Origin of the sequence: Paenibacillus sp. RUD330 (assembly GCF_002243345.2) — a bacterium.
GTDB lineage: Bacteria > Bacillota > Bacilli > Paenibacillales > Paenibacillaceae > Paenibacillus_O.
In genome coordinates this window covers 4,232,671-4,287,716 of the sequence record NZ_CP022655.2, presented here as the reverse complement: position 1 = coordinate 4,287,716, position 55,046 = coordinate 4,232,671, and the positions used below count along the sequence as shown (strand labels likewise).

The following is a 55,046-nucleotide window of genomic DNA, read 5'->3' as shown; positions in this document are numbered from 1 at the left end:
ATGGGGGCTTGCGTTCAAGCCTGAAACCGATGACGTGAGGGAAGCTCCTGCCCAGGAAATCATCGGGGAGCTGCTGGATCGGGGAGTCCAGGTCCGGGCCTACGATCCCATCGCGATGGACAACTTCCGCAGCCACTTCGGCGGCGGAGCGGGAAGGGTGGAGTGGTGCTCCGGCGCGCTGGAAGCCGCCGCTGGAGCCGATGCGGTCTGCCTGCTCACGGAATGGGAGGAGTTCGTCTCCATCGACCTTGCCGAGCTTCGCGCGATGCTCCGCCAGCCGGTGCTGATCGACGGCCGCAATGCTTTCCGCGAGCAGGATCTCGCAGGCACGGACTTCGTGTACTACTCGGTCGGACGCCCCGGCATGACCCGCGGCGTGAAGGACCCGGTTCCCGAGCTGAGCTACTGATCTCTTCAAGCCCGCCCAGGCAAGCCCGGGCGGGCGAAGCTGCGGGACGGACCGGTAGGCGGCATAGCCATCCTTTCCGGGCGCTCTCCGCTGCCACCCGTACGTATCGTCCAACGGAGAACAAGCGATGGAGAAAACTATTCCAAGAGGTGAAGATGCAATGACATGGAAAAGAAAAATGACGTTGTCCACACTGGCCGCCGTCCTGGCGTCAGGCGCTGCTGCGGCTGTTCCCCCACGTCCGGCAACCCATGCCGGGCTGATCGGCCATGCCTATGCGGCCGGCAGCCTGCCGCAGCCCGGCACGATCGACCAGGCGCTGGCCCAGTTGTATGCGCTTCACGCCGCTCTTCTGGCCGGAGATCCGGCCGATTACCGGGATGTGCTGAATTTCCGCGAGGAGCTTCGCTCCCTCGATCCTGCGGCGGAGTTCGCCATTGCGGCTCCGGTATGGGACAAGATCCAGCCGAAGCTGGCGGCGACCGAGGATCTGGAATTCATCAAGAGCAATCTGTTCCTGCTCATGCGGGATACGATAGCGCTGCTGTACGCGCCGCAGGCATCCGATCTTCAGGCGATCCGCTCCAATGCGGATTACCGCCGTGCGCTCGCGCCCATCGTCCGCGCAGGCGGAGTCGACGACCTCACGATGGACGAGGTGGTCGAATTCATGTATGGGAACGGCGCGGACAAGCGCGGCGTCGAGGGCACGATCCGGGAGTTCGTGTCCCGCCTGAGCCAGCCTGAGCTGATGCAGCTGCTGTTCATGCCGGAGAAGCGCAACGAGCTCATGCTCCGGGTGCTGACGGACATGCTCGGCCGTACGGGCGACTATGCGTTCAGCCGCATGCTGCAGGCCTACGGCATTACGGGCGCGGATCTGGTGAAGGTGCTGGGCAATGCCCAGGAGCGGCTGCAGCTGGAAAAGCCTGCGGGAACGGCGCTGCTCGTCGCGCTCATGAGGATGACGAGCTCTGAGCTCGTCAAGGTCGGCAATGGCGGGCGCATGCATCAGTATTCGCTGCTGCTGAACGGCATCGCCGCTCCGGAGGGAGCGATCCGCTGGTATAAAATCGAAGGCGATGCCGATGTGCGGGTTTTCGTGAACGGGCTGGTCACCATTCCGGACGACTCGGCTGCGGGAAGCGCGCTTCTTCAGGCGAAGCTGATCAATCCTTACGGCGGACCGGAGAAGGTCGTGTTCGAGAAAAGAATTACGCTGACGGGGGAATCGGGGGCGACGCCGAGTCCGAGTCCGGATCCTGGAGCTAGTCCGACGCCGGGAACGAGCCCGGATCCAGGGGCAAGCCCGACGCCGGGCCCGGGAACGAGCCCAAGCCCGGATCCTGGAGCAAGCCCGACGCCGGGCCCGGGAACGAGCCCAAGCCCAAGCCCGGATCCTGGAGCCAGTCCGACACCGGTTCCGACGCCGACGCCGGATCCTGGAACCGGCGGAGGCTTCCCTGGATTCCCGGGCTTTCCGGGAGGAGGCTTCCCGGGCGGAGGAACGCCGGGCAGCGGCAGCGGATCCGGCTCCGAATCGGGTAACGCCGGTCCGGGAAGCATCGCCGAGCGGATCCGCTCGATCGTCGAGCACTATATCGCCCGGATCGAGGCGATCCGCAGGGAGCTGGCCGCTTCTCCGACGCCGGCGCAGCGGATCGCGCTCATCCGCGAGGCGTTCAAGGCTGCCCAGGAAGCGCTGGATGCGATCGCCAAGATCAATCTGACGGCGCAGGAGCCGGACTCGGCCGGCCTATCCGGCATCAAGTGGGATTCCGCCGATGCCCTGTCCAGCCTTGCGGCCGTGTCCGAAGCGGCGGTTTCGGTCAAGAGCGCGCTGGACGGACTGGATGGATCCGGCTCCGGCCTGGCCCAGAAGCTGCGCGTCAGCGTCCAGCTCGATGCCGGATCGGCAGGCAGCAGCTGGTCGCTGGAAGTTCCCCAGGAAGCATTGACCGCTGCGCAGACATCCGGCATCCAGTACATCGGACTGGCCGGCGGAGGCGCGCAAGTGTCCGTTCCCGTAGACGGGCACAGCGGCGACCTCCATATCAGCCTGACCCACGAGGCTGACAGCGAAGTCCGGAAGGCGACCCATCTTCCGCTCGCCTCGGGCGGATATTCGTTCAAGGTCCGCCAGAATGGACAGGCTTCCGCAGCGGCCGCCAAGCCGCTCCGGCTCTCCTTGCCGGTATCGGCGGACAGCGCGGGCAGCGACCTGCTCGGGCTCGTGAGGATCCGTGCGGGACGCGCGGTCGATTTCCAGTCCGGCACGGTATCCTCGGTATACGAGGCGGATGTGCTGGACTCGGCGGCGGTTTATGCCGTCGTGGAGAACAAAGTGGAGTTCTCCGACTTGGCGAAGGTCAAATGGGCGGAAGCGTCCATCCAGGGCATTGCCGCCAAAGGAATCATGACCGGCGTAGCTGCCGGCACGTTCGACCCGTCCCGGTCGATTACGAGGGCGGAGATCGCCAAGATGATCGTCCGAGCCTTCAATCTGGAAGGATCGTCGGCTGATATCGCGTTCAAGGACGTGAAGGCGACCGACTGGTTCGCTCCATACGTGGCTGCTGCCGTCGCAAGCGGCATTACGAACGGACGGAGCAGCGACAGCTTCGCGCCCAACGCCCCGGTCAGCAGGCAGGAGCTGGCTGTGATGGTGACGAGGGCGATGCAGGCGGCAGGCGGCTATCCGGCTCTGACGGACCCGGATGCGGCGCTGGCCGACTTCAGAGACCAGGCAGCGGTAGCGGCTTCCTTGCGGCCGGGCGTCGCTCTCGCCGCACAGCTCGGCATCGTCGGAAGCGGCGGCGTTCTCCAGCCGGCGAAGCCGGCATCAAGAGCCGAGGCCGCCGTCATTCTCTACCGGACGCTGAAGCAGCTTCAATCCTGATTGGCCTCTACGGTTGTTTCGCCGGCAGCTGCCGGCGGACAGCCGTTTTGCGCATCGGCATGGAAATCGCGAACGAGGAGGGCGTGGCATGAGAACCAGACGAATCGCGGCCGGGCTGGCCGCTTGCGGATTGCTCGGAGGAGCTGCCTTCTTCTCGATCGGCTGGGCCGGGGACAAGGCGCTCGGAATGCTGGCTGATCCGCTTGCCGGCATCCAGGAGGGGGCTGGCGCCGTGGCCGCCCCGCCTCACTCCGGAGCCGAGCCTGTCAATGCCGGACATCAAGGCGTCACGACGGACGAATCATCGGCCGGACATTCCGGTCCTCCCGCTGATCCGGAAGCGCAAGCGGATGCGGCTTCAGCGGCCGGAAAGGCTTCATCCGGCGCGCCGGAAGAGCGGGGAGGGGGACTGTCGGTGGAAGAGGCCAGGCAAGCAGGGAAGAAGCTGTCCCTATCGGAGAAGGCGGAAGTGCTCCGTATATTGACGGGAAGCCTGGGAAGCAAGGAAATCACGGTCCTCAAGGAATTGGCCAAGGGAGGACTCAGCAAGGACGAGAAACAGGAAGTGAAGGAGCTTTTGCTGGAGCAGCTGGCGCCGGGCGACTACAACCGGCTCTCGGCGCTCGCCTTCAAGGCTGGAGCGGGCGGCGGAGGCAAGGCGGAGCAGGTCAAGCGCTGAGCAGGCGATCCATATCAAGCAAGGGGGAACGAAGAATGAAACGGACAGGGAGAAAAGCGGCGGCTTATGCCGCGGCAGCGGCTCTGCTGGTCATGGGGACAGGAGCAGGCAGCGCGGCAGCGGCAGCTGCGAAGCCGGCTGCAGCGGCGGCTCAGGCGGCTGCAGCGGCCGCTCAGGCGGTCGTGAAGGCGGAATCCATCGGAGCGAAGCTGGTCGTCGACGGCAAGCTGCAGAAGCTGAAGGAAGGAAATTATATTTTAATGGCAGGAGGCAGGGTCTACGTTCCGCTTCGTGTCGCGGCAGCAGCGCTCGAATGCAGGGTGGAATGGGATTCCAAGTCCCGGAGCGTGTCGCTGTGGACGCCGACCGCGCGCCAGCAGCAAGCTGCGGAGGGAAAGGCCGGGACGGTCTACACGGTCCCCTCGGCTCCAGCCGGCTATAAGCTCAGCCTGACGGATGCGAAGGCATCGTTCTACGCCGACGGCAAGGCGGCTGTATTGCCTAAGGACCAGCGAGCCTATATAGCCGCGGGCACGATCTATGTTCCGCTGCGTTTTCTGGCGGAGCTGTCGGGCGCGGCCGTCCAATGGACCTCCTCGAGCCAGCTGATCGAATTGTCGCTGCCGGCCGCAGGCGGGGCGGGCGGCAGCTCGGAAGGCGGCCTCAGCGGCCCTGGCGAAGGCTCCTCCGGAGCTTCTCCGGACAACCCCGGCTCGGCTGCGGGGAGTCCGGAGTCTCCTCCGGCATCCGGAGGCTCGCCGGGAGGCGTTCCGGCTCCGGCAGTTCCGGGGACTGGAGCTCCGGGAACGCCGTCTGTTCCCGATCCCGGTCCTTCTGTGCCGACACCAACTCCAACGGTACCGCCGGGTACCGGCAATCCGCCGGTGACCGCGCCTCCTGCGCCGACTCCCGCGCCGCAGCCTTCCGTACCGCAGAAGGATATCCAGAATGCGGCGGAGGACAAGCTCAACAGCCTCCTGGTGCAGTGTCAGAACAGGCTGATGGATGCCGCGTTCCGGTACATGCAGTCCGGCAGCGCGGAGGCGAAAAGCAAGATCCGCGCGGAAGGGGAAGCGGCGCTGGCCGATTGCGACCGCAGCTTCGAGACCATTTTGACGGACACGAAAACCAAGCTGGAAGCAGGCGGGTATTCCACAGCGATTCTCGCTACTTACCGGAACATGTACGAGGAGCAGAAGGCGATCGGGGTGAAAATGCTCGACAACATGATGCAGAAGCCTTGATCGCCGCATCTCCGGCATGGAAGGAGTGGAAGGCATGGATATGCAGAGGAAAAGGAAGAAGCGCCGGCGCCGAAGCGGCAAGCCTCGAAGCTGGAGCCTGGGCAAGCTGGCCTTGGCAGCCGTCATGGCTGCGGCGCTGGTGCCGGCCGTAACGGGATACATGCATCATCGAAGCCTGGGTGCCGATGCTGGAGAGACGGCTGTCGCTCCTCGGCTGGAGGCGAGCAAGGACAGCCCGCAGGAAGCGCATCCGATGGACCGGGAACCGGACACCCTCGATCAAGCGGGGACAGGCCTCTCCATCGGGCAGGCTCCTCTCCCTGGGGATAAGAATCCGGCATCCGCAGCAGCCGGCAGCGGCAAGTCCGGAAGCCGCACGGCTTCGCCTGCGCCGGATACGTCTCCCTCTCCGATGGCGGAGCCGCCTCGGCAGGGAGCTTCGGCTGCCGAAGATAAGCAGCCTCTTCCAGCGACATCGCAGCCGACCGGCAAGTGGACCGATGGCGATGGAGAGGCTGCGGCGGCTGCCGATGAGGAAGTCCGCGCCTATGAGAACAAGCTGGCTGCCCTTCAGAAGCAGTGCGTAAGCGAGGCGGGAAGCGTGCTGGAGCTCGCTGGAGCGAAGTCGGACGCGATCCGCAGAGGAGAGCTCGACGAGGAGGGAGCCGCCAGGGCCGCCGGCGAGCTGAACGAAAAGATGAACGAGGCGCAGTCGTCCTGCGGCACGCGCTTCAAAGGGCTGATCCAGGAGGCTGAGCAGGCTTCCGTTCCATCCGGGAAGCGGCGGCAGTGGGAGGAAAGCTATGAAGCCTCCAGCAAGCTTTTGAGAGCCAGCTTGACGGAGCGGCTGAAAGGGATGAAGCAGGCGGGCGGCTGATCGCCGGATGGAGCGCCTGTTCCATACTGGCGGCGCCGATTTTCTTTTGAAGCAAAAAAACCGGCAGGCTGCAATCAGCCATTGCCGGTTTCGTCTTTTCGCAAGCTGCGTTCCCTTACGACTCGTTCAATGAGAAGGCGGATCAGATCGACGTCCTCGGTCTCGAGAGGAATGCCGTCCCAGTGAAGCTGCTGGAGATTGAGCCATTCACGGGCGTTGCTGGTCGGTTCCGCAGGCTCCGAGAAATCGGTCAGTCCAAGCAAGTAGTCGGATGTCGTCTGCAGCCGCCGGGCGATGGTGTGGATGGATTCAAGCGTAGGCTGGCGGTAGCCGGATTCATAACCCGCATAAGTGCTCTTGGCTACGCCGACGTAATCGGCTACTTCCTGCATGGTCAGCTTTCTCTTCTTGCGCAGCTGCTTCAGTCGTTTCGCGAACATTTCTCACCATCCCCCTTAAGGACAATATGACCCTGTCGAGCTGCCGAGGCTGCAAGTAGTCGTAGGCGATTATAAGCGCAGTACAATTCTATGTAATCTACTAACCTCATTATAGCACGGCATGCGGCAACATGCACCTAGAAAAATAGGTCATTGGAATCATGCTAGTAAGACTATAGTCACTGTTCATAAAACGATTATAAGATACGGGATATCGTTATCGGTTCTTTGTTTTTTCAATTTATCCTATACAATAACCGTAATCACGGCCGTATTCGGAATGAATGAGGAGAATTCGGGCTTGGCTTCAAGGGAAAGCGCTTGGAAGGAATGGGAGAGTCAGTAGGTTTAAAGTCCTATTATAGCGGGCAAATGGAGCCGAAGCGCTCCAGAAAATCGAAATTAGCAGCAGGCTTGCTGCCGGCATATTTAACGCAAGTGACCGTTTATGGTATGCTTTGGATAGATAGTTGTACGAACGGAGCGTATTCATTCATGGACACCAAACAATGCGCCGCGTGCGGCCGCGATAAACCCGAGGGGGCCTTTCCCAAACGCACCGGCCGAAACGGCAGAAGGGGCACTTGCCGCGCTTGCCAGCGCCGGCGCAAGCGCGGAGCCGACGAGAGCGGCAGCGCCATGCAGGCGCCTCCCGCTCCGCTCATTCCGCCATCCCGGCCGGCGCCGTCTCCCCCGATCGCGATGGCTCCCTCCGTGGAGGCCTTTGCTCCGTCGGAGGCGTCTTCCGCGGCGGCGGAGCAGGCAGGCGGGCTGGTCAAGCGCAAGCGCAAGCGGCGCCGGCGGCGCAAAACCCGCAAGGCAGCGGTGGCGGCACATTCCCATACGCCCGGAACACGTCTGCCGTTCAAAGCGATCAAGCCGTTCAAAGGCTCGTTCACGTACGATCCTTCCCTGCTGAACGATCGGGGCACCGGAATGATCCAGCTTCGAGGCCGGCGCGAAAGCGGCAAGCGATGGCATACGGAGATCGACCGCGATATCGCCGTGCGCATGGTGCAGGAGGGAGCAGCCGGCATTCTCCATCCGAGGCTGATCCACAAGCTCTATACGAAGAGCGATTTCAGGCTGCTCATCCTCCAGAGGGACAACTATGTCTGCCACTATTGCGGCCGTTTTGGCGATACGATCGACCATGTTTTTCCGAAGTCGAAGGGCGGCCTCAGCACCCCGGCCAACTGCGTGTGCGCCTGCTCCGAATGCAATCTCAAAAAAGCGGACACGCTCCCCGATTATCTCTGAGCATCGTCCATATGCTGCAGCCGCCCGGCGATTCGCCGGACGGCTTTTTTTCATGCTCTCGGCAGCGCGGGCTTCCGTCGGTTAGAAATTTCTCATCCGGCTCTCATCGAGCGATGCCGGAATGGCCGGAAAGCCGCGCGCCGGCTCGATCCGGCTTCATGAGAACGCCTGCCGGGACGGTTGCCCGGAGTGCCGATTCCCAAAATCTTACTAGCCAAACCTGAAGTAGGCCGTGCTAGGATAGGGTTGTCCGGCAAGCTCGGGACGACACCAACTAGAATCTTCGCCGACGCGGAGAAAATCAGGAGGAGAATTTACGTGAACAAACGCACTTTTCTTGCGATAACAGTAGCAGCAGGCGTCGCCTTTTCCGGTACGGCCGGTTATGCAGGCACAGCCCAGGCGGCGGCAGCCAAGCCCGCTTATCAAACCTATACCCTTCAGCAAATGCTCAGCTCGTACGGAGTAGACTTCGAGGATCTTCTGAATAAACTGCAGCAAGGCGGCTTCATCGTGAAGCAGCCGGCGCCTACGGCCACCCCGGCCACCCCGGCGCCTACGGCACCGGTCAAGACTCCAGCGCCTACGGCCACCCCGGCGCCGGTCAAGACTCCAGCGCCTACGGCGCCGGTCAAAACGCCGGCACCGACGGCAACGCCGGCTCCTACCGTGAAGCCGACTCCGACTCCGGCTCCTGAAACGAACCCGGGATCCGGCCAGCAGGGAGCGAGCGATACGTCCACTTATGCGCAGCAGGTCATCACCATCGTGAACCAGGAGCGCGCCAAGCAAGGCCTCGGAGCTCTTGCGAGCGACACGCAGCTGACGAAGGTCGCGCTCGACAAAGCCAAGGACATGTACGTGAACAACTACTTCTCCCACACGTCGCCTACGTACGGCTCCCCGTTCGATATGATGAAGGCTTACGGAGTCACGTACAACTACGCGGGTGAGAACATCGCCAAAGGACAGCGCACGCCTCAAGAGGTCATGACCGCATGGATGAACAGCGAAGGCCATAAGGCGAACATCCTGAAGTCGAACTTCACCAAAATCGGCGTGGCTTATTACAACGGCGTCTGGGTTCAAGAATTCAAAGGCTGATTATCAGCATCCAGCGGGCTCCCCGTCCTGACGGGGAGCCCTTTTTGTGCTGGCGGATGGTTCCCTGAAAAAAACGGGCGACCTTCAGTCGCCCGTTCCCATCCCCCAAGAGGCTCTTGCCGCCCTTCGCAAGCTCCATTAGAATTTTTTCATTCCGCCGGGAGAGGGAGCGGCGCCGATGCGCCGATCCCCTTCTGCCGCATGGGATTCCGCTTCCTCAGGCAAAAATGAGAGCCTTTCATAATTGCTTCCTGTCAGTTTTTGGACGGTCCGCGGCGAGAAAGCCTGTGTTATTCTGAGTCCCAACGAGTTGCCGCGGACTCACATAACGGTTCCAAGCTGGATGGGGACCGCCGAACTGGAGGACATAATGACGATGACGATGAAAAAACGGATGACATCCCTGCTGCGCCCGATCGGAAGGACAGCTGCCGCTTTGGCGGCAGGAGCCGTGATCTGGACCAGCGCCTCGCCTGCATTTGCCGCCACGGATTACATCGCCAAGGACGGCGATACGTTCTGGAACCTGTCGAAGCAATTCGGCGTTTCGCTGGACAAGCTGATGTCGTTCAACCAAGATGTCGAGGCTGCGAACATCTATGCCGGACTTACGCTCTCGATCCCTGCGACCGACGCGGCCAATGCGGCCGCCGGAGCCTCGATGAAGGCCAATGCGGCTGCCGGAGGCATCCAGCTGCTCTCCAAGGAAGACGGAGCCAAGCAAGTGATCGCGCCCAACGGAACCTCCTACCAGGTAGCGAAAACGTTGAACATCAAAGCGACGGCCTATACGTCGGCCGCATCGGAGAACGGCAAGTGGGGAGCAGTCGACTACTTCGGCAACCCGCTCAAGGTCGGAACGGTCGCCGTTGATCCGAAGCAGATTCCGCTCGGAACGAAGCTCTACATTACGGGCTACAATTACGAAGGCCTTCCGGTCGGAGGCATGATTGCGACGGCTTCGGATACCGGCGGCGCCATCAACGGCCAGCGCATCGACATCTTCGTGCCGGGAACGACGGCGCAAGCCCAGAACTTCGGCTTCCAATATGTCAAGGTTCATGTACTGAAATAGCAGCAGGCTCAACCGGCTCCTTTCATGGAGCCGGTTTTTTTATGCCGATGCCCGCAGCTCTCAATCGTACAGCCTGAATTCCTCTACAGCCTCCGATTCGCCGAGCAGCTCGGGCACGGTCACCAATTCGTATCCCTTCTGGCGCAGCATGGCGATGATGCGGGGCAGCGCATCCAGCGTTCCGCTCAAATCCTCTCCGGTTCCGCCTCCGGCATGCTGCAGGATGATGCTTCCGGGCACGAGAGTGCGCTTCACATTGCGGATGATGGCATCGGCGCCCAGCCCCTTCCAGTCCTCGGTGTCCACGTTCCAGTTCACGACGAAGTACCCGTGTCCCTGCGCCCAGCCGAGCTGCTCCGGCTTGATCTCTCCGTAAGGCGGACGCATGAAGCGGGGAGTGAAGCCGAGCTGGGGGAGCAGGATTTTATCCGTGCGTCGGATCTGCGAAATGAACTCCTCCAAGGAGAGGCGGGCATAAGAAGTGTGATTGTAGGAATGGCTTCCGACCGCATGGCCTTCCATCCGGATCCGCTGCACCATATCCGGGTGGGCGGCGGCGCGCTGTCCGACCAGGAAAAAGGTCGCTCTGACATGCTCTCTGGCCAGAATGTCGAGCACGCGAGGCGTATAATAGTTGTCGGGCACGTCGTCGAAAGTAAGCGCGGCACGCTTCGGAGAAGCCGGTCCTCTTGTGGCGAAGGCTCCCGGATAACGGCTGGACAGGGCCGCCCACGATATGGCGGCGCGCCGCTGCTTCGACTTCTTGGACGATGGATCAGGATGGGAGAGGCTGGATCCGGCGCCTGCTGTCCATGCAGCGGCGGCCTTGGTCCCTGCCGAGGAGGACATGCTGCCGTCGGCCGAAGCCGGCGCCTGCATCAGCAGAGCAGCCGCCATGACGAGGCATGCGGCCGCAGGCCGTGCAATCGGCCGCATCTTGCGGAACGCGTCCAAGCGGCTTTTACTGCGCTTCAAGCATCATCTCTCCTTCCGGACCGATTGGGCGGTCAGCCCGCTCAAGCTTTGGGATTCCTGCCGGTACATGATTCCCTGAGGAAGGGTGGATCATTCCTGCGGACAGGGAGGAGGGACAAAAAAAGCCTCCGGATTACCGGAGGCTTGAGGCCGCTATACCTTGAACACTTGAATCGTCCGCTGAAGCTGGGACGCCATCTGCTGCATCCGTCCGGTTTCCTCGACGACGGTCTGAATGGCTTCGATCTGCTCGTTCATCGCGGCGGATACTTGCTCGGTTCCGGCCGCGGATTGCTGCGTGATGGCGGATATGTTCTGGATGGCCGAAGAAATCAGGCGAGCGCTTTCCTGCATGCTCTCGCTTTCTTTGGAGAAGGTATGGATCTGTTCGGATATGAACTGCACGCTGGAGACGATCTGGCTGAAGATCTCTTCCGTTTCCTTGATCATCTCGGATTGAAGCTGGACGGCCTGCTCGTTGATCTTCATGTTCGAGGCCGCTTCCTTTACGCCTTGCTCGATTCCTTTGACGAGGTGGAAGACTTCCTTGGTCGAAGCGGTCGATTCCTCGGCCAGCTTGCGCACTTCCTGGGCGACGACCGCGAAGCCGAGCCCGTGCTCTCCGGCTCGCGCCGCTTCAATAGAAGCATTGAGGGACAGCAGGTTGGTCTGCTCCGCCAGATCCGATATCGTCCTCGTAATGGAGGAGATGCCTACGGCTGCTTCGGAGAGCTTGCTGATGGCCGCCGATACCTGGGTCGCCGCCTCTTCCGTCCGGCGGGTTCCTTCCGCCTGGGTCTCGACGGAGTGACGTCCCTTCTCGACCAGACGCATCGCGGCTTCCAAGCGCTCGTTCATCAGGCGGCTCGATTCCGCATAGGCGGAAACCTTCAATTCGATGTCGCGGATGGAATCCGTCATGTCCCCGACTTCGCCGGAGATTTCGTTGGCTCCGGTCGCAAGCTCGCCTGCCGACGAGGCCACTTGCTCCATGACGTTCTTGACCTGGCGGTTCTTCTCGAAGATGCCGGTGCTCGTCTCCCCGACCGTGCGGCTGATCTTGGAGGTGTCGACAAGAATGTCCCGGAGCTTTTCGATCATGCTGTTGAAGGAGTGGCCGAGCTCGCCGAGAGAGGAGCCGGAGGCGTCGACCTTCTGCGTGAAGTCTCCCTTCGCGATGCGATAGGCGACGGCGGTCATCTCTTCGATGGAGCCCATCAGCGAGCGCTCGATGACCTGGGAGAGCGGAAATGCGGCGGCTGCGCAGACGGCGATCGTGACGAGGACCGGCCACAAGGCCGAACCGGCAACCAGCGCGAATACAAGGCTTACAAGACTGAATGCAACGACCATGCCGTACAGGGCGTACCGGATTCTGCTTTTGACGGAAAGAGAATTGTACCATTCCATGAAAATCGCTCCTTATCGATAGGAAATGAAGGCTGTGTATGTAAGCTTGAAAGGAAAAAACAGGGGAAATTAGGTCTTTTGAATTATCCATATTATAACATTGTCCTGGGGAAGAGGTCTATAATTGTCGTATTTCTATTGAAAAACAGAGAATATAGACCCGGATAACCGTAGAATTTTATCATATTTTGTAAAAATTTAGTTGATGGCTGGAAATGGATGTCCTATAATCGCTACAGGCCTCCTAGAAGCGTTTTGACCAAGAGCCCCGATGACAGGGGAACGGAATTCACAGCAGGGAGGTGACATTAATGAATCCATATGGTTCTGCGCCGCTGGCCAGACAAGTCGATTATGTATTCCGTCAGCTGGAGACGGAGCTTACGCATGCATCCGCAGGCACCGTGCTTATCCATATCCGTAATAATACTGTCGGCAAATACGGCATCAGGCATAACCCCATCGAGCTAAAAAATAATTCGGCCGCGTTCTCGCCGAAAGGGCTGACGGCAGCCCAGGTGCAGGAATTCCGGCATATGGCCGTCGAAGCCCTCAAGCACAAGAAGGAATGGACGCACGGGGAAATTCTGTACGACTTCTCGGTCCGCCAAGGAACGGCAACGGCATCCAGCTGGTCCGCGAGCATGTTATGCGAGTCGAACTACAATCTGGCGAGTTCCCCGTTCCGGTTCGAGCCCAAGCATCCGAAGCTGTACGAGCGCAAGGAGGCGGCCGAAGAGTAGCCGTCCGGACCATCCGCCGCAAGGCAGTGGACGATTCCCTCCAACGATGCCGTGCGGACCATCCGATGGAATCGGATGAATTCTCCATGCAGGAATGAACATGAATGCGGAACGCAGGGATCATCTCGCAAGCGGCCTGAACGCTCCCGTTCATCGCAACGCCCCCAAAAGAACAGCCTTTGTCCGATGAGGACAAAGGCTGTTCTTTTCTGATTGGCGCTCGCGCCGGCATGCGGCGCGCGTTCGATTCCGTACGGGAATCAGCGCATGCGTCCTGCGCTGCCGGAGAGCTGCTGCTCGGCGATTTCAACGAGGCGCTTCGTTATGTAGCCGCCAAGGGAACCGGCATCGCGGGTAGCCATATTGCCGTAGTAGCCGTCTTGCGGGATTTGGATGCCGAGTGCTTGCGCGGCTTCGAATTTCATTTGCTCAAGCGCTGCTTGGCAGCCTGGAACGACGAGGCGGTTGGTGCGGGATCCTGCCATGGAATTCACCTCCTAAGTGGTCTGGAGGTAGTATGCGCACATTGTTTCCAAATATATGCATGGGAAATTTTCACGCGCATTTTATTTCCATAAAGAAGGCGGCTTCCATTTAAGAACGGGAATGCGGCGACGGCTGCAGGTCCGCTTTCTCTTCGGGAACAGGAGCGGATGGGGGAGAAGCGGGCTGGCTGCCGCCGTGATCGTGGATTCCCTTCTCCTGCTGCCAGCCTGCCGGGCTGCCTTGATCGGGCAGCATGCCGAGCAGGAGGGGAAGAAGAAAAAGGGCGTACATCGCCCATTGAAGCGGTCCCGCCTTACCCGGCGAATGGGCGCCGCAATCGCAGTCGGCCTGGATGTCGTCGCCTCGAAGCAAGGAGATCGCGGCGTACAGCTGGCATGCGGCCATGGCATACAGCGCGATTGCCGACAGCTTGATTCCCGCATATGCGCCGGATTCGACGAACTGGCCGAGCGAGTCCGTCTTGGCCAGACCCGTCATATAGAGTGCGAACAAGCCCATGATGAGGGAGCGGGCGAGTTGGTGATAGGCTTTCGTACGGTATTCCGGCTGCATGCGGGACCAGCCTCCTCTCGCAATCGGGTTCCATCAGGACAAGAACAGCGCTTCGGCGATCCAGGAGCCGGCCAAGACCAGCAGCGCTGCGGAGGCTGCCGCCGTAAGGACGAAGCGGGTGCGGAACGAAGCGAGCAGCATCATCAGGCTTTTGATATCGATCATCGGTCCGAAGACGAGGAACGCCAGCAGCGCGCCATGCTCGAAGCTGCCGCCGAAGGAAGCGGCGACGAAGGCGTCGGATGTCGAGCAGAGCGACAGCAGGAAGCCAAGCCCCATCAGGAACAGATGCGAATAGAGCTGGCTGCCCCCGAGCTCTTCGAGCATGGAGCGGCTGACCGCGGTCTGGAACAGGGCGGCAAGCGCGGCGCCGAAGATGAGGTATTTGCCCATATCGAAAAACTCGTCCGAGGCATGGCCCATCATGCTGACGAGCCTGCTGCCCGCTGATGCGGGAAGCTCGTCACGCCGAGCCGGCGCAGCGCCGTACATGGAAGCGAGATCGGCCTTGAGCGGATTGCCGCGCATGGACTTCCAGACGAGGATGCCGGTCAGCACGGCCACGCCGTAAGCGAGCCCGGTCCGGGCGAAGGCCATTGCCGGCGCGCTCCCGAAGGCGCTGTACGTGGAGTAGAATACGATCGGGTTCACGACCGGTCCGGCAAGGATGTACGTGATGCCTGCGCTTGCAGGCATGCCTTTGCGGATGAGGCGGCGGACGACGGGAATCATGCCGCATTCGCACAGCGGAAACAGAATGCCGGCCAGCCCGGCGATCAGAATGGCTGGAAGCGGCCGCGAAGGCATCAGGCGGCGGATCAGCTCGTCCGGCACGAACACCTGCAGGATGGCGGAGAAGAGCACTCCGAGCAGGACGAAGGGAAGAGCCTCGAGGATGATGCCGATAAATACCGTTTTGAACGGCTGGATATCGGCTCCCGATATTCCCGCATCTCTATGGACGACGGCAAAGGCGGCAGCGGCGGCTCCGATGGAGGCGGCTGCGGTCAGGAGCGGAACTAGGCGCTGAGGCGTCATGCAAGGCCTTCTTTCTTCGGTCCGGTAATAGGGCCGATGCGGCCTGTACCAATCTATGCGCGGCGGCCAAGGAGCAGAACGGACGCCCTTGACTTTTGGGGGGAGGAGGCTATAATCGGGGTAAGCAAATGGCTGTGAACAGAAACAAGTAGGCGCTGTAAGCGAAGATTCCCCAAGAGAGCCGGCGGGAGCTGAGAAGCCGGCGGGATCGGAAGGCGCCGAATGGACTCTGGAGCCGGGAGCCAGTCTCCCCGGGTCATCCACGTTATCGGATCCAAGGCCGGATATTATCCGGCGAATTAGGGTGGCACCACGGTCTCTCGTCCCTTGCGGAGGAGAGGCCTTTTTGTCTTTTCCAAAATCTACCGCAGAAAGGCTTGGTTCCAATGAAGAAAGTCCTCTCGGGCATTCAGCCCAGCGGCCAGCTGACGCTGGGCAACTATATCGGCGCTTTGCAGAACTTCGTCAAGCTCCAGGAAACGCATGAATGCTACTTCATGGTCGTGGATCTTCACGCCATCACCGTGCCTCAAGACCCGGAAGCGCTGCGCGAGCAGTCCAAGTCGATCGCCGCGATCTACCTCGCCGCAGGCATCGATCCGGAGCGGGCGTCCATCTACATGCAGTCCCATGTGCGCGCTCACGCCGAGCTGGGCTGGATTCTGACGACGCTGACCTCGATGGGTGAGCTGGAGCGGATGACGCAGTTCAAGGACAAGGCAGCCGGAAAGGATTCCGTGGGCGCAGGCCTGTTCGTCTATCCGTCGCTGATGGCGGCGGACATCCTCGTCTACAACGCCGACCTCGTCCCGGTCGGAGACGACCAGAAGCAGCATCTGGAGCTGACCCGCGATCTGGCGCAGCGCTTCAACAGCCGCTTCGGCGATTTCTTCACCGTGCCCGAGCCCTATATCCCGAAGGTAGGCGCGCGCATCATGTCGCTTGACGACGCCTCCAAAAAAATGAGCAAAAGCAATCCGAATCCGGGCAGCTTCATCGCGCTGCTGGATCCGCCCGACGTCATCCGCAAAAAGATCAGCCGCGCCACGACGGATTCGGGCCGGGAAGTCCTGCACGACCTTTCCTCCAAGCCGGAGGTCAGCAATCTGATGGGCATCTACTCGCAGATGTCGGGCCTGTCTCTGCAAGAAGTAGAAGCGAAGTTCGAAGGACAGGGCTACGGTCCGTTCAAGAAAGACTTGGCCGAGCAGATCATTGCCGTCCTGGAGCCGCTGCAGGAGCGTTACCGCGATATCCGCAGCTCCGGTCAGCTGGAGGATGTGCTGCGCCGCGGCGCCGAGAAAGCTTCGGCCGAAGCCGATGCCATCGTTGCGGGCGTCAAGGAAAGAATGGGCTTCTTGAAGCCGTGAGCTGGAAGTCGGCGAAAATGCCGAAAGGGTGCCTTCCTCGGAGCTTGTCCGGGAGGCACCCTTTTTGTTTGTCTATATCCGGCCGTTCAAGAACGCTTGAGACGCGACTTGAGCATGAAGCCGAGGCCGATGAACACCGTCGTGGCGACGGCCAGCGTAATGGCCAGCCAGGCGCTGAAGCTGATGGAGATTGCGGTCGCTACCATGAGAACGCAGGACAGCAGAGAGTAAATCAAGGCAAGGGGCTTGGACATGGCGGTAGGCCTCCCGATTCAGATTAGGATGAGGAAGAAAATTTGAAGAGCCGTAGAATAGAACTTTCGAAACGGAACATAATAAGCTTGCAAGCTTGCAACACACACATCAAAGTGCGAACTTCGAAAGGAGCAATTACAATGGCAAGCAACAACAGCGGAAGCAACAGACTGGTCGTACCAGGTGCAAAACAAGCCCTTGAGCAAATGAAATTCGAAGCAGCACAAGAACTGGGTGTACAAATTCCAGCAGACGGATACTACGGCAACGTAGCAACCCGCGATGCAGGATCCCTCGGCGGCTACATCACGAAGAAACTCGTGCAAATCGCCGAGCAACAACTGTCGGGCCAACAACACCGCTAAGAGCGGGAAGATAAAAAAGGGGAAGCTCAAGGGAAACCTTGGGCTTCTTTTTTTGCCGCTCTAGCCTGCGGGAACCAATTAAAAAAGCCCCTCTTATTGTGAAGCAAGGGGCTTCTGCGGTCAACCGCTTCGGGATGCTCTTTTAATGGAAGCAAGCTCAATAGGTGTTCATGCGCAGCCTCTTCTGCAGCCTTTCGTCGCTCAGCCATCCGACATAGGAGCCGAGCGTGGCGTAATCCTTGTCCATCAGAACGACCGCTACGAACGGGTATTGCTTGCGGTGGCGATAGCGCACATCGAACCATCGCACCTCGTAGCCGTACGAATGCTCCAGCACCTCGGAGCAGGCGAACGAGGTGAAGTAGAGGAACGCTTTGACGGATGCGTCGAACTTCGACTGGTCGATCGCGGGATGCTCCATGCAGCGCGCGCTGCCGGACCATTTGAGCTCGCCCCTGCGCAAGTCGCCGATCATGAAGCTTCCGTCCTCCAGCCGCTTGACTACATTCCAATTGTTCAGCGTAATCGTCGGGATGAGAATATAGGCGTCTCCTCCGGCATGGGAATCGTCCAGCGCCGGCAGCTTGCTCGCCACGCTTCGATGGACCTGCGTTCTCCAGACGTAATAGGCTACGAGCAGGCCGTACAGCACCGGAAAGATGAGCTGCGGCTGGAATATCCCGAAAGCCCAGAGCAGCAAGGCGATCGCATGGCCGGTAAAAATAGTCGGATCGAAAATGTGGATGATGTTCCACGAAATCCATTTGTCCGTAAAGGGTCTTGCCGCCTGGGTTCCGTAGGTATTGAAGCAATCCGAGAAAACATGGGCCGATACCGCGAGCAGCACCCACCCGGCCAGATGCAGCCAAGGCAGCGTGCCCTGATACGCCCAAGCGATCGCTCCCGTGATCAGCGTAGTCCAGATGAGGACGGCGGGCAGGGAATGAGAGGCGCCGCGGTGGTTGCGGATATAGACGGCATTGCTTTTGAGCCGAAGGAAGCCGTCCAGATCCGGAGCCTGCGATCCGATGATCGTGCCCGCCAGAACGGCCGCGAACAGACTCGGGTTTCCCGCGACGGCCGGATCGACGGTCGAGAGCCCGGCGAGTCCCAGTCCGGCGACCAGATGCGTTCCTGTATCCAGTCCAAGCACCTCCTGAAGAGTTCAAATGGCTGTGGAAGCGGCCTAGACGCCCCCGCTTCCGGTCTTTCCATTATGCCCTCGTCGATGGTTTCTTATGTCGGGCTTGGGCTGAGGGCCCGTGTCATGCTAGGATGGAGAAACTTGATGGTGCAAGGAGAAATCGGAATGAATGCCTATGCTTTGATGGTCGAATACCGCATCGAGGAGGAAGCCCGTGCGGATTACCTGGCCTTGATCGGACGGCTGGCCGAAGGCGGCGTGCCTGTATCTCTGTACGAGGGCGCGGACCAGCCGAATCTGTTCGTCGAAATATGGCCGGCGGCCTCGGAGGAGGAAGCGCGGGCATGCCAAGAAGAACGCCTCTCGGAGCGTTCTCCATGGTCTGGCATTGGCGGGATGGTCGCCGGGGGGCGTTCCCGCATCCATGCGTGGACGTTCAAGCCTTCGCTTGGACGGCTTCCTTTGGCTTAACGCTCCGTCTCGGGCGTCAGATTGGAGATCGTCTGTCCTTGGAACTGGTACTCGTAGGCGATCGGGCCGTCAAAGGTGACATAGTCGAGATTCAGCGTCAGGAGCAGATAGCGCATATTCGTAGCGGGATCGCGGATAATGATATGGTCGCGGCCTGCCGCCTCGATGACGCCGCGGAAAATTTTGGCGTTCCATTCCTTGTTGTTCTCATACGTCATATAGAACGTCGCCATCTTGCTGCGGTTCAAGCGCAGGATGTTCTCGACATACGATTCCTCGCGGGCGGGAACGGTCGTGATCGTTCCGGCATTGGGCGTGATGACGGATCCGCTCGGAACGCCCGGAGGCATCTGCATGAATGCGGCTCCCGGAATCATCATGCCGTCATGGCTGTACATGGCGGCATTGACGCCGCCGACGGATGGCTGGCCGTAGCCCGTGCCGGCGCCGCCGACGGATGGATGGCCGTAGGCGCCATAAGAACGATAGTAATCGAAGTCATAAGTATTCGACATGAAAGGTTTCCCCGCTCTCTCTGGATAGATGTTTGATTTCGGTCAGTACACGTCCGGGCAGTCGCCGCTGGTCGGCGCGAAGAAGCAGTGCGCTTTGTAGCGCCCGGTATTGCCTTGGTTATACCAGGTATCGGGGCAGTCTCCCGACGGCCTGAAAAACCATAGGGCGTTGCTGGCAGGATGCTGGCGCTCCCCGCCGATGACGCGTTTGGCCAGCCGGATTTCCTTGTCCCTGGCCTTTTGATAGAAGTAGCTCTTCTGGACGGCCTCGTATCCTCCGGGACTCTGGTACACCATGTCCGGAATGGACCGAATATTGCGGAAATCGAGGCAGTTGCCGAGTACCCGGTTGACGCCGACGTTGCCCACCATCAGCATGCCGAGCTCGCCCTCCCCTTCCGCTTCCGCCCGCATCAGCCGGGCAAGCAGCTTGGTGTCCGCATCGTTGGTCTTGATGACAGCCATTGTTCCTGTTCACGCTCCTTTTGCGGGAGCCTGCGGCCTGCTGTTGCTGCGGTGCCCTCCCGCCTGGGCTCCTGACCACACCTTACTGTATGCCGGGGACCGCGAGATGTGCCTGTTTTCGACTCGAAAAAGAAAGCTGCGGCCAGCCCGGGGAGGCAAGGTCCGGCAGCATTCGTCAACAAATAGTCTTCATTGGCATGTCGAATTCATGAACTTGCCTTCCCTTACATTGTCACAAGCATTCATTTTCGGTATCATTAGTACCGTTGACTACTGAAGCCCTTAGGCGCAATGCGCTTTTGCGCTCCAAAAACAGGAGGCGCACGACTGTGTGGAAAGACTTGATTGCCCTTACCAAGCCCGGAATCGTACGCATGAACGCTTTCGCGGCTTTTGGCGGATTTTGGGTAGCTTCCCAGTGGAGCATCGACTGGCTGAAGCTGCTATGGATGCTGATCGGAACTTCACTGACGATGGCTTCTGCCTGCGTCATTAACAATTACTGGGACCGCGAGCTCGACCTCAAGATGGAGCGGACCCGCAACCGCGCGCTGCCGACAGGGCGGCTGAAGCCGGGATTCGTCATTACTTACGGCATCATTCTCGGAATTGCCGGCCTTGCCGTGCTGTTTACCCTGGTGAACGTCCTTTCCGGCTGGCTGGGACTGCTGGGCTGGTTCGTCTATATCGTCATCTATACGATCTGGCTCAAGCGGAGCTCGACCTGGAGCACGTCCATCGGGGGCGTATCCGGAGCGATGCCGCCGGTCATCGGCTACTGCGCCGTCACCGGGCAGGTGGATGCCGGAGCGTGGCTGCTCTTCGCCTTCCTATTCCTCTGGCAGCCGGCCCACTTCTGGTCGCTGGCGATTCGCCGCGTAGAGGAATACCGCGCAGCGGGCTATCCGCTGCTGCCGGTCGTCAAAGGCATCAAGCGGACCAAGCTGCAGATGATTCCTTATGTGCTGCTGCTCATTCCTACCGTCATCCTGCTCTACACCTATGGCTACACGGGCCAATGGTTCCTATGGGTTTCCGGGCTGCTTACCGTCATCTGGTTCGCCCACACCTTGACCGGCATGCGCGCGAAAACCGAACAGGAAACCGAGAAATGGGCCAAGGTCAATTTCCTTATTTCCGTCAACTACCTGCTTGTCGTTTTCCTGCTCATGATCGCCAACACGTACAGGGAGCCTGGCGCGGCGTTCATTTCAAGCATCCTGCCTTGATGGTCTTACATGCCTGTCCGCCCGGACAGGCTTTACTTACATAAGAGGAGAGGTAAACGTTGCCATTCATCCGCAAGCATGCCTTCAAAATCGCCTTGTTCGCGCTTTGCGCCGCCATGGGCATCTATCTGCTCGTTTCAAGCCGGGCAGACAGCACGCAAGCCGTCAATTTTCCGCAAAACAGCCCTGCGCCCGAGTTCACGCTTCAGAACGCATTGGAAGACGGGAAGGAAGTCAAGCTTGCCGATTCGGACGGCAAAGTCCGCGTCGCTTATTTCTACTGGTCTCATTGTCCGGACGTCTGCCCCGCTACGACTTTCATCCTGTCCAAGGTTCAGGACAAGCTGAAGGAGGAAGGGCTGTTCGGCGACAAGGCGGAGCTGATGTCCATCACCTTCGATCCGGTGCGCGACACTCCCGAGGCGATCCGGACCTTCGCCTCCAAATTCCATGCCGACCCGGCGGGCTGGCTGTTCCTGCGCAATCCGGACGAAGCCGCTACGGCCAAGCTGGTCAAGGATTACGGCCTGTCCCTGCTTAAGGATGCCGACGGCAATTACAGCCATAACGACGTGTTCACGCTGATCGACAAGAAGGGCAATATCCGCAAATACATAACCGGCGGCATGGATCAATCGATGACGCCGGACCAAAAGGCGGATTCCATCGTGACCGCCGTCAAAAGCCTGCTGAAAAAATAAGCCTCTTCCGAGAGGGCGCTTGGCAGTCCCATTCCTGCAAGAAATTGCAGGAATTTTTTTTGGACCTGAGGGAAGGAGTGGCACGCATGGCATTGCTCGGCTCGATCCTGCTTCACAACATCATTCCGCTATGCGTCATGATCCTGATCGGGGTCGTGCTGCAGCGGATTTTCGTGCTGGACATCCGCACGCTGTCCAAGCTGAACTTTTATCTCTTTTCGCCGGCCGTCATTTTCAAGCTTTTGTACACGACCGATATTCCGTTTTCGCTGATCGGCCAGGTGCTGCTGTTTTTCGGCGTGTTCATGGCGTTCCAGTACGCGCTTGTGGAGATCGTGATCAGGATGAGGGGATTCCAAGGGGGCATGAAGGCGGCGATGCGCAACAGCGTCCTGTTCTACAACAGCGCCAATTACGGCATTCCGCTCAACCAGCTGGCTTTCGCTGCGAATCCGTTCACGCTGTCGATCCAGGTGCTCATCATGATGATGCAGTCGCTGCTGCCGAACACATACGGCATCTACAGCGTCAATGCGCATAAAAGCAGCTTCCGCGACATCCGGCGCACGATTCTGTCGCAGCCGGTCATTTATGTGATTCCGCTCGCGTTTGCACTGCGCGGCTTCGGCGTCGGCATGCCGGTCTATCTCGCGACGCCGCTCGATTATGTGGCGAATGCGTTCATCGGGACGGCTCTGCTGACGCTCGGCGTGCAGCTCGGGAGCATGAAGCGCGGCAGCGGCAAGGGGAAGACGGCCGAACTGGGTCTTTCCCTGGCGCTTCGCCTGGCGGCGGGCCCGGCGCTGGCCGCCTTGACGGTCTGGCTGCTCGGCATCGACGGCCTCGCGGCCAAGGCGCTCATCGTGAGCTCGGCGGTGCCGACTTCGCTCAGCAGCGTGCTGCTGGCGGTCGAGTTCGACAACGAGCCGGAGTTCTCTTCGCAGGCGGTGCTGTTCTCGACGATCTTGAGCATCGGCACGGTGACAGCGGTCATTGCCCTGCTTCAGATTTAGCGGCGGCCAAAGCTTGACTGCTCAAGTCTGCTGCGCTTTAAGTGCCCAGACCGCTCGGCAAGCCGCCGCTCCTCCAATCGCTGTTGAACCCGGGTTCCTCTGAACTTGGCGACAGAGCGGCAGGAACCCGGCTTCAAAGGCGACCGCTGACGCTTTTCCGGATGCGGCGGCCCGCCTTCGCTGGCCATGCAGCGGGGAAGGAGCGAGCCGGCCATGCGCTGGACCGCGCTGGCCGCTGGGAAGGGCAAAGCCGCTCAGCAGGCCCGCTGCGCTAGGCTCGATAACGCTGCGGCAAGCCCGCTGCGCTCAACTGCTCAAGGCCGCTGCAGCAAGCCCGCTGCAGCTAAGACCGCTCGGCAAGCCGCCGCTCCTCCAATCGCTGGAACCTGCGTAGCCGGCCACGATAAAAGCCGCCGGCAAGAGCAAGCCGAAGAGGCAGGGCGCTTTGCGCCAGAGCGAAGCTCCTGCCGATTCCGATGGAAGCTGGCCGAATCGCTAACGAAGGGAGGGGCAGCCGCACCGGAACGGCTCGTGCCCCTAGAGCCCGTCCTCTTTGGACCAGCGAGGCTCCGGTCCCGCATCGGGGAAGATGAGCTCGGACTCGAAGCCCGCCTTGAGAAGCTGCTCCAGCAAATATTCCTCTGGAGTTCCTTCGACGCCGGGATAACCGCGCCGGGTATAGATATGCTCGGCGTCCGGGAATTCGTCGCGCAGGATGCCGCGGATGCGCCGGCCGGATGGATCGTTGTCGGTGAAGATGTAGACCTGGCTGCCGCCGGCCTGCTTGCGCAGCGTCTCCAGCTGCTTCGAGCCCGGAGTGCCGAAGGTGCACAGGATCGGGACTTCTTCCGACAGCACGCGCCGGAGGCGGCTCCGGTCGTTCTTGCCTTCGACGATGATGACGGCTTCTTCCACGGGAATCGCCTCCTTATCCACTAAGATTAACCTTGGACCGCCGGTTATTCAACGCTGTCCGGTTGTCTTTGCCCCAAAAAAAGGAGGCCTGCCGAATTCGGCAGGCCTCAAGTTTTATGAGAGCGGGAAACCAGTTCTCATATCGTCATTAGAAGCAGAAGCTGCTGATGATGATAACGAGCAGAATGAACAGAACGAGGATTGCGCCAGTGGAAGTCCAGACTCCTCCCACTGCTCCGCCTACGGGAGCACAGCCTACACCTGCACCTTCGACATAAGACATTGTATTGGTCACCCCTTTGCTGCTTGGTGGGGTCATCCGGCCGCCGGCCCGCGGGCAACGTGCTGGCGGTCCGTCAGACATGGTTCAGTATATGTACCTGGATGGTACCCGCCCTGTGCATTCACCCAGTCCTCGGCAATTGGGCGGATGGAGCCGCAGGAATCCGGTTCCGGCCGCCCCCTCCGTGGAAGGGAAGGACAGCGACAGCGAGCATGAGGAAAACGAAGGAAATGTAGTAGGGCGAGACGAGATGCCGGACCTGGCCGGCGATCATTGGCCCGAGGAAAGCTCCGATGGAGAAGGCGATCGACAGGATCGAGAACGTGCGGCCGTAGCGCTCGGTTCCGCTGAGCTCGATGAGCAGCGTCGAGAGGGCGGGGAAGATGACGCCTTTGGCCATGCCGACGACGAGAAGCAGCGACACGAGCGGGGCGTTGAATCCGGCTGCGATGCCGAAGTAGGCGATGGCCAGCAGCAGGGCGCCCCAGAGCGTGCGGCGGAAAGCCGGTATTCGGTTCAGGAACAGCATGCTCAAGGTGATGAGGCCGCCCGCGCTTACGACCGAGAACAGCCATCCGGTTCGCATCATGCCCTCGGAAGTGGTGGACATGAGCGGGAGCTCGAAGCTGAGAATGCCTTGCGAGCAGCTGATGGCGACCGGAAGCAGGAAGACGATCCACGGGAAGCCGCCGGAATCGCCGGCGGGAACGGCGGCCGCCGAAGCGAGCGCCGCTTTTGGCGGAGCGTGGCTCAAGGACCGGGGACCCGCCGGGAGCATGGCCGTCTCCTTGCGGTCGCGGATGAACAGAAGCGCGCAGATGCTCGTGCCGATCAAGATCCAGCCCAGCAGGTAGAAGGCGCTGGAGAAGCCGATCCGGGCTACGAGAAAGGCCCCCGCAGCGGGCGAGACGACCGACGCCAGCGTGTGGACGAAGCCGCTGCCGCTCATCAGCCTGCCCTGCTGGAGAGCGTTCGTCGCCATTCTGGCCAGCAAGGCGCTGCAGGCAGGGGACAGGAAGGCCAGGACGAAGCCGCTGATCGAGCGGAGAACGAGCAGCTGCCATGGATTCGTGACCTGAGCCTGCAGCAGGAGGATGACGCCGGCTCCGAGCAGGCTGAAGACGATGAACATGCGGCTGCCGAAGCGGTCGATGCCGAAGCCGGCGATGATGTTGCCCGGCAGATGGGTGAGGGAGTACATGCCCATCATCAGCCCGATGAACGACGGAGCGGCCCCCAGCGAGACGGCGTACGGAGTCAGGATGGGATATTGGGCATGCAGATCGAAAAAGGCGACGAATAAAAACAGGTACAGCCACATGGCGGTTCTCACGTTGTTGCCCTCCTTCAGGCTTGCGGACTCGGCTTGTTCAGGACTTTACTACTTGTACGCCCTTGCGGGACAGGATATGCTTTATGGCCGCCTCTCCGGCCGCGTTTACGCTCCCGGCAGCGTCGGTTATAATGGGACTATTGACCGCGGGGCCGGATGCCGGCCCGGGGAACGCGGATATGCGACAGGGGGCATGGCGCGTCATGGACAGCTTGGGTTACGGTTATGAGACATGGAGCACTTTTTTCAAGGAGAACTGGCTTGTGCTTGCGGTAGGACTCGTCATCCTGCTGCTGGTCATCGGCATCGTGCGGACCGTGGCGAAATGGGCGCTTGCGGCGGTCATCGTCATCGGCCTCGTGCTGTACAGCGGCTACAACCTGCAGGATCTGAAGGGTCTCGGAGGCAAGGTCCGCGATCAGGCGGTGACCGCCATGGCCGGGGAGGCGGGCAGCGCCCAGTACATGGACAACGGAGACGGCACCTACACGGTCAAGACCGACAATCTGGAGCTCAAAGGAAAAATGGGCGAGGATAGGGTGAATGTCTCGTTCAAGGGGGCTCCGCTCGGAACATGGAGCATCGACGGCACGATCAGAGCGCTGATCGAAGGCGCCCGGGGAAAGTAGCCGTCGGGACGGCGAAGGGCGGAGAGGGCGGACGCTCTTGCCGCAGGGAAACATGGGACTTCGCCGTAAAAGGACAATAGGGAAGGGGGCGTGCACATGTCTATGGCCATCATTCAGAACAGTCTCCAGCCGCTCCTGCATCTGGAGCCGGTATCGCTTGCCGTGCTGCTTGTCATCGCCGTTTCCCTGCTTCAAGGCTTCGGACGAGGAGCGCGGAATTCCTCGCAGCGGCTGTTCCATTTCATCTGGGAAGGAGTGCTGCTGGTTGCGGCTCTGGCCGGCGCGGCCAAGCTGGCGCAGCTGCTCTCCTCCCCCGCCAGCCGCTGGCTTCAGGCCCATGTCCACCTCCCTCAGAAAGAGATGGCCGGCCTGGAGCAGGCCTGGTATACGTTCCTTACGAGCGTGCGGGACCTGCCTCTGCTTCGCTTCGGCGTCTTGTTCCTGATCGGCTATGCGCTGCTGCGCCTGCTGCTGTCGACCTTGACTCCTCTTGCGTGGAGAGCGTTCGGAGCCGCGGCTTATCCTGCCCGCGAAGCAGAGGAGGGCGCCGAAGATGCCCGCAGAGCCCGTTCGACCAACCGCGCTGCGGGAGCCGTCATCGGCGGCCTGCACGGGGTCGGCCGCTCGCTCGTGCTGCTCGCTCTCCTGTTTCTCTATGTATCGGTATTTCCAACCGCTCCGCTGGCCGGCAACATCGAGAGCTCTCCGGTCTACCGCCAGGCGGCGGACAAGCTGCTGCAGCCGGTTGCCGGAGGTCTGCTCGCAGGCAGCGGTCCGGTCATTACGGAAGCGGTCGGCAGCGAGTTCCAGCAGGTGCTGCAGCGGAGATACGAGATCATCGACTCCAACATCCCGGCCGATATCGGAGACGCCGCCAGGAAGGTCGCAGCCGGCGCAGGCAGTGACCGGGACAAGGCGGAGCTTCTCTACGAATGGCTCGGCAAGCGGATCGCCTACGATTGGGACAAAGCGGACAATTACACGTCCAAAGGCATATGGAAAGAGCAGACGCCGGAGGAAACGTTCAAGTCCCGCAAGGGCGTATGCATCGATACGGCTCGCCTGTACGCGGTCATGGCGCGCTCGGCCGGACTGGAGGTCCGGGTCGTGACGGGGCTTGGAGCCGACGGCCGCGGAGGGTTCGGCAGCCATGCCTGGAATGAGGTCAAGCTGATGGACGAAGGCGGCAAATGGATTCCGCTTGATGCGACCTGGGCTTCGACCGGCGATTGGTTCGATTCGGCGGATTTTGACAAAACCCATGTCAGAAAGATCTGAATTGGTTTGGAAGTAAACATTTTTGCATTCGGATAATGACTTGATAGATAAGGGTTTTTCGGATCCAAGCACTCCTTAGGAGTGCTTTTTTTTGTTTTTCGGAATATCTGTTGGCAGAATAAAAATATGTTGCACTATGGAAACTTTATTGTATACTATAAAAAATAAGTCTTATGGCCAACTGAAGGGATGTCCACGGAGGCATCATGGCGCGGTCGAGGGGGAGAGGGATTTGAAGGCAGGAAGATGGAGAAGGAGAGTGGAGAGGCTGGCTCTGACAGGCTTGCTTCTGTCCGTGCTCATGGTTGCCCAGGCCTGTTCGGGCGCCGGCGATGCCGGAGCCGGGAAGAGCGGGGGCGAGCTGGCCGTGACGGCGACGACGGGAATGATCGCGGACGCTGCCGAGGCGGTAGGCGGTGACCGGGTGCGCGTGGCGGCGCTGATGGGACCGGGCGTAGACCCCCATCTGTACAAGGCTTCGCATGGGGATATGGTCAAGCTCGACAAGGCGGACATCGTCCTGTACGGAGGTCTGCATCTCGAAGGAAAGATGACCGAGGTGCTGCATAAGCTCGGCCGCTCCCGGACGGTTGTCGCTGTTACGGACGGAATCCCGCAGGGGAAGGTGATGGAGACCCAGCCCGGCAGCCCGGATCCTCATGTCTGGTTCGATGCGGAGCTGTGGATGCATGCGGTGGAGAAGATCCGGGATACGTTTGCGGCGAAGGATCCGGAGCACGCCCAGGCTTATCGGGAGCGGGCCGACGCTTATCTGGCGGAGCTGCGGAGCCTCCATCAGTATGCTTCCGACAAGCTCGCTTCCATTCCGGAGCGGCAGCGGGTGCTCGTGACCGCCCATGACGCCTTCGGCTATTTCGGACGGGCCTACGGGCTGGAGGTGAAGGGGCTGCAGGGAATGAGCACGGCATCGGAGTTTGGCTCGAAGGATGTCGCCGAGCTGCGGGACTATCTGGTGGCCAACGGCATTCCCGCCGTCTTCGTCGAATCGAGCATTCCTCGGAAGTCGATCGAATCGGTCATGGAAGGGGCCGGCCGGATGGGCCATAAGGTCGTCATCGGCGGCGAGCTGTTCTCCGATGCGCTCGGAGAAAAGGGAACTCCGGAAGGAACGTATATCGGCATGTTCCGCCACAATGTCGACACCGTCGCAGAGGCTTTGAAGGGAGAGAGCGGATTATGAACGCATACGAAGAGGCCGCAGCCGATAGGGACATTCAAGACGCGGGAAAGCCGAAGCGCATCGTCCTCGAAGTGGCAGGGCTGAGCACGGCTTACCGGAACCGTTCCGTGCTGCGGGAAGTTACGTTCGCGGTTCCGGAAGGGGAGCTTGTCGCCATCGTCGGACCGAACGGAGCCGGCAAGTCGACGCTGATCAAGAGCATTCTCGGCCTTACGCCGACGCTTGGAGGAGAAGCGAAGGCATTCGGCGAGACCATCGATGCCGCCCGCAAGCGGATCGGATATGTGCCGCAGCGCGAGTCGGTCGATTGGGACTTTCCGACGCATGCGCTCGATGTCGTCATGATGGGACGGTACGGGCGGCTGGGCTGGTTCCGCCGTCCCGGCCGCAAGGAGCGTGCCGTCGCTCTGGAGTGCCTGAGGGGGGTCGGGATGGAGGCATTCGCCGAGCGCCAGATCAGCGAGCTGTCCGGCGGCCAGCAGCAGCGGGTGTTCCTGGCGAGGGCGCTGGCGCAGGATGCGGATCTCTACTTCATGGATGAGCCGTTCGCCGGCGTCGACGCGGCGACGGAGAAAGCGATCGTCGAGCTGCTCCGCAAGCTGCGCGCGGACGGAAAGACGGTCATCGTCGTCCACCATGATCTGGCGACCGTTCCGGAGTATTTCGATTCCGTGCTGCTCCTGAATGTAACGGTCCAGGCTTTCGGCCCTACCGCCAAGGCATTCACGGAGGAGAACCTCCACCGCACGTACGGTGGACGGATCGGATTTGCCGGGGCAGGCGCCGCTGCCGCCGCCAGCGGGAGGCAGGATGATCCGGCTCCCCGGCAGGATGCCGTCCATACGTTCCAGGGAGGCGGGCGGCCATGACCGGGTTATGGGCTTCCATCGAGGCGCTGGCCTCCGACCCCAACCTGCGCTGGATCGCGCTCGGCTGCATGCTGCTCGGCCTGAGCAGCGGCATGATCGGCTGCTTCGCCTACTTGCGCCGGCAGAGCCTGATGGGCGATACGATCGCCCATACGGCGCTTCCCGGCATCTGCGTCGCTTTCCTGCTCACGGGGGTCAAGTCGCTGCCGGTATTCATGCTCGGCGCCGTGGTTGCCGGCATCGCCGGCACGCTGGCGATCCGGCTCATCACCTCGCGCTCGCGCATCAAGGCGGATGCGGCGATGGGCATCGTGCTCTCCTCGTTTTTCGGTATCGGCATCGTGCTGCTGACGATGATCCAGCACAGCGGAGACGGGAGCCAGAGCGGCCTCGACAAGTTCCTGTTCGGCCAGGCGGCTTCCATGGTGGGCAGCGACGTGCGGCTGATGGCCGGAGTCTGCCTGCTGCTGGCTGCCGTATGCACGCTGCTCTTCAAGGAGTTCAAGCTGCTTTCGTTTGATCCCGCCTTCGCCAAGGGAGCGGGATTCCCGACGGGGCTGCTCGATTTTATGATGCAGGCGCTCGTCGTCGTGGCCGTCGTCGCCGGCATCCAGGCCGTCGGCGTCGTGCTCGTCGCCGCCCTGCTCATCACTCCGGCCGTATCGGCCCGCTTTTGGACGGAGCGGCTCGGCAGGATGATCCTCCTGTCAGGGCTGTTCGGGGCTGTCAGCGGCTTGCTTGGAGCCTGGATCAGCTCGCAAGTGAGTCAGCTCCCGACCGGCCCGGTCAGCGTGCTGGCGGCAGCGGCGATCTTTCTCTTGTCCGTCGCCTTCGGCAGCCGCAAGGGGCTCGTTGTCGTCGCGCTGACCCGGAGGGGCATGCGGCGCAGCCTGGAGCCGGCAGCATCCGCAAGCAAGGCAAAGGAGGCCGGCTGACATGATGGACTTCTGGATTCTGCTGACCGGCTCTCTGGCCGCCGTGAGCTGCGCCGTGCTCGGCTGCTTCCTCATCCTGCGCCGCATGGCTCTGATCGGAGATGCCATCAGCCACTCGGTCTTGCCGGGAATCGTCATCGCTTATATGTTCAGCGGATCGCGGGATTCGATCCTGATGCTCATCGCCGCCGCCTTCATGGGGCTGCTCTGCGTCTTTCTCATCCAATGGTTCAACCAGCGCGGGATCCAGAGCGATGCCTCGATCGGCGTCATCTTCACCTCGCTGTTCGCGATCGGAGTCGTGCTCATCAGCCTGAACGCCAGACAGGTCGACCTCGACCTGGACTGCGTCCTCTACGGGGAGATCGCTTATGCGGCATGGAATACGCTCGAGATCGGCGGGGTCGGCATCGGGCCGCGCTCCGTATGGCTGCTCGGGGGAGCGCTGACGCTGATCCTCGCCGTCATCGGACTGTTCTACAAGCAGTTCAAGCTGTGCGCGTTCGACCCGCTGCTGGCGGCGGCGCTAGGCATTCCGGCCGCCCTCTTCCATTACTTGCTGATGGGCCTCGTATCGATCACGACGGTGAGCTCCTTTGAAAGCGTAGGCGCGATTCTCGTCGTCGGACTGCTCGTCATTCCGCCGTCCACCGCCTATCTGCTCACCGACCGCCTCGGCAGGATGATCGCGATCAGCGCGGCGTGCGGCGTGCTCTCCACGTTCCTGGGCTTCCTGCTCGCGGTATGGCTGGACGCTTCCATCGCCGGCTGCATCGTGGCGGCCGCCGCGGCATTGTTCGCGGCCGCCTTCGTCCTCTCGCCGAAGCATGGCCTCATGGCGGGACGGCTGCGGCGGAGACGGAGAAGCCTGGAGGGAGCCGCCTGAGCGGCTCTCTTCTTTTGCGGCTCTTTCTCCCATCGATGGCAGACGGCCGGATGCCGGCCTGCCGTCGATGTTTTTTATTTACGCAGACGAAAAGAGCGGCTCCGTAGCCAAAATACCATGCAGATGCGCCAAAATAGGCAGGCGCGCGGCCGCAGCGCCTCGGCGTATAATGAATCCAGCCGGCTGAATCGCATTTGGAATCCTTGTCCGATATGGTAAAATATCAAGCAACACCATCTGGCAGGGAGGAACATATGAGAGATTACAAACTGCTTGCCCTCGATATGGACGGGACGCTGCTGACGGACGAGCAGACGATAAGCGAAGAGAACGCGGAGTGGATCCGCCGGGCGATGGAGGCGGGAATAACCGTTTGCTTCTCGACCGGAAGGGGCTTCCAGGGAGCTTTGCCGTTCGCGGAGCAGCTCGGGCTGGACACCCCGATGATCACGGTCAACGGAAGCGAGATCTGGAGCAAGCCGCATGTGCTCTACCGGAGGACGCTCATGAACGCCTCGGAGATCAAGCGTCTGCACAGGCTTGCCGTCCAGCATGCGGAGCCCTGGTTCTGGGGATACTCCGTCGAGGGCGTCTTCAACAAGGAAAAGTGGATCGAGCCGGCGGACGGCTACGATAATTTCCACTGGCTCAAATTCGGCTATCATACCGAGAACGACTCCATCCGCGAGGAGATCCGCCGCGAGGTCGAGAGCTGGGGCTCGATGGAGATCACCAACTCGTCTCCGTGGAATCTCGAGCTCAATCCCGCCGGAGTGAACAAGGCGACCGCCATCCGCGAGCTGTGCGGCGTGCTCGGCATCGAGATGTCCCAGGCCGTCGCTGTCGGAGACAGCCTCAACGATATCGAGGCGATCCGCCAAGCCGGGCTCGGCGTCGCCATGGGCAATGCCCAAGCGGCCGTCAAGGAAGCGGCGGACGCCGTTACGCTGAGCAACAACGAGCATGGAGTCGCGCATGTCATCCGAGACATGCTGCTGAGAGGGTGAGCCGGCGATGACGCTCGCGATCATCGGATGGATTCTCGTCGTCATCCTGTTCCTTGTCGGCATGGCCGGAACGGTCTATCCGATCCTTCCGGGAGCGCTCGCCATCTACGCGGCCTTTTTCGTCTACGGCCTCTTCATCAGCTTCTCGCCGTTCGGCTGGATGTTCTGGACGATCCAGACGCTCATCGTCGTCGTCCTGTTCATCGCCGATTACGCCGTGAGCGCCTGGGGCGTCAAGAAGTTCGGCGGCTCCCGCGCGTCCGTCGTCGGCAGCACGATCGGACTGATCGTCGGGCCGTTCGTCATTCCGGCGTTCGGCCTCATCATCGGCCCGCTGGCTGGAGCGATGATCGGGGAGCTGTACAAGATCGCCATGGACAAGGAGCCCGTATCGGGACCGATCCTGAAGCGCACCTTCATGTCCGGCATCGGCGCCGTCGTCGGCCTGCTGTCGAGCACGGCAGTGAAGATCGTCCTGCAGCTCGCCATGATCATCCTGTTCATCCTCTGGCTCGCATTCTGATGTCCATTTTCCCACTACCTACTTAAAGGAGCCCATCGCCAATGATCAAACTGACGATCTGGAACGAATTCGTCCACGAGAAAGAACATGAGGAAGTCCGCAACGTCTATCCGGACGGAATCCACAACGCGCTGGCCAAAGGGCTTGCAGACTCTGGCCTCGACATCAAGACGGCAACGCTCGAGGAAGCGGAGCACGGCCTGAGCGAGGACGTCCTGAACAACACCGACGTCCTGATCTGGTGGGGCCATATGGCGCATGACCGCGTCGAGGACGCCATCGTAGAGCGCGTGCACAAGCGGGTCATGGAAGGCATGGGCCTCATCGTGCTCCACTCCGGCCACTTCTCCAAAATCTTCAAGAAGCTCATGGGCACGGGCTGCGACTTGAAATGGCGCGAAGCCGGCGAGCGCGAGCGCATCTGGGTCGTCGATCCCGCGCATCCGATCACTGCCGGCCTGCCGGAGCAATTCGCGCTGGAGCAGGAAGAAATGTACGGCGAGCACTTCGATATCCCGGCTCCGGACGAGCTTGTGTTCGTGAGCTGGTTCGAAGGCGGCAACGTCTTCCGCAGCGGCTGCACGTTCCACCGCGGCCAAGGCAAGATCTTCTACTTCCGTCCTGGCCACGAGACGCATCCGACCTACTACGATGCCAACGTGCTGAAGGTCATCTCCAACTCCGTCAAATGGGCGGCTCCGTCCGGCGCGGCTGTTCCGGTCCGCGGCCAGAGCGTGCCTTCTCTGGAGCCGATCTCGCCTAAAAACGTCTAATTCCGGCCGCGCGCAAGCCCGCTGCGGCAAAGCCCTCCGATCCCGCAGATTTCTCTGCGGGATTTTTTGTCGCCGCGGCCGCGCAGGCGCGATCCGGGATGGACGGGTGTGGGGAGGGACCGTTTTGTGGTACACTAGCAGGGTCATTCGTATTATTCGTTAAGGAAGAAGGAACCCGACAACATGGTCAAAAAAGACTCCCTCATCCGGGGCACTCTGATTCTGGCGGCGGCCGCGCTCATCGCTCGGGTGCTGGGACTGTTCCAGCGGGTTCCGCTGGATTATATGTTCTCCGGACCCGGCAACGGGTATTTCGGCATCGCCAATACGGTCTATCTATACCTGCTCATCATCGCCACGGCCGGCATTCCGAGCGCCATCAGCAAGATGGTTTCGGAACGCTACGCGCTCGGAAGGCCGCGAGAAGCCCAGCGGATCTACCGCGCCGCGCTGCTGTTCGGCGCCGTCACCGGCGTCCTGCTGTCGACGCTGCTGTACATATTCGCGCCTTATTACGCCTCCAGCTTCGTCCGCACGCCGGAAGCTTCCTCCTCGATCCGGGCGATCGCGCCGGCGCTGCTGCTGTTCCCGATCATCGCGATGATGCGCGGCTACTTCCAGGGCAGGCAGATGATGTCCGCAGGCGGCATTTCCCAGATCGTCGAGCAGATCGCGCGCGTGCTCGTCGGCATCGGACTTGCGCTTGTCGTGCTCAATCTCGGCTGGACGGACCGCTGGATTTCCGCCGCCGCGACCTTCGGCAGCGTGTTCGGCAGCATCGGCGCCTTCCTCGTCATGCTGTACTACGCCCGCAAGCTGAAGCGCTCCGACATGGAGGAGGAGCGCTCGCTCGGCCGGGGGGAACGCGAGAGCGCGGCAGCTTCCGAAGCGGCTGCGCCTCCGGTGCGGCTGCGCAGCATCTACAAGGAAATCTTCACCATGTCGGTCCCGATCGTCTTCACGGCAATGACGGTTCAGTTCATCTATCTGATCGACTCGACCTTCTTCATCCGCTGGACGGACAGCTATTACAGCGCTTATGACACGGCGAGCCGCATCCGCGATTATCTCATCTTCAACGCGCAGTCGATCGCCGGCATCCCGCCGATTCTGGCGATCGCGCTCAGCCAGTCGATCATACCGGTGCTGTCGGCCGCCAATTCCGTCGGACGGCTGGATGAAGTGCGCAAGCAGGCCTCGCTCGTCATGCGGATCGTCGTCTTCACCGGCGTGCCTGCCGCCCTGGTGCTGACGGTAGGAGCGCATTCCGTCAACGGGCTGCTGTTCTCGGATCCCGGCGCCAGCGGCGTCGTGGCCGCTCTGACGATCGGCACGATCTTCCAGATCACGATGATGACGAGCAACTCGATCCTGTTCGGACTCGGCAACCCCCGCCCGGCGATGATCAGCGCCATCATCGGCTACGCCGTCAAGATCGTCGGCAGCCTGGCGCTCGGCCCGCTGCTGGGCGGCTACGGCTTCATCATCGCTTCCATGCTCTGCTTCATGATCATCACCTGGCTGAACATGAGGGTGATCCAGGACAAGGTGGAGCTGAACGTGCTCGGCCGCCGCTGGCCCGCCTACCTGCTGACGATCGTCATCGCCGCTGCGGCAGGCTACGGAACCGACATGACCGTCCGAGGCGTGCTCGGCTCGATTCTGCCTTCCAAGCTCGTCTTTTTTGCAGGCACAGTCGCCACTGGCGCGGTGATGGGCATCTTCTACCTGTTCCTTCTGATCGCGCTCGGCGTCATCAGGGAAGCCGACGCCAGCTCCTTCCCTGGCCCTCTGCGCAAGATCCTGCTTCCTCTGGTCCGCCGCTTCGGACGCCGGGAGACGGAAGCGCAGGGCTCCTGACCATGAGCATCGCGGAGGCTCGGCGGGCGGATTTGCACAAAACGGTTCAAACCCGGTACGATAGAGTAAATCCATACAAAAAGGGTGATTGACATGCGCAAAGTAACGACCGACGAACAGTTCCGCGAAACCGTCGCCTCTTCCGGCGTCACGGTGGCCGTCTTCAAGACGACCTGGTGTCCCGATTGCCACTTCATCGATCCGTTCATGCCGGAGATCGAGCAGAACTACGCGGGCAGGATCGAGTTCATCGAGATCGACCGCGACGATCTGCCCGAGCTCTGCTCCGAGCTGAACATTCTCGGCATTCCGAGCTTCATCGCCTTCCGCGAAGGCAAGGAAGTCATCCGCTTCGTCAGCAAGCTGCGCAAATCGAGAGACGAGATCGAGCAGTTCCTCGGCCGCGCGATCGAAGTGTCCGCCGCGCTGTAAGCCTCTGCGCAGCCCGGTTTGGCAGCCAGCCCATCAGGGGCCACTCTCTGATGGGCTTTTATGCTGCATGCGTTATTTATTCCCCGTTCCGGGCATGCAAGCTGCCGGCTTCGGCAGGGCAAAATAACGCCGGAATGCTTGTACAAATCGTGTCTGATCGGACGCGGAATGATGCCATTATCGTCACATTTTCAACATGGCTTTTGCATTTTTTTGCCGCTATAATGAGGGTTGTATCCATCGAAGGGGTGACAAACAAACGATGATCTCCCGCCTATACCGCCTGCTTGCATGGATGTCCAGCATCGGCATGTTCCTCGTCCTGCTTGCAGGCGCTCTCGTGACCAATACGGGCTCCGGAAGGGGCTGCGGCGATGACTGGCCGCTATGCAACGGCAAGTTCATTCCCGCCTTTACCCTCGAGACAGCCATTGAATATTCTCATCGCGTCGTGACCGGACTGGTCGGCATCATCGTCGTGGCTACCTTTGTCATGACCGTGATGGTCTACCGCCGCTTCCGCGAGCCGCTCTGGTTCGCCGGCCTGACGCTGTTCTTCACGATCGTGCAAGCGCTGATGGGCGCTGCGGCCGTCGTCTGGTACCAAAGCCCTCCCGTCATGGCGCTGCACTTCGGCATCTCGCTGCTTGCGGTCGCCTCGACGGTGCTGCTCGTCCTGTGGGTGAGGCGAATGGACAAGGGGCATGATCCCGCCTCGGCATCGATGCTTCCACGCTCCGTGTTCACCTGGGTGTTGTCTGCGGCGATCTATTGCTACGTCGTCGTTTACCTCGGAGCCTTCATCCGCCATACCGACTCTGGAGGAGGCTGCCTCGGCTGGCCGCTGTGCAACGGCGAGCTCGTTCCGGAGATCAATGGAGCGACCGGCATCGTCTTCGCCCACCGGATCGCCGGCCTGATTCTATTCTTCGTGCTTCTCGGCCTTTTCCTTCATGTCCGCAAGCAAGCCGGAAGCAGCGACCCGGCGACGCGCTCCGCCCTTTGGGTTCTGATTCTGGTCATCTGCCAGATTTTCAGCGGAGCGTGGCTGACCGCGACCATCGGCAACGACCAATGGTTCATCTTCACCAATATGATCCACAATCTCATCATTACGATCTTGTTCTCCATCCTTATAGACCTGGGTGTCCAAGCCCGGAAGAGACGTTAGGAGCCGATCATGACTTTTGCAAACCTAAGGCAATTCGTAGAAGCGCTGCGCAAGGACAACGACCTGGCCGTCATCGAGGCTCCGGTGGATCCCAATCTGGAGCTGGCGGAAATTCACCGGCGCGTGATCGAAGAGGAAGGACCCGCCCTGCTGTTCACGAACGTGAAGGGCAGCACCTTTCCCGTCCTCACCAATATGTTCGGCACCGCCCGCCGCGTCGATCTGGCGTTCGGCACGAAGCCGGAAGAGCTGATGAAGACGGTTGTCGGCGCGATGGACCGCCTGCTGCCGCCGACGCTCGGAGCCGTATGGGGCGAGCGGGGCATGGTGAAGGACCTGCTCAAGGTAGGACTCAAAAACGTTCCGAACAGCGCCGCGCCGGTCATGCAGGCCGTCCGCAGGGAAAATCCGCTGAAGGGGCTGCCGTTCCTGACCAGCTGGCAGGATGACGGCGGTCCTTTCGTCACGCTTCCGCTCGTGTATACGGAGCATCCGTCCCATCCGAAGAAGCATAATGTCGGCATGTACCGCATGCAGATCTTCGACGACTCGACGACCGGCATGCACTGGCAGATCCACAAGGGCGGCGGCTTCCATTATCACGAGGCGGAGAAGAACAACCAGGAGCTGCCGGTCAGCGTTTTCCTCGGGGGACCTCCGGCGCTGATCGCCTCGGCGATCGCTCCTGTTCCCGAGCATCTGCCGGAGCTGATGATCGCATCGCTCATTCTCGGAAGCAAGCTTCCGGTCACCCAGGATCCGCTGGGGCGCCACCGCATTCCGGCGGAAGCCGAATTCTCGATTCACGGCAGCGTGCCGCCGCATCTGCGCAGGCCCGAAGGCCCGTTCGGAGACCACTTCGGCTATTATTCCCTGCAGCATGATTTCCCGGTATTCAATGTCAGCCATGTGCATCACCGCAAGGATGCGATCTACCCGGCGACGATCGTCGGCAAGCCGCGGCAGGAGGACTACTACCTGGGCGAGTATCTGCAGCGGCTGCTCAGTCCGGCTTTCCCGATGGCGATGCCTGGCGTGAAGGATCTGTGGGCTTACGCGGAGACCGGCGTCCACGCCTTGGCCGCCGCTGTCGTGCGGGAGAGCTATTCGCGAGAGGCGCTTGCTACCGGCTTCCGCATTCTTGGCGAAGGCCAGCTGACGCTGACCAAGTTCCTGATGCTGACCGACCAGCCGGTCGACCTGTCCCGCTTCGACGTGCTTCTGGAGACGATTTTGGAGCGCTTCCGCCCGGAGACCGACCTGTTCGTCTTTGACAACACCTCGCATGATACGCTCGACTATACGAGCGGCAAGCTCAACCACGGCAGCAAGGCGCTTCTGATGGGCGTCGGCGAGCCTGTGCGTGAACTGCCGCATGACTATACGGAAGGCCCGATCGCGGAAATCAGCGACATCGCGGTTTATTGCCGGGGCTGTCTGACCGTCTCCGGAGCGGACTATGCTTCGGATCCGGAGCTGGCGTCCAAAGTATTGGAGAGAGCCGCCGAGAAAGGAACCGACTGGCCGCTGATCGTCCTGGTCGACGACGCCAGCACGGTCGCTTCGGCCCAGACGCCGTTTCTGTGGACGGTATTCACCCGGTTCAATCCCGCGGACGATATCTATGCCCTTTCGGAAGCGAGGCGCCATCATATGGCCTACCGCCTTCCGATCGTCATCGATGCCCGCATGAAGCCCGGGTATCCGGACGAGCTGTTCCCTCGGGAGGATATCGTTTCTCTGGTCGACGGCAGATGGAAGGAATATTTCCCTAAATCCTGAATGCCTGAAGGTTTTTGGCTCTGCTGCACAGAAGCTTAGAAAATCCGGAGGAGGAAGGTCCATGCTGAGAATGTTGTTCGGGGATGCGCCGGCCAAGCCTGAGGGCAGGATGGCCGAAGCGGTCCAGGCGATGACCGATTATGCCTCCCTTCTCCATAAGCTTGTGGAGGAAGGCAAGGATCGCAACCATAAGGCGCGGACTTACGAGGTATGGACGATCGGCCTGATCGCTTCCCTTGATGAGCTGGAGCAGAGCTGCTATGCGGCATCTCGCTTCTGCGCGATGGTCACGAGCTCAAGCGTCGAGGACATGGGCCCGGATGAACGGCTGAATTACAGGCGCTACGTCTATTTCGACAAAAATGCCTTCATCCGGCTGTTCGCGTTGCTGGACAAGCTGGGCACGCTGCTCAACGACATGCTGTCGCTGGAAACGGAGCAGTTCAAGAGGCAGTTCTCGTACTTTACGGTGCTGCACCGGATGAGGGACAAAAAGCTTCATCCAGGGCTCGCCGGTCCGCTCACGGATATCAAGAACCAGTATGACGAGCCGATCGTCCGATTGCGGAAAAGGCGGAATGTCGAGATCCACAGCATGAACTCCGAGCTGCAGGACGATCTGATGCAGCTGCATCTGAACTTCGGAGACGAAGTGAAGCTGGAGGATATCAACAGCCAGATGGAGGACCTCGCCCAATGCCTGGACATGGCGGCGGGAACCGTCCATCTCGTGTTCGATTATGCTTTGTCTCTATTGAAGCCTGCCGTCAGCAAGTGAGTCGAGGCAAGGAGGAAGAGCGTGGAGCTGCAAGGAAAAACGGCGCTCATAACGGGCAGCGCCAAAGGGCTGGGCAAGCGGGCGGCCGCCGAGCTGGCCCGGCTGGGATGCGACATCGTCCTGAACTACCGTTCCAGCGGGGCGGAGGCCGATGAGCTCGCTCGGCGCTTGGCGCAGCAATACGGTGTGCGCGCGACCGCGGTCGAAGCGGACATCGCCGATCCCGGCGACACGGGCAAGCTCGCCGAGGAGGCGCTGAAGCTGAGCGGAAGCGTCGATATTCTGGTGAACAATGCCGGACCGTTCATTCGGGAGCGGAGAGTATTCGCCGATTATGACGACGAGGAGATCATTTCGCTGCTTCATGGCAATCTGCTGGGCGCGATGCTGCTTGACCGCAAATTGCTGCCGGGCATGCGAAAGAGCGGCTGGGGACGCATCATCCATTTCGGGTTCGGCCATGCGATGGAGGGCAGGGCCTGGCCGCACCGCGCCGTCTATGCGGCTGCGAAGACCGGACTCGTCTCCTTCACCAAGACGCTTGCCGTCGAGGAAGGGGAGCATGGCATAACGGTCAACATGGTCTGTCCCGGCGATATCCGGGGCGACTTCAAGGAGAAATCCATTGCGGACGTCGACGGATTGAGAGATCCGGATTCGCCGCTCGGCCGGCCCGGCACTGGAGAGGACGTGGCGAGGGTCATTTCGTTCCTCTGCCTGCCCCAATCGGATTTCCTGACCGGCAACATCATCGATGTGACGGGCGGCTTCGATCCGATCCGCACGAGCATCAAGCCGGTCCAGCCCTGAGATAATAGCACGAGCGGCCGATCGCCTCCAAGGAGGCGATCGGCCGCTCGTCTGTATATCGCGATGATGATGGATGCGGGCAATTAGAAGACTTGCATAACCTCTTGCACGCCTTCGACTTCTTCAAGCAGGGCGCGCTCGATGCCGGCCTTCAGCGTGATGGTGGAGCTGGGGCAGCTGCCGCAAGCGCCCATCAGGCGAAGCTTGACGATGCCGTCTTCCACGTCGACGAGTTCAACGTCGCCGCCGTCGCGCTGCAGGAAGGGACGGAGCTTGTCAAGAACGTCCAGTACCTCATCATACATCGTGCTTTGTGCGTTTTCGCTCATTGCAATCAACTCCTTTCTTATCTATTATAATACAAAGCCATTCAATTGAAAATGGACGGCAAAGAGGTGAACGACATCATGTTGAAACCGATCATTGAATTCTGCTCCAGCAACATGCATCACGGAACCGACCGGCTGATGGAGCAATACGAGCTCGATCCCGAGCTTGAAGTCATCGAATACGGCTGTCTCGGCAACTGCGGCGAATGTTATCTGTTCCCGTTCGCCATGGTCGACGGAGAGATCGTCAGCGCCGAGAGCGTCGAGGAGCTTGAAGCCGCCATCTCAGCAAAAATCGCCGTCAGCGCCGCCGAGCGCGCCGCGCTGGACAAGCTGATCGACGATTTATAGAGCTTAGCCGAAATGGTTTTTGGAGCGCCACAGCACGCCGGTTTTGAGCACTCGGGGCACACGGCCCATTATGGCCGTCTTGCCCATGAGGCCGAAGCCGGCTTTTTTGCCGAGCGAGCCGAGCGTGCCCTTGAGCTTGATCTGTCCAAGCTTGGGCGTGCGGCCTTTCCATACGGCCTGCATGACGTCTGCCACTTGCTTGCCCATCGCTCCCGCCAGCTGTCCGCTGGGAGAGAACGGCACCGAGGCGCAGTCGCCGATGACGAACACTTCCGGATGGTCCGGAAGCTGATGCAGCTCGTTCACGACGAGCCGGCCCTGATTGTCCTTGGGCACATTGAGATCCTGGACGACATCGACCGGCTGGATGCCTGCCGTCCATATCGTCGCATCGGTATAGATCGGCTCCGGGGAGTTGCCGTCATGCAAAATGCCGCCCTCGAGCAGCTTGAGGGAGACGTTGCCCCTCATTTCCACATGATGCTCCAGGAACCAGGAAGACACGTACGTCTTCAGCTTCGTCGGGAACGCCGAGAGGATGCTCGGTCCGCGGTCGATGATGCGGATGTTGAGATCGCCTCTGCTCTCGCGCAGCTCAGCCGCGATCTCGACGCCGCTGAGGCCTCCGCCGATGATGGATACTTGGCCGTAAGGCTTGACGTCTCCAAGTCTCCGGTACGTCCTGCGAGTCGCGGAGAACGTCTGGATGCTGCTGGAGTATTTCTCCGCGCCGGGAATGCCGTGGTAGTTGTCCGTGCAGCCAAGCCCGATCGACAGCCAATCGTACGACACGGGATCCTGGCCTTCCAATAGGATGTGCTTGTTCTCCAGATCGATACCCGTCACTTCGCCGTAGGTGATCAGCAGACGGGGATCGTTAGGGAACGCTACGCGCAGCTCGATCTCCGGCGAAGTGCCGGCAGCCAGCGCGTAATATTCGGTCTTGAGGCCTTGGAAAGGCATGCGGTCGATCAGGACGATGATCGTGTCGGACGGAATGTCCCCGTCAAGCAGTTCCTGAGCCAGAGCCATGCCGCCGTAGCCGCCGCCCAAAATGACAAAACGTTTCATGATATCCCAACCCTTGTTTCACAATTCAGCTGATGGTGAACCTAATATGCTCGCCAGCCGTTCTTCTTACTCAAATACCTGGACTTCATTGTAGAAGGTGTCGCGTTCGACCGGAATGCGTCCCGCACCCTTTATTAACCAGATCAGGTCTTCTCGTGACAGACCTTCCGGAGTCAGGGCGCCAGCCGCGTGGCTGATGCGCTCGCGGACCAGCGTTCCGTGCACATCGGATGCTCCCATCGCCAGCGATACCTGGGTCAGCTGAGGGCCGATATTGATGAAGTAGGCCTTGATGTGATTGAAGTTGTCCAGCATCAGGCGGCTGATTGCGATCGTCTTGAGGTCCTCGAAGGCCGAATTGCGGCGGCGGATGCCCGCCCTCGGGCTGGCCGGCTGCATGGAGAGCGGGATGAACACGAGGAAGCCGTTCGTCTCGTCCTGCAGCTCGCGGATCGACATCATGTGCTGGATGCGCTGCTCGTGGGTTTCCACGGCGCCGTACAGCATCGTCGTATGCGTCTTGATGCCGAGGTTGTGCGCGGTCCGGTGGACGTCCAGATACTGGCTCACGTCCGCTTTCTCGACTCTCATCTTCTTGCGGTATTGGTCCGACAGGATTTCGGCGCCGCCGCCCGTCAAGGATTCGAGGCCGGCGTCGCGCAGCTCCTTCAGCACGCCTTCGTAGCTGAGGCCGCTGATGCGGGAGAAGAAATCGATCTCGGCCGCCGTGTACGTCTTGAGCGTCACATGCGGATATTTCTCCTTCAGCGCCTTGAGGGAATCCACGTAATATTGGAAGGGAACATGGGCATTGTGGCCTCCGACGATGTGGAACTCGCGCACGGTCGGCGTAATATGCTGATCGACGTATTGGATCATTTCTTCCGGGGTCAGCGTATAAGCGCCTTCGTCCCCCTCATCCTTGCGGAAGCTGCAGAAGGCGCAGTGGGCTTCGCAGACGTTGGTGAAATAGAGCGTCATCGTGTCGATGAAATAAACCTTCTTGCCGTTCTTGCGCAGGTTGACCTCGTTGGCCATCTGTCCGATGCTGAGCAGATCGTCGGAGCGGTACATAAACACGCCGTCTTCAAGCGTCAGGCGCTCGCCGGCGGCTACTTTCTCGCGGATGCCTTGCATGACGGAGGCTTCCGTCGGAGTAATGATATTCATGAATGGGACCTCCTTGTCCGTTCCGGTTCCTGCGGCCCGTGCGTCACCTCGGCGGGTCCGGCCCGCGATTGCGGGAAGCTGCAGGTCAAGCGTCCTGCTTTGTGAAAAAAAGTACTTATTCGTGCGTCGTATGCAAACAAATCGTATTCATTATAAACCTTGAGTTGTTAAGCTTCAACAGGAAAACGGCAAAAGATCAGGGATTTCAAGGGAGTTGTGGAGACGGGTTGTCCGCCTTGGACGGACGCGGTAATGAGGTGAAGCGCCCGTGGACATCGGTTCCCTGCAGGCTCATGCCCGGCTTGACCGCCGCGCTCGCCGGACGGGCGCTTGATTCCGCTCCAGCTTGCTTGAGCCCCGGGTGCAATAGGAGTATACTTGAATCAATCGCCAGCTTTGACAGGAGGATGAAGACGATATGATCGAGATCAGTGAAACGGCCTCGGATAAAATAAAAGAAATGCTCGCTGCCGAAGAAGCAGCGAACTTGTTCCTGCGCGTCGGCGTCAAGGAAGGCGGCTGCAGCGGCTTCTCCTACGGGATGGGCTTCGACGACGAGCAGAAGAGCGATGACCAGGAGCTCGACGTCAACGGCGTCAAGGTCGTTGTCGACAGCGACAGCGCGAAGTACCTGCGCGGCCTCGAGATCGACTGGAAGGAAGGCGCCATGGGCGGCGGCTTCACGATCCACAACCCCAACGCGACTGTCACCTGCGGCTGCGGCAGCAGCTTCCGCACGGCGAGCGACGCCGGCAAGCCGAAGCCGGACGAGTGCTGAGGAGCCTTACAGTAAGGCTCTGAGACGGTTGAGCAGGATATGAGTATTTCAATTCCATGGCTGCATGCTGGAGGTCCGACAAGAGCCTTGATCCACGACAGTTATGGGTTGTGAACTTCACCTTTCGAATGAATGCATGCTGCACATGCATTCATTCGAAAGGTTTTTTTTGCGTGGAACAGAAAACAGCGAATAGCTCCACCCGAAGCTCAACCGACAGGTGCAAATCAGATTCCGAAAAAGCAGCGGAGATTTTTGATGGTTCTTTCTAGAACTCCATTTATGGATATATTTATACCATTCATATATATGCTGTGATACTCTTTAGACAAAGGGAGAGGAAGACGCGCATGAAGAGAAAAGGAATAGGCGGTCTGCTGGCTCTGCTGCTCTTGTTTGCTTTTGCCGCCCAACCGCTGTCGGCGGCCCCCAAAGCAACAAGCGTCAAAGTCACATTCGTAAGCGCGAAGCTGGTCGAGAACAATCATGTCGGCAACGAGTGGCGGTATGAAGCGCGGGCTGGCAGCAAGGAGATCGAGGAGGGCCATTCGGTGACGCTGACGTTAAAAGGCAGCGAAGCCATCAAGCTGAAAGTCGACGTCGAGGAGCAGGACAAGATTCCTGACCTTGGACAAGGCAGCGCGACAATCAAGCTGTCCACTATCAAGGGCACGGTGACAAAAAAAATCAAAGTGACCGTCGTCGAGAACCGTGGCCGCTATTCCGGCAATACCGCAACATGGGAGTTCGCTTTTAAAATCTCGAAAGCTTCGTAAAATCGAATGCAAGGTTTCAAGATACCGCCTTCAGTCCGCTCACCCCGATGACGATCAGCAGCAGGCTGAGCATCCGCATCCTGCTTTTCGATTCGCCGAAAAAGATCATGTTCGTCACGACGGCAAGCGAGGTTCCGAGCCCGATCCATACCGTATAGGCGATGCTGAGCTGGAGATATTGAAACGAAGCGTAAAGCAGGATGAACGACGCCGCGAAGCCTCCGGCGAACAGCAGGGCGTTCAGCCAGCTTTTGCGCTTGGAGAAGCGGCTGAGTCCTACGACTCCGGTCACTTCGCAGACCGCGGCGGAGAATACAAAGATCCAACCCATGATGATAACCTCCATGTTATTTTTCTGCATGCTTGAACCGGCCCTTGGCTGCCTGCCGGTTTATACTAGCTGTTGGGCGAGGTATCGGCGCTTTTGCCGTCCGCCAGCTTCAGCATGACGATTCCGAGCAGCAGCAGAATCATGAACAGGCTTTTGGCGACGCTGAAGGCGCCCCCGAACAGGGTGACGTCCATCAGCGCGGTGCCGATGGTTCCCGCTGCGGCGAACAGGGCGTATACGGTGCCGGTAGGGATGAACTGGCAAGCCCGATATAGGAAGTAGAAATCAACGACGATGAGAAGGGCGATCAGGACGAAGTGCCAAGGGAGATTCGCGGTATGGAAGCCATATACCCAGATCCATTCCATGAGGCAGGTCAGTCCGACGAACAGCCAGCCTAATTGCGGCTTGGCGGGTTTGGTTTGTGGTTGCGCATGCATGAGACACACACCTTTCAATGAAATGAATGAACGTCAGTCACTATTGGTTGGAAAAAGACGCGGAGCCGTCATTTCACTCCGAGCCCTGCGGCCAGAAACGCTTTAAGCTCGGCAACATGCGCCTCCACGACTGCGTTGTCCGAGGAGGCGTACAAATAATTCTGCTCGGCGGCGGTTTCGATTAGCCCAAGCACAAGCTTGGCGGCATAACCGGCCGCGATGGAGGGACGTATTTCGCCTCGTTGCCGGAACTGAAGCAGCCGTCCGTTGATCCAGCTGTAAATAGGATCGTAAATGGCTTCCCACTCCCGGACATGCTCCGTCTGGGTGATGCCGGAGTAGATCAGCGCGGACAGATCCTGATGCTGCTCGGTGACCTCGAAGATCGCTTCGACCATGCCGTCCAGCTGCTCCCTGGCGCTGCCGCCGTCATCGACCGCATTCAAGCGGACGAGAATGTTCCGGACCATGACTTCCGCGATTGCAGGCATGACCGACAGCTTCGAAGGGAAATACAAATAAAAGGTGCCTTGAGCGATTCCGGCCGCTTTTACGATGTCGGAAATCTTGGTCTTTTCCATTCCCTTCTCCTGCAAGACCGCGATGGCGGCATCGATGATAAGCTGTCGTTTATCCACGGGAAGCACGATCCTCTCCACTTATGAATGAATGTCAGTCATTTATTTTCAGTTTAGTTGTTCCTTTGCAGGATGTCAAGGTTTCAGGGCCGGTGCCGTTCTGTCCGAACCTGGATGATGAAGCGCCAGAGGGAACGAAGCGTATTTGAAAATGAGCGCTTTTGAGTACGAAGCCATGCCATTTGGGAATGAAGCCTCTCTGAGGCAGCGAGCAGCCGAGAGATGCGGCTGCATGGCGCAGGCTCGCCAGGATGAAATGACCCCTGCCGTCCGATATAATTAGGGATGCCGTTATACATATCGGCCCATCCCATCCACCAAAGGAGAACCATGAGATGACTGACATCAATGGATTTATCGCCGAGTGGCGCAGCCACCGCAACGTTTTGCCTCAAATGCTGGAACAGGTAACAGATGAGCAACTGGACATGAAGCCTTGGGAGCAGGCCATGTCATTGTCCGAGCTCGTCGTCCATATCGCCGCCTCGATGGTCGTGTTCGCCGCGACGGTTGCGAACGGCTCTTTCAACCCGGGAGACAAGCCGAGTCCGATCCATACGGCCGATGAGCTGCGGGCGTTTGCCGCAGCTGCAACGGAGAAGGCGGAGGAGCTGCTTCGCCCGATCGGCAGGGAACAGCTGGACCGGGAAATCGATTTCTTCGGAAACGCGATGCCGGGACATGTCCTGCTCCAGAATGCGAAGGATCATGAGATTCACCATAAAGGCCAATTGTTCGTCTATCTGCGCTTGGCCGGCATCGAGAAGCTGCCTTTCTTCGTCAGCCGCGGGTAAGAGCGGACGTTCAACCGACGTTCCAAAACGCCAGGCGCAGCATAAAGCCCGAGGCCGTTGCTGGCGCAAGCTCTTTGGACGCTGGATCCGTCAGGTCATGACCTATGTTCGAGCTCATCAGGAAGCCCCGGCGTCGGATTCGACCGCCGGGGCATTTTTATCTTCGGAGGATAAAGGGGAACGCCCAGCCCGAGCGCTGCCGGCTTGAATCCGTGCGCAGCATGAGCCTGCCGCTGCGGCTCTGTTAGCGGAGCTGCTCGGAGAGCGCCCGTCCCGCTTGCCGTCCGGTGAACAGGCAGCCGCCGAGGAAGGTGCCCTCCAGCGCGCGGTAGCCGTGCACGCCGCCGCCTCCGAAGCCGGCCGCTTCGCCTGCGGCATAGAGGCCGGGAACGGGAGCTCCCTCGGAGTCGAGCGCCCGCCCGGACAGATCGGTCTGGAGGCCTCCCAGCGTCTTGCGGCTGACGATCCTCAGCCTTACGGCAATGAGAGGGCCGTGGGCCGGATCAAGGAATTTATGGGGAGCCGCCGTACGGATGAGCCTGTCTCCGAGATAGCTCCTGGCTCCCCGGAGCGCCACGATTTGCAGGTCTTTGGAGAACTTGTTGTCTATTTCACGGTCTCTGGCGAGCAGCTGCCGCTCCAGCTCGGCCGCATGGATCAGGGAGCTGCCCGCGATTCGGTTCATGCCTGCAGCCAGCTCGGCCACGCTGCCGGCCGTCACGAAGTCCTCTCCTTTGTCCAGGAAAGCCTGAACCGGTCCGGGCACGGAGGAGAGGGCCCGCCCCAGCACGCCCCGGATGCTCTTTCCCGTCAGATCCGGATTCTGTTCCGAGCCGGAGAGGGCGAATTCCTTGCCGATGACCTTATGGGTGAGGATGAACCAGGAGTAATCGTACCCCGTATCCTGGATGGCCTGGAGCGTGCCCAGCGTGTCGAAGCCGGGGAAATGGGGGGCGGGAAACCGTCTTCCTTCGGCATTCAGCCACATGGAGGAAGGGCCGGGCAAAATCCGGATTCCGTGGAGGTCCCAGACAGGGCTCCAGTTTTTGATGCCCTCGGTATAATGCCACATCCGGTCCCGGTTGACGATGCGGCCGCCCGCCTGCTCCGCGATGCCTAACATCCGCCCGTCGACGTGGGCCGGGACGCCGGACAGCATGGTCGCGGGCGGGCGGCCGAGCCGCTCCGGCCAGTTCTGCCTGACGAGCTCGTGGTTCGCGCCGATTCCTCCGCTGGCCACGAGCACGGCTGAGGCATGGAATTCGAAATCGCCGATAGGCTCGCGGGAGCTCGCTTCGCCGCGCCCGGCCAGGCTGGGCTCCAGCACGGCGCCATGCACCCCGGCGATGGCAGCCCCTTGCTTGATGAAGCCGTCGACCCGGTGGCGGGGACGGTAATCGACAAGCCCTGACGTTATGGCGTCCCGGACTCTGGCCTCGAAAGGCTTCACGATTCCAGGTCCCGTGCCCCAGACAATATGGAAGCGAGGCACGGAATTGCCATGCCCTTCGGCAAGATAACCGCCGCGCTCCGCCCAGCCCACCACAGGAAAGAAGGAGATGCCGAGGGACCGCAGCCATGCTCGCTTCTCTCCGGCGGCGAAGTCCACGTAGGCCTCTGCCCACTGGCGGCCCCAGCGGTCCTCATCCTCCGCGCGGTCGAAGCCGGCGGAGCCGAGCCAGTCCTGAAGGGCGAGCTCTCGGGTATCCTTGATGCCCATCCTGCGCTGCTCCGGCGAATCAACGAGAAACAGCCCTCCGAACGACCACCAGGCTTGCCCGCCCAGAGACGCTTCCGGCTCCTGATCGACGAGCAGCACTTTCTTGCCGGCTGCGGCCAGCTCGGATACGGCGGCGAGCCCGGCCAGCCCCGCCCCGACTACGATGACGTCGTAGTTCATGATGGACCCCTCCTTATCGGCATAAAAGCGTTTTCAAGCATGCGCGGGCTGGACTCACTCGTTCTGTATTTGGCCACCCGATCTGCCGTTCGAAATAAACCCGAGCATTCACCATTGAACATACCCAATCGATGCCAAACTGTAAAGCGGTCTTATCTAGATGCCGCAACTGGTCCATCGACCTCTCTTGGGAGCTGCGTCGAGTCGGTTTCCCTCCCGCCTTTGCATGGCGTCTCATCTCCCGACCTAAGCCCGGCTCATCGTTTTTCTCCTTTGTGGTAAACTTTCCTTATATGGAGGGGAATTCTATGTACCGAATCACGATCGTCGAGGACGATGACAAAATCGCCGAGCAGCTGGCGGGAGCGCTGGAGCGTTATGGCTTCCAGCCGCAGCGGGCGGCCAGGTTCAAGGATCTGAACGAGGATTTCCGCGAGCACGAGCCTCATCTGGTGCTGATGGACATCAATCTGCCGTATTTCGACGGCTTTTATTGGTGCCGCCAGTTCCGCCAGCATTCCAAGGCTCCCGTCCTGTTCATCTCCGCGCGTTCGGGAGAGATGGACCAGGTGATGGCGATCGAGAACGGCGGGGACGACTATGTAACCAAGCCGATCCATCTGGATCTGCTCATGGCCAAAATCAAAAGCGCGCTGCGCCGCGCATACGGAGAGTACTCCACTGCGGCTGACGCCGCAGCCTCCGGCGATGCCGAGCAAGCCGTCGCCATGGGCGCTCTCGGCCTGGATGCGAGCCGCAGCCTGCTGGAATGGCAGGGCGGCTGCGTGGAGCTGACCAAAAACGAGCGGCTGCTCGCGCAGAGCCTGATGGAGGGCGGAGGCCGGATCGTATCCCGGGACAGCCTGCTCGAGAATCTGTGGGACGACACGAGCTTTGTCGATGACAATACGCTCACGGTCAACGTCACCCGGCTCCGCCGCAAGCTGGAGGAGATCGGGCTTGGAGGCGTGCTGGAAACGGTGCGCGGACAGGGCTACAGGCTGAACGAGGCCGCGCTTCGCGAAGCCGGGGCAGGCCGTCCGTCCGCAGCCGGGGAAAGACGGGAATGAATTCGCACTCGGCTCTGCTGCTTTATTTGCGCGGGCAGCTGTTTCCTCTTGCCGTCGTGGCGTCATCCCTGCTGACCGGAGCGGCGATCTGGTACCTGGAAAGGGTGATGTCTTCCGCCGGCGTCGATTGGGCGGTTCTCGGCTATTTCCTGCTCTTGTCGCTCTGCATGACGGGAGCTGGACTGACGCTCGGCTACTTGCGCCAGAGGGCTTACCTGGAGCAGCTGCTCCGGATGACCGGGCAGCCGGCCGGCTGGAAGCCGCTGCTGTCGCCGGTCACGGCGGAGCAGAAAAAAACGGCCGAGCTGATCTCGGTGCTCGGCCATCAGAGCCAGGACCGGCTCGAGCAGCATAACCGCGAGCGGGAGCTGCACCGGCATTTCGTGTTCCAATGGGTGCATCATATGAAGACGCCGGTATCCGTCATCGATCTGATCGCGCAGAACGCGGCCAGCAAGCCGGGCCTTGTCGGCCAGGAGCTTCAGGATGCCTCGGCCAGCCTCCGGGAGGAAACGGACAAGCTGACCCGCGGCCTCGAGCAGATGATGCACACCGCCCGCCTGGACGAATTCGCGATGGACTTCCATCCGAGGCGCGTCTCTCTTCACGAGGCCGCCCGCACGGCGGTCAACGCGCACAAGAGGCTGATCATCGCCGCCGGCGTTTATCCCCGCATCACGGGGGAGGGATGGGTCGAGACCGACGAGAAATGGCTGCATTTCCTGCTTGCGCAGCTGGTGGCCAATGCCGTCAAATACTCTCGTCCCAAGCCCGGCAGCAAAAAGCTGGCCATCGCAATCGTCAGCCAGGCCGGCGGACGGACAAGCATCTCCGTTCAGGATGAAGGCATCGGCATTCCGGCGCAGGATATTCCCCGAGTGTTCGATCCGTTCTTCACCGGAGAGAACGGCCGCAAGACGGAGGAGTCGACGGGCATGGGCCTCTACCTGGCCCGGGAGGTCGCCTCGCGCATGGGCGTCGGGCTGGAGCTTGAATCCGCGGCGGGAGAGGGGACGACCGCGACTCTGTCCTTCCACGGGGAAGCCATCCATAAGGATCTCCATGTCAGGTGACAACTTTGTAAGGCGGTCTGTAAGCTGAATCAATGGGCCGGCCGCGGCCTCCCGGCTATACTTGGAACCAAGCCAGATACAAAGACAGGATAGAATCGGGAGGATCCAAACGAAATGAACATACTCGAAGTCAACTCGCTGGGCAAAATATACAGCACCAAAGGCGAGGTCAGCTACAAAGCTCTGGAAAGCATCGATCTCAATGTCGGCGCAGGGGAGTTCGTCGGCATTATGGGACCGTCCGGCAGCGGCAAGACGACCTTGCTCAATCTGCTGTCGACGATCGACAAGCCGACATCCGGCACGATCCAGGTGCGCGGCATCAATCCGGCCGGACTGTCCGAACGCAAGCTGGCGCTGTTCCGGCGCCGCGAGCTCGGATTCGTGTTCCAGGATTTCAACCTGCTCGACACGCTCAGCCTCAAGGAAAACATCGCGCTTCCGCTTGTGCTCGACGGCGCTTCTCCGTCCAAGATCGAAACGGCCCTGGAGCCGGTGGCGGCTCTGCTCGGCATCGCTCCGATATTGGCGAAGCGCCCTTACGAGGTATCGGGCGGCCAGAAGCAGCGCGCCGCCATCGCGCGGGCGATCATCCACCAGCCGTCGCTGCTGCTGGCCGACGAGCTGACGGGCAATCTCGATTCCAAGTCGGCCAAGGACGTCATGGAATCGCTGAAGGACCTCAATGAACGGCTCGGCGCGACTGTGCTGATGGTGACGCATGACCCGTTCAGCGCCAGCTACTGCCAGCGGATCATTTTCATCAAGGATGGCCGTTTCTTCTCGGAGATCCGCCGCGGGGACAACCGGCAGGCGTTCTTCCAGCAGATTCTGGACTCGCTCAGCGTGTTGGGAGGGAATTTCGATGACGTTCCGTTCGCTCGCGCTTAACAACATCCGGGGCAGCTGGCGCTCCTATGCCGCCTTTTTCCTCAGCAGCGTGTTCTCGGTCATGATTTTCTATCTGTACGCCTCCTTCCTCATGCATCCCGATGTGGCCAGCGGCCACATCGTCCATGCCAACGAGGTCAAGCCGATGATGAGGTTCTGCGAATATCTGATCGTCATCTTCTCGTTCTTCTTCGTGCTGTACTCCAGCTCGGCCTTCCTCAAGACGAGGAAAAAGGAGTTCGGCCTGCTGTCGCTGTTCGGCACGACACGCGGCCAGCTCCGCAAGATGGTCGTCTACGAAAGCATGGCCATCGCGGTGCTCTCCATCGGGGCGGGACTCGGGCTGGGCATCCTGCTCAGCAAGCTGTTCCTGATGGCGCTGGAGGTGCTGCTGCAGAGCGAGGTGCCGATCCGCTTCGCGGTTCCAACCCAAGCGGTGCTGCTTACGGGCGGAGGCTTCCTGCTGCTGTTCTTCGTCATCGCCCTCATTACGGCGATGACCGTAGGCAGGCAGCAGATCGTCGAGCTGCTCGGCGGAGCGAGGCGGCCTAAGAAAGCGCCTGCCGCATCGCCCTGGCTGTCCATTCTCGCTGCGGCTTCCCTCGCTGCCGGTTACGGGCTGGCCTGCTGGATGACGCCGATGAGCTTTCTGATTCTCGCGCTTCCGATCATCGGACTGACGACGCTCGGAACGTATTTCCTCTACACGCAGCTGAGCGTGGCCGTGCTGAATCTGCTCAAGCGGAGCAAGGGCATTTTCTATAAGCGCACGAACATGCTGGTCATCTCCCAGATGTCCTACCGGATCAAGGACAACGCGCGGGTGCTGTTCGTCGTCACGATCCTGAGCGCGGTCGTCATGAGCGCGGCCAGCACGGTGTATGTGTTCCAGAAGCTGCAGCGCGATCAGATCCTGGAGCATACTCCGTTCACGGTCGGATATGTGGAGCGCGGCGACGGCCATCCGGTGATGGACCCGGCGCAGGCCCGCAAGCTGCTCCAAGACGGAGGAGGCCGCATCGCCGAGCAGGTGGAGCTCCAAGGCGTTCTGGCGCAGGGGCTTGCTTCGGCGGCGGCGGGCTGGAAGCCCGACGATTCCAGCAAGGCGATGGCGGTGTCGGCTTCCGACTACAACCGGCTGGCCAAGCGGGCCGGTCTGGATGCGGTGAACCCTGCCGAGGGCGAGGCCGTCATCGGCTATCCCTATAAGGAAATGAAGGGAGCCAAGACGAAGCCGAACGAAACCGTCTCCGGCCAGGCAGGCGGAGGGAGCTTCGAGCTGAAGCTGCAGAAGATCGTATACGGCAGCGTCTTCAGTCCCGTGAATGACGCGACCTATCTGCTGGTCGTTCCCGATTCCACTTTCGGAGCATGGAAGGTCGGGGCTCCGCCTGCGGAGCGCCTGCGTGCATACGGCTTCGAGCTCAGCGATTGGGAGCGTGCCCTGCCTGCCGTCCAAGCCTTTGAAAAGCCGCTCACGAAAGAGCAGAAGAGCTATGTCCAGAGCTACAGGGTCGAGAGCTACCGCGACATGAAGCAGTCGATCGGCCTGACCATTTTCATCGGCCTCTTCATCAGCGTCCTGTTCTTCGTCGCCGCAGGCAGCCTGCTTTACTTCAAGCAGTTCACCGAGCTGCAGGAGGATCAGAGCCAGTTCCAGGCGCTGCGCAAAATCGGCCTCACCGCCGGCGAGCTGCGCCGCACGGTAGCGGCTCAAGTCGGCATCCTGTACCTTGCACCCTGCCTGCTCGGCATCGTCCACAGCGTATTCGCGATGTTCGCCTTGGGCACGCTGATCGGAACGCCGGTGTGGATGTACGGACTCATCATCATGGGCATCTATATTCTGCTTCAGGGCGTGTATTTCCTGATCTCCTGCACGGCCTACACGAGGAGCATTCTGAAGCTGCCCGCAAGCTGAGCCGGGCCCGGTCGCATGGATCGGAGAGGAAGGGCTATGCAGCAGGATCAAGTTTTCACGGCAAAAAAAGCGGACCCCCGGAATAGATCCGGAGGTCCGCTTTTTTCTGATTGTTAAGCGCGGCTTCGCGACAGCAGCAGGAACGAGCCGCCGATGATGAACAGCAGGGCAAGGACCGGGAATACCGAGGCGACGCCGCTGAGCAGCGCGCTGATCGAAAAGACGGCGCTGAACAGGAGGCCGATCACGAGCAGGATGTTGATCGGGACAAGCAGCCAGCGGTTCCGGTTCCCGAACCAATAGAATTCCCACAGGCCGAACGGAACGGCCAGGATGAAGCCGGGCCAGATCGAGCCCCAGTTGTCCAGCAGCATGGCGAACTGGCAGACGAGGCCGGCCGCCAGCAGAATCCCGCCGGGAATGAGGAGTCCCGGTGCGCGGCGTCCGAGCAAGGAGAAGTACATCCAGTGGAAGAAGATGCCGAGCGGGATCACGAACAGGCTTGGCCAGAAATGGCCGAAGATGAAACCGGGACCGACGCTGCGGCCTTGCTGCAGCATCATATAGACCCCGAGGAGGATGAGCGCCGCCCCGAGGACGGCTTTTGCTTGGCGAGTCATGATTCCACCCTTTCGGCTGTCGAGCGCCTGCTGAACGCGGATGAGGATCGGAGCAGCCTGTTTTTTTCCACTATACCAAGGCTGGGGCCGGCTGTCCTCCTGCCGGAGGGAAATCCGATCCCGGACTTAAGTCCAGGTCGGGTCCGCCTGAGGCTCTTGTCCTTCCCCGGCGTCTGCCTGGAAGGCCGCAGCGAGCAATAGAGGCCATAAGCCTCGGACAATCATCCAAGAGTGCGAACGCCTGAAAGCATAGAATAGAAGAGAAAGAGGAAAGGAGAACCGATCCAAATGGAAGAATTCGCAGTAGATTCGGCCTTCCCGGCGGATGATTCGCCTGCGGCTGCCGTTGCGGGCGCCCAGGACGCTCCCGTTCAAGGAGATGCGTTCCCCGAGGCGGCGGAGGCCGAGGATGAGCTGGCCTATGTGCAGAAGGTGCTGTCGCTGCCGCTTCATGCGGGGAAGGGCGGCGGACGCATGCTGTCGAGCAAGATGGCCAAAACCGCCGCGCTGCTGTCCCATCCGTCCATCGCTCCCCATATTCCCCCGACCCGGCCTTATACGGAAGCCAATCTGAAGAGCATGCTGGAGCAGCACGGGATGGTCGTCATCAAGCCGGTTCGCGGAACCGGGGGAATCGGAGTCATCAAGATCGAGCGCAGCGGAAGCGGATACAGCTATGCGCACAGCT

Annotated in this window: 59 protein-coding genes (2 of these 59 only partly in view); 39 read left to right on the top strand and 20 right to left on the bottom strand. The window is 60.6% G+C overall.

What is annotated here, in order from left to right:
- From CIC07_RS19685 to CIC07_RS19665, 5 genes are all read left to right on the top strand, one after another.
- A protein-coding gene (locus tag CIC07_RS19685) for a UDP-glucose dehydrogenase family protein (RefSeq protein ID WP_076353642.1) crosses the window boundary here: on the top strand, window positions 1–409 show its 3' end. 935 nt of this gene lie to the left of the window's left edge; the window shows 409 of its 1,344 coding nt (coding positions 936–1,344); the start codon falls outside the window, past its left edge; the stop codon is at window positions 407–409.
- Between the two features lie 160 nt (window positions 410–569).
- Window positions 570–3,308 (top strand): S-layer homology domain-containing protein, encoded by a 2,739-nt coding sequence (locus CIC07_RS19680; RefSeq protein ID WP_076353644.1) that lies wholly within the window; start codon window positions 570–572, stop codon window positions 3,306–3,308.
- A gap of 88 nt (window positions 3,309–3,396) precedes the next feature.
- Window positions 3,397–3,987: a hypothetical protein gene (locus CIC07_RS19675; protein ID WP_076353646.1), complete on the top strand. Its 591-nt coding sequence runs from the start codon at window positions 3,397–3,399 to the stop codon at window positions 3,985–3,987.
- 35 nt (window positions 3,988–4,022) lie between these two features.
- Entirely contained in the window at window positions 4,023–5,231 is a 1,209-nt protein-coding gene (locus CIC07_RS19670) for a copper amine oxidase N-terminal domain-containing protein (protein WP_076353648.1), read from the top strand.
- Between the two features lie 34 nt (window positions 5,232–5,265).
- On the top strand, window positions 5,266–6,108 hold the full coding sequence (locus CIC07_RS19665) for a hypothetical protein (protein ID WP_076353650.1): 843 nt from the start codon (window positions 5,266–5,268) through the stop codon (window positions 6,106–6,108).
- Window positions 6,109–6,182: 74 nt separating this feature from the next.
- Here CIC07_RS19665 and CIC07_RS19660 read toward each other — a convergent pair whose 3' ends face one another.
- Window positions 6,183–6,548 carry a helix-turn-helix domain-containing protein gene (locus tag CIC07_RS19660; RefSeq protein WP_076353652.1) on the bottom strand — a complete coding sequence of 122 codons (366 nt, stop codon included), beginning with the start codon at window positions 6,546–6,548 and terminating at the stop codon, window positions 6,183–6,185.
- 495 nt (window positions 6,549–7,043) lie between these two features.
- On the opposite strand from CIC07_RS19660, the gene CIC07_RS19655 reads away from it, so the two are divergent.
- From CIC07_RS19655 to CIC07_RS19645, 3 genes are all read left to right on the top strand, one after another.
- The gene (locus CIC07_RS19655) at window positions 7,044–7,808 is read left to right on the top strand and encodes an HNH endonuclease (protein ID WP_076552891.1); all 765 of its coding nucleotides are present in this window, start codon (window positions 7,044–7,046) and stop codon (window positions 7,806–7,808) included.
- A 318-nt stretch (window positions 7,809–8,126) separates the two neighbouring features.
- Entirely contained in the window at window positions 8,127–8,912 is a 786-nt protein-coding gene (locus tag CIC07_RS19650) for a CAP domain-containing protein (protein WP_076353656.1), read from the top strand.
- A gap of 376 nt (window positions 8,913–9,288) precedes the next feature.
- Window positions 9,289–9,987, top strand: coding sequence for a 3D domain-containing protein (locus tag CIC07_RS19645; protein ID WP_234992858.1), 699 nt, complete (start codon window positions 9,289–9,291; stop codon window positions 9,985–9,987).
- A gap of 60 nt (window positions 9,988–10,047) precedes the next feature.
- Here the strand turns inward: CIC07_RS19645 and CIC07_RS19640 are convergent, their stop codons facing one another.
- Window positions 10,048–10,962 (bottom strand): polysaccharide deacetylase family protein, encoded by a 915-nt coding sequence (locus CIC07_RS19640; protein WP_234992859.1) that lies wholly within the window; start codon window positions 10,960–10,962, stop codon window positions 10,048–10,050.
- Window positions 10,963–11,115: 153 nt separating this feature from the next.
- Entirely contained in the window at window positions 11,116–12,372 is a 1,257-nt protein-coding gene (locus tag CIC07_RS19635; protein WP_094248197.1) for a methyl-accepting chemotaxis protein, read from the bottom strand.
- A 311-nt stretch (window positions 12,373–12,683) separates the two neighbouring features.
- Between CIC07_RS19635 and CIC07_RS19630 the strand changes: the two genes are divergently transcribed.
- A complete protein-coding gene (locus CIC07_RS19630) occupies window positions 12,684–13,115 on the top strand; it encodes an O-methyltransferase (RefSeq protein ID WP_076353660.1) in 432 nt (143 codons plus the stop codon).
- Between the two features lie 260 nt (window positions 13,116–13,375).
- Here the strand turns inward: CIC07_RS19630 and CIC07_RS19625 are convergent, their stop codons facing one another.
- From CIC07_RS19625 to CIC07_RS19615, 3 genes are all read right to left on the bottom strand, one after another.
- On the bottom strand, window positions 13,376–13,600 hold the full coding sequence (locus CIC07_RS19625) for an alpha/beta-type small acid-soluble spore protein (protein ID WP_049867962.1): 225 nt from the start codon (window positions 13,598–13,600) through the stop codon (window positions 13,376–13,378).
- A 109-nt stretch (window positions 13,601–13,709) separates the two neighbouring features.
- Window positions 13,710–14,174, bottom strand: a complete 465-nt coding sequence (locus tag CIC07_RS19620) for a DUF1980 domain-containing protein (protein ID WP_076353661.1) — start codon at window positions 14,172–14,174, stop codon at window positions 13,710–13,712.
- A 33-nt stretch (window positions 14,175–14,207) separates the two neighbouring features.
- Window positions 14,208–15,212, bottom strand: a complete 1,005-nt coding sequence (locus CIC07_RS19615) for a permease (protein WP_076353663.1) — start codon at window positions 15,210–15,212, stop codon at window positions 14,208–14,210.
- Window positions 15,213–15,598: 386 nt separating this feature from the next.
- On the opposite strand from CIC07_RS19615, the gene trpS reads away from it, so the two are divergent.
- Window positions 15,599–16,582, top strand: coding sequence for a tryptophan--tRNA ligase (trpS, locus tag CIC07_RS19610; protein ID WP_076353665.1), 984 nt, complete (start codon window positions 15,599–15,601; stop codon window positions 16,580–16,582).
- A gap of 86 nt (window positions 16,583–16,668) precedes the next feature.
- Here the strand turns inward: trpS and CIC07_RS19605 are convergent, their stop codons facing one another.
- Window positions 16,669–16,836, bottom strand: a complete 168-nt coding sequence (locus tag CIC07_RS19605) for a DUF5325 family protein (RefSeq protein ID WP_021879713.1) — start codon at window positions 16,834–16,836, stop codon at window positions 16,669–16,671.
- Window positions 16,837–16,977: 141 nt separating this feature from the next.
- On the opposite strand from CIC07_RS19605, the gene CIC07_RS19600 reads away from it, so the two are divergent.
- Window positions 16,978–17,202, top strand: a complete 225-nt coding sequence (locus CIC07_RS19600; RefSeq protein WP_048747320.1) for an alpha/beta-type small acid-soluble spore protein — start codon at window positions 16,978–16,980, stop codon at window positions 17,200–17,202.
- Window positions 17,203–17,359: 157 nt separating this feature from the next.
- Here CIC07_RS19600 and CIC07_RS19595 read toward each other — a convergent pair whose 3' ends face one another.
- A complete protein-coding gene (locus CIC07_RS19595) occupies window positions 17,360–18,346 on the bottom strand; it encodes a metal-dependent hydrolase (RefSeq protein ID WP_076356746.1) in 987 nt (328 codons plus the stop codon).
- Between the two features lie 165 nt (window positions 18,347–18,511).
- Between CIC07_RS19595 and CIC07_RS19590 the strand changes: the two genes are divergently transcribed.
- A complete protein-coding gene (locus tag CIC07_RS19590; RefSeq protein WP_076356748.1) occupies window positions 18,512–18,817 on the top strand; it encodes a hypothetical protein in 306 nt (101 codons plus the stop codon).
- Here the strand turns inward: CIC07_RS19590 and gerQ are convergent.
- Complete coding sequence (gerQ, locus tag CIC07_RS19585; RefSeq protein ID WP_076353667.1) at window positions 18,814–19,332, bottom strand: spore coat protein GerQ; 519 nt, start codon at window positions 19,330–19,332, stop codon at window positions 18,814–18,816. The genes CIC07_RS19590 and gerQ overlap by 4 nt on opposite strands.
- A gap of 42 nt (window positions 19,333–19,374) precedes the next feature.
- Window positions 19,375–19,797, bottom strand: a complete 423-nt coding sequence (locus CIC07_RS19580) for a cell wall hydrolase (protein WP_076353669.1) — start codon at window positions 19,795–19,797, stop codon at window positions 19,375–19,377.
- A gap of 329 nt (window positions 19,798–20,126) precedes the next feature.
- On the opposite strand from CIC07_RS19580, the gene cyoE reads away from it, so the two are divergent.
- The 3 genes from cyoE to CIC07_RS19565 all read left to right on the top strand — a co-directional run bounded on the left by cyoE (window position 20,127) and on the right by CIC07_RS19565 (window position 22,740).
- Window positions 20,127–21,026, top strand: a complete 900-nt coding sequence (gene cyoE / locus CIC07_RS19575; RefSeq protein ID WP_232313340.1) for a heme o synthase — start codon at window positions 20,127–20,129, stop codon at window positions 21,024–21,026.
- Between the two features lie 59 nt (window positions 21,027–21,085).
- Entirely contained in the window at window positions 21,086–21,727 is a 642-nt protein-coding gene (locus CIC07_RS19570) for an SCO family protein (protein ID WP_076353673.1), read from the top strand.
- 86 nt (window positions 21,728–21,813) lie between these two features.
- Window positions 21,814–22,740, top strand: coding sequence for an AEC family transporter (locus CIC07_RS19565; protein WP_076353675.1), 927 nt, complete (start codon window positions 21,814–21,816; stop codon window positions 22,738–22,740).
- Window positions 22,741–23,277: 537 nt separating this feature from the next.
- Here the strand turns inward: CIC07_RS19565 and CIC07_RS19560 are convergent.
- Window positions 23,278–23,655, bottom strand: coding sequence for a ribonuclease M5 (locus CIC07_RS19560; protein WP_076353677.1), 378 nt, complete (start codon window positions 23,653–23,655; stop codon window positions 23,278–23,280).
- Window positions 23,656–24,059: 404 nt separating this feature from the next.
- Complete coding sequence (locus CIC07_RS19555; protein WP_076353679.1) at window positions 24,060–25,271, bottom strand: MFS transporter; 1,212 nt, start codon at window positions 25,269–25,271, stop codon at window positions 24,060–24,062.
- 203 nt (window positions 25,272–25,474) lie between these two features.
- Between CIC07_RS19555 and CIC07_RS19550 the strand changes: the two genes are divergently transcribed.
- The 15 genes from CIC07_RS19550 (at window position 25,475) to CIC07_RS19480 (ending at window position 40,205) form a co-directional block, all read left to right on the top strand.
- Window positions 25,475–25,900 carry a hypothetical protein gene (locus tag CIC07_RS19550; protein WP_076353683.1) on the top strand — a complete coding sequence of 142 codons (426 nt, stop codon included), beginning with the start codon at window positions 25,475–25,477 and terminating at the stop codon, window positions 25,898–25,900.
- Between the two features lie 96 nt (window positions 25,901–25,996).
- Window positions 25,997–27,178 (top strand): transglutaminase domain-containing protein, encoded by a 1,182-nt coding sequence (locus CIC07_RS19545; protein ID WP_234992860.1) that lies wholly within the window; start codon window positions 25,997–25,999, stop codon window positions 27,176–27,178.
- Between the two features lie 301 nt (window positions 27,179–27,479).
- Window positions 27,480–28,379, top strand: coding sequence for a metal ABC transporter solute-binding protein, Zn/Mn family (locus CIC07_RS19540; protein ID WP_094248409.1), 900 nt, complete (start codon window positions 27,480–27,482; stop codon window positions 28,377–28,379).
- Window positions 28,376–29,248: a metal ABC transporter ATP-binding protein gene (locus CIC07_RS19535; RefSeq protein WP_076353699.1), complete on the top strand. Its 873-nt coding sequence runs from the start codon at window positions 28,376–28,378 to the stop codon at window positions 29,246–29,248. Before CIC07_RS19540 ends, CIC07_RS19535 begins: the two co-directional genes overlap by 4 nt.
- Window positions 29,245–30,183: a metal ABC transporter permease gene (locus tag CIC07_RS19530; RefSeq protein ID WP_076353701.1), complete on the top strand. Its 939-nt coding sequence runs from the start codon at window positions 29,245–29,247 to the stop codon at window positions 30,181–30,183. The genes CIC07_RS19535 and CIC07_RS19530 overlap by 4 nt, the downstream gene beginning before the upstream one ends.
- Window position 30,184: 1 nt before the next feature.
- Window positions 30,185–31,069 carry a metal ABC transporter permease gene (locus CIC07_RS19525; RefSeq protein WP_076353703.1) on the top strand — a complete coding sequence of 295 codons (885 nt, stop codon included), beginning with the start codon at window positions 30,185–30,187 and terminating at the stop codon, window positions 31,067–31,069.
- 254 nt (window positions 31,070–31,323) lie between these two features.
- Window positions 31,324–32,076 (top strand): Cof-type HAD-IIB family hydrolase, encoded by a 753-nt coding sequence (locus CIC07_RS19520; protein WP_076353705.1) that lies wholly within the window; start codon window positions 31,324–31,326, stop codon window positions 32,074–32,076.
- Between the two features lie 7 nt (window positions 32,077–32,083).
- Window positions 32,084–32,599, top strand: a complete 516-nt coding sequence (locus CIC07_RS19515; protein WP_076353707.1) for a DUF456 domain-containing protein — start codon at window positions 32,084–32,086, stop codon at window positions 32,597–32,599.
- 41 nt (window positions 32,600–32,640) lie between these two features.
- On the top strand, window positions 32,641–33,372 hold the full coding sequence (locus tag CIC07_RS19510) for a ThuA domain-containing protein (protein WP_076353709.1): 732 nt from the start codon (window positions 32,641–32,643) through the stop codon (window positions 33,370–33,372).
- 183 nt (window positions 33,373–33,555) lie between these two features.
- Window positions 33,556–35,232 carry a putative polysaccharide biosynthesis protein gene (locus tag CIC07_RS19505; protein ID WP_094248195.1) on the top strand — a complete coding sequence of 559 codons (1,677 nt, stop codon included), beginning with the start codon at window positions 33,556–33,558 and terminating at the stop codon, window positions 35,230–35,232.
- Between the two features lie 93 nt (window positions 35,233–35,325).
- On the top strand, window positions 35,326–35,664 hold the full coding sequence (locus CIC07_RS19500; RefSeq protein WP_048744978.1) for a thioredoxin family protein: 339 nt from the start codon (window positions 35,326–35,328) through the stop codon (window positions 35,662–35,664).
- A 262-nt stretch (window positions 35,665–35,926) separates the two neighbouring features.
- Window positions 35,927–36,835 carry a COX15/CtaA family protein gene (locus CIC07_RS19495; RefSeq protein WP_076353713.1) on the top strand — a complete coding sequence of 303 codons (909 nt, stop codon included), beginning with the start codon at window positions 35,927–35,929 and terminating at the stop codon, window positions 36,833–36,835.
- Window positions 36,836–36,844: 9 nt separating this feature from the next.
- Window positions 36,845–38,617 (top strand): UbiD family decarboxylase, encoded by a 1,773-nt coding sequence (locus tag CIC07_RS19490; RefSeq protein WP_076353715.1) that lies wholly within the window; start codon window positions 36,845–36,847, stop codon window positions 38,615–38,617.
- Between the two features lie 61 nt (window positions 38,618–38,678).
- The gene (locus CIC07_RS19485) at window positions 38,679–39,395 is read left to right on the top strand and encodes a Cthe_2314 family HEPN domain-containing protein (protein ID WP_076353717.1); all 717 of its coding nucleotides are present in this window, start codon (window positions 38,679–38,681) and stop codon (window positions 39,393–39,395) included.
- A 21-nt stretch (window positions 39,396–39,416) separates the two neighbouring features.
- Window positions 39,417–40,205 carry an SDR family oxidoreductase gene (locus CIC07_RS19480; RefSeq protein WP_076353719.1) on the top strand — a complete coding sequence of 263 codons (789 nt, stop codon included), beginning with the start codon at window positions 39,417–39,419 and terminating at the stop codon, window positions 40,203–40,205.
- Window positions 40,206–40,288: 83 nt separating this feature from the next.
- Here CIC07_RS19480 and CIC07_RS19475 read toward each other — a convergent pair whose 3' ends face one another.
- Complete coding sequence (locus CIC07_RS19475) at window positions 40,289–40,534, bottom strand: NifU family protein (RefSeq protein ID WP_048744982.1); 246 nt, start codon at window positions 40,532–40,534, stop codon at window positions 40,289–40,291.
- An 81-nt stretch (window positions 40,535–40,615) separates the two neighbouring features.
- Here CIC07_RS19475 and CIC07_RS19470 point away from each other — a divergent pair, with 81 nt between their 5' ends.
- Window positions 40,616–40,885 carry a YuzB family protein gene (locus CIC07_RS19470; RefSeq protein ID WP_076356752.1) on the top strand — a complete coding sequence of 90 codons (270 nt, stop codon included), beginning with the start codon at window positions 40,616–40,618 and terminating at the stop codon, window positions 40,883–40,885.
- A gap of 3 nt (window positions 40,886–40,888) precedes the next feature.
- Here CIC07_RS19470 and CIC07_RS19465 read toward each other — a convergent pair whose 3' ends face one another.
- Both CIC07_RS19465 and mqnE read right to left on the bottom strand, forming a co-directional pair.
- The gene (locus CIC07_RS19465; RefSeq protein ID WP_076353721.1) at window positions 40,889–41,956 is read right to left on the bottom strand and encodes an NAD(P)/FAD-dependent oxidoreductase; all 1,068 of its coding nucleotides are present in this window, start codon (window positions 41,954–41,956) and stop codon (window positions 40,889–40,891) included.
- Between the two features lie 66 nt (window positions 41,957–42,022).
- Entirely contained in the window at window positions 42,023–43,126 is a 1,104-nt protein-coding gene (mqnE, locus tag CIC07_RS19460; protein ID WP_076353723.1) for an aminofutalosine synthase MqnE, read from the bottom strand.
- 418 nt (window positions 43,127–43,544) lie between these two features.
- Between mqnE and erpA the strand changes: the two genes are divergently transcribed.
- Both erpA and CIC07_RS19450 read left to right on the top strand, forming a co-directional pair.
- Entirely contained in the window at window positions 43,545–43,904 is a 360-nt protein-coding gene (gene erpA, locus CIC07_RS19455) for an iron-sulfur cluster insertion protein ErpA (RefSeq protein WP_076353725.1), read from the top strand.
- Window positions 43,905–44,254: 350 nt separating this feature from the next.
- Entirely contained in the window at window positions 44,255–44,680 is a 426-nt protein-coding gene (locus CIC07_RS19450; RefSeq protein WP_076353727.1) for a hypothetical protein, read from the top strand.
- Window positions 44,681–44,696: 16 nt separating this feature from the next.
- On the opposite strand, the gene CIC07_RS19445 is transcribed toward CIC07_RS19450, so the two are convergent.
- The 3 genes from CIC07_RS19445 to CIC07_RS19435 all read right to left on the bottom strand — a co-directional run bounded on the left by CIC07_RS19445 (window position 44,697) and on the right by CIC07_RS19435 (window position 46,089).
- A complete protein-coding gene (locus tag CIC07_RS19445) occupies window positions 44,697–45,011 on the bottom strand; it encodes a DMT family transporter (protein ID WP_076353729.1) in 315 nt (104 codons plus the stop codon).
- Between the two features lie 65 nt (window positions 45,012–45,076).
- On the bottom strand, window positions 45,077–45,451 hold the full coding sequence (locus tag CIC07_RS19440; RefSeq protein ID WP_076353731.1) for a DMT family transporter: 375 nt from the start codon (window positions 45,449–45,451) through the stop codon (window positions 45,077–45,079).
- 68 nt (window positions 45,452–45,519) lie between these two features.
- Window positions 45,520–46,089, bottom strand: coding sequence for a TetR/AcrR family transcriptional regulator (locus CIC07_RS19435; RefSeq protein ID WP_076356754.1), 570 nt, complete (start codon window positions 46,087–46,089; stop codon window positions 45,520–45,522).
- Window positions 46,090–46,424: 335 nt separating this feature from the next.
- Between CIC07_RS19435 and CIC07_RS19430 the strand changes: the two genes are divergently transcribed.
- Window positions 46,425–46,883: a DinB family protein gene (locus CIC07_RS19430; protein ID WP_076353733.1), complete on the top strand. Its 459-nt coding sequence runs from the start codon at window positions 46,425–46,427 to the stop codon at window positions 46,881–46,883.
- Window positions 46,884–47,127: 244 nt separating this feature from the next.
- Here CIC07_RS19430 and CIC07_RS19425 read toward each other — a convergent pair whose 3' ends face one another.
- Complete coding sequence (locus CIC07_RS19425) at window positions 47,128–48,783, bottom strand: FAD-binding dehydrogenase (RefSeq protein WP_076353735.1); 1,656 nt, start codon at window positions 48,781–48,783, stop codon at window positions 47,128–47,130.
- A gap of 308 nt (window positions 48,784–49,091) precedes the next feature.
- Here CIC07_RS19425 and CIC07_RS19420 point away from each other — a divergent pair, with 308 nt between their 5' ends.
- The 4 genes from CIC07_RS19420 (at window position 49,092) to CIC07_RS19405 (ending at window position 53,738) form a co-directional block, all read left to right on the top strand.
- The gene (locus CIC07_RS19420) at window positions 49,092–49,853 is read left to right on the top strand and encodes a response regulator transcription factor (protein ID WP_076353737.1); all 762 of its coding nucleotides are present in this window, start codon (window positions 49,092–49,094) and stop codon (window positions 49,851–49,853) included.
- Entirely contained in the window at window positions 49,850–50,926 is a 1,077-nt protein-coding gene (locus CIC07_RS19415) for a sensor histidine kinase (RefSeq protein ID WP_076353739.1), read from the top strand. The genes CIC07_RS19420 and CIC07_RS19415 overlap by 4 nt, the downstream gene beginning before the upstream one ends.
- A 114-nt stretch (window positions 50,927–51,040) precedes the next feature.
- Window positions 51,041–51,817: an ABC transporter ATP-binding protein gene (locus tag CIC07_RS19410; protein ID WP_076353741.1), complete on the top strand. Its 777-nt coding sequence runs from the start codon at window positions 51,041–51,043 to the stop codon at window positions 51,815–51,817.
- Window positions 51,792–53,738: an FtsX-like permease family protein gene (locus CIC07_RS19405; RefSeq protein WP_076353743.1), complete on the top strand. Its 1,947-nt coding sequence runs from the start codon at window positions 51,792–51,794 to the stop codon at window positions 53,736–53,738. The genes CIC07_RS19410 and CIC07_RS19405 overlap by 26 nt, the downstream gene beginning before the upstream one ends.
- A 113-nt stretch (window positions 53,739–53,851) precedes the next feature.
- On the opposite strand, the gene CIC07_RS19400 is transcribed toward CIC07_RS19405, so the two are convergent.
- Window positions 53,852–54,358, bottom strand: coding sequence for a hypothetical protein (locus tag CIC07_RS19400; RefSeq protein ID WP_076353745.1), 507 nt, complete (start codon window positions 54,356–54,358; stop codon window positions 53,852–53,854).
- Between the two features lie 474 nt (window positions 54,359–54,832).
- Between CIC07_RS19400 and CIC07_RS19395 the strand changes: the two genes are divergently transcribed.
- Window positions 54,833–55,046 carry the 5' portion of a YheC/YheD family protein gene (locus tag CIC07_RS19395; RefSeq protein ID WP_076356756.1) on the top strand. It continues 437 nt past the right edge of the window, so 214 of the gene's 651 nt are visible here — the first part of the coding sequence; the start codon lies at window positions 54,833–54,835; the stop codon falls past the right edge of the window.

What these genes read in the sequence shown, in the direction of transcription:
- CIC07_RS19680 (WP_076353644.1), top strand. Translation starts at nt 570, where the DNA reads ATGACATGGAAAAGAAAAATGACGTTGTCCACACTGGCCGCCGTCCTG.
- CIC07_RS19675 (WP_076353646.1), top strand. Translation starts at nt 3,397, where the DNA reads ATGAGAACCAGACGAATCGCGGCCGGGCTGGCCGCTTGCGGATTGCTC.
- CIC07_RS19670 (WP_076353648.1), top strand. Translation starts at nt 4,023, where the DNA reads ATGAAACGGACAGGGAGAAAAGCGGCGGCTTATGCCGCGGCAGCGGCT.
- CIC07_RS19665 (WP_076353650.1), top strand. Translation starts at nt 5,266, where the DNA reads ATGGATATGCAGAGGAAAAGGAAGAAGCGCCGGCGCCGAAGCGGCAAG.
- CIC07_RS19660 (WP_076353652.1), bottom strand. Translation starts at nt 6,548, where the DNA reads ATGTTCGCGAAACGACTGAAGCAGCTGCGCAAGAAGAGAAAGCTGACC.
- CIC07_RS19655 (WP_076552891.1), top strand. Translation starts at nt 7,044, where the DNA reads ATGGACACCAAACAATGCGCCGCGTGCGGCCGCGATAAACCCGAGGGG.
- CIC07_RS19645 (WP_234992858.1), top strand. Translation starts at nt 9,289, where the DNA reads ATGACGATGAAAAAACGGATGACATCCCTGCTGCGCCCGATCGGAAGG.
- CIC07_RS19635 (WP_094248197.1), bottom strand. Translation starts at nt 12,372, where the DNA reads ATGGAATGGTACAATTCTCTTTCCGTCAAAAGCAGAATCCGGTACGCC.
- CIC07_RS19630 (WP_076353660.1), top strand. Translation starts at nt 12,684, where the DNA reads ATGAATCCATATGGTTCTGCGCCGCTGGCCAGACAAGTCGATTATGTA.
- CIC07_RS19625 (WP_049867962.1), bottom strand. Translation starts at nt 13,600, where the DNA reads ATGGCAGGATCCCGCACCAACCGCCTCGTCGTTCCAGGCTGCCAAGCA.
- CIC07_RS19620 (WP_076353661.1), bottom strand. Translation starts at nt 14,174, where the DNA reads ATGCAGCCGGAATACCGTACGAAAGCCTATCACCAACTCGCCCGCTCC.
- CIC07_RS19615 (WP_076353663.1), bottom strand. Translation starts at nt 15,212, where the DNA reads ATGACGCCTCAGCGCCTAGTTCCGCTCCTGACCGCAGCCGCCTCCATC.
- trpS (WP_076353665.1), top strand. Translation starts at nt 15,599, where the DNA reads ATGAAGAAAGTCCTCTCGGGCATTCAGCCCAGCGGCCAGCTGACGCTG.
- CIC07_RS19605 (WP_021879713.1), bottom strand. Translation starts at nt 16,836, where the DNA reads ATGTCCAAGCCCCTTGCCTTGATTTACTCTCTGCTGTCCTGCGTTCTC.
- CIC07_RS19600 (WP_048747320.1), top strand. Translation starts at nt 16,978, where the DNA reads ATGGCAAGCAACAACAGCGGAAGCAACAGACTGGTCGTACCAGGTGCA.
- CIC07_RS19590 (WP_076356748.1), top strand. Translation starts at nt 18,512, where the DNA reads ATGAATGCCTATGCTTTGATGGTCGAATACCGCATCGAGGAGGAAGCC.
- gerQ (WP_076353667.1), bottom strand. Translation starts at nt 19,332, where the DNA reads ATGTCGAATACTTATGACTTCGATTACTATCGTTCTTATGGCGCCTAC.
- CIC07_RS19580 (WP_076353669.1), bottom strand. Translation starts at nt 19,797, where the DNA reads ATGGCTGTCATCAAGACCAACGATGCGGACACCAAGCTGCTTGCCCGG.
- CIC07_RS19565 (WP_076353675.1), top strand. Translation starts at nt 21,814, where the DNA reads ATGGCATTGCTCGGCTCGATCCTGCTTCACAACATCATTCCGCTATGC.
- CIC07_RS19550 (WP_076353683.1), top strand. Translation starts at nt 25,475, where the DNA reads ATGGACAGCTTGGGTTACGGTTATGAGACATGGAGCACTTTTTTCAAG.
- CIC07_RS19545 (WP_234992860.1), top strand. Translation starts at nt 25,997, where the DNA reads ATGTCTATGGCCATCATTCAGAACAGTCTCCAGCCGCTCCTGCATCTG.
- CIC07_RS19540 (WP_094248409.1), top strand. Translation starts at nt 27,480, where the DNA reads ATGGTTGCCCAGGCCTGTTCGGGCGCCGGCGATGCCGGAGCCGGGAAG.
- CIC07_RS19535 (WP_076353699.1), top strand. Translation starts at nt 28,376, where the DNA reads ATGAACGCATACGAAGAGGCCGCAGCCGATAGGGACATTCAAGACGCG.
- CIC07_RS19530 (WP_076353701.1), top strand. Translation starts at nt 29,245, where the DNA reads ATGACCGGGTTATGGGCTTCCATCGAGGCGCTGGCCTCCGACCCCAAC.
- CIC07_RS19525 (WP_076353703.1), top strand. Translation starts at nt 30,185, where the DNA reads ATGATGGACTTCTGGATTCTGCTGACCGGCTCTCTGGCCGCCGTGAGC.
- CIC07_RS19520 (WP_076353705.1), top strand. Translation starts at nt 31,324, where the DNA reads ATGAGAGATTACAAACTGCTTGCCCTCGATATGGACGGGACGCTGCTG.
- CIC07_RS19515 (WP_076353707.1), top strand. Translation starts at nt 32,084, where the DNA reads ATGACGCTCGCGATCATCGGATGGATTCTCGTCGTCATCCTGTTCCTT.
- CIC07_RS19510 (WP_076353709.1), top strand. Translation starts at nt 32,641, where the DNA reads ATGATCAAACTGACGATCTGGAACGAATTCGTCCACGAGAAAGAACAT.
- CIC07_RS19505 (WP_094248195.1), top strand. Translation starts at nt 33,556, where the DNA reads ATGGTCAAAAAAGACTCCCTCATCCGGGGCACTCTGATTCTGGCGGCG.
- CIC07_RS19500 (WP_048744978.1), top strand. Translation starts at nt 35,326, where the DNA reads ATGCGCAAAGTAACGACCGACGAACAGTTCCGCGAAACCGTCGCCTCT.
- CIC07_RS19495 (WP_076353713.1), top strand. Translation starts at nt 35,927, where the DNA reads ATGATCTCCCGCCTATACCGCCTGCTTGCATGGATGTCCAGCATCGGC.
- CIC07_RS19490 (WP_076353715.1), top strand. Translation starts at nt 36,845, where the DNA reads ATGACTTTTGCAAACCTAAGGCAATTCGTAGAAGCGCTGCGCAAGGAC.
- CIC07_RS19485 (WP_076353717.1), top strand. Translation starts at nt 38,679, where the DNA reads ATGCTGAGAATGTTGTTCGGGGATGCGCCGGCCAAGCCTGAGGGCAGG.
- CIC07_RS19475 (WP_048744982.1), bottom strand. Translation starts at nt 40,534, where the DNA reads ATGAGCGAAAACGCACAAAGCACGATGTATGATGAGGTACTGGACGTT.
- CIC07_RS19465 (WP_076353721.1), bottom strand. Translation starts at nt 41,956, where the DNA reads ATGAAACGTTTTGTCATTTTGGGCGGCGGCTACGGCGGCATGGCTCTG.
- mqnE (WP_076353723.1), bottom strand. Translation starts at nt 43,126, where the DNA reads ATGAATATCATTACTCCGACGGAAGCCTCCGTCATGCAAGGCATCCGC.
- erpA (WP_076353725.1), top strand. Translation starts at nt 43,545, where the DNA reads ATGATCGAGATCAGTGAAACGGCCTCGGATAAAATAAAAGAAATGCTC.
- CIC07_RS19450 (WP_076353727.1), top strand. Translation starts at nt 44,255, where the DNA reads ATGAAGAGAAAAGGAATAGGCGGTCTGCTGGCTCTGCTGCTCTTGTTT.
- CIC07_RS19445 (WP_076353729.1), bottom strand. Translation starts at nt 45,011, where the DNA reads ATGGGTTGGATCTTTGTATTCTCCGCCGCGGTCTGCGAAGTGACCGGA.
- CIC07_RS19440 (WP_076353731.1), bottom strand. Translation starts at nt 45,451, where the DNA reads ATGCATGCGCAACCACAAACCAAACCCGCCAAGCCGCAATTAGGCTGG.
- CIC07_RS19430 (WP_076353733.1), top strand. Translation starts at nt 46,425, where the DNA reads ATGACTGACATCAATGGATTTATCGCCGAGTGGCGCAGCCACCGCAAC.
- CIC07_RS19425 (WP_076353735.1), bottom strand. Translation starts at nt 48,783, where the DNA reads ATGAACTACGACGTCATCGTAGTCGGGGCGGGGCTGGCCGGGCTCGCC.
- CIC07_RS19420 (WP_076353737.1), top strand. Translation starts at nt 49,092, where the DNA reads ATGTACCGAATCACGATCGTCGAGGACGATGACAAAATCGCCGAGCAG.
- CIC07_RS19415 (WP_076353739.1), top strand. Translation starts at nt 49,850, where the DNA reads ATGAATTCGCACTCGGCTCTGCTGCTTTATTTGCGCGGGCAGCTGTTT.
- CIC07_RS19410 (WP_076353741.1), top strand. Translation starts at nt 51,041, where the DNA reads ATGAACATACTCGAAGTCAACTCGCTGGGCAAAATATACAGCACCAAA.
- CIC07_RS19405 (WP_076353743.1), top strand. Translation starts at nt 51,792, where the DNA reads ATGACGTTCCGTTCGCTCGCGCTTAACAACATCCGGGGCAGCTGGCGC.
- CIC07_RS19400 (WP_076353745.1), bottom strand. Translation starts at nt 54,358, where the DNA reads ATGACTCGCCAAGCAAAAGCCGTCCTCGGGGCGGCGCTCATCCTCCTC.